Source organism: Pseudomonas marginalis, assembly GCF_001645105.1.
Taxonomy (GTDB): Bacteria; Pseudomonadota; Gammaproteobacteria; order Pseudomonadales; family Pseudomonadaceae; genus Aquipseudomonas; species Aquipseudomonas petroselini.
In genome coordinates this window covers 1-57,259 of sequence record NZ_LKEG01000039.1, presented here as the reverse complement: position 1 = coordinate 57,259, position 57,259 = coordinate 1, and the positions used below count along the sequence as shown (strand labels likewise).

Genomic DNA, 57,259 nt, shown 5'->3' with positions numbered 1-57,259 from the left:
TACAGGCGTCCACAGCACGGGCCACCGCTTCCTCGTTGAAGCACCAGAGGTCTTCCAGTGAGCCGCCGCCACGGGCCAGGATCAGCGCGTCGAAGCCACGGGCATCCGCCAGTTTCAACGCGCGCACAATCTGAGGGATGGCTTCGCGGCCTTGCACGGCGGTGGGGATCAGTGTCAATTCAATGTTCGGCGCCCGACGGCGGAACACGCTGATGATGTCGCGAATCACCGCGCCAGTCGGCGAGCTGATAATACCAATGCGCCGAGGGTGCGCAGGCAACGGTACCTTGCGCTCGGCACTGAACAAGCCTTCGGCGCTGAGCTTTTCCTTCAACGCATCGAACGCCAGGCGCAACGCCCCATCACCGGCCGGCTCGACGGTATCGAGGATCAACTGGTAGTCGCCACGGCCCTCGAACAGCGAGACCTTGCCGCGCACTTTCACGGCCAGGCCGTCTTTCAATGCCTGGCGCACCCGTGCGGCGTTATTGCGGAACAGCGCGCAACGCACTTGGGCGCCACTGTCCTTGAGGGTGAAATACACGTGGCCGGAGGCCGGGCGGGCGAGGTTGGAGATCTCGCCTTCTACCCAGATATTGGTGAACACGTCTTCCAGCAACACCCGCGCGCGGCCGTTGAGCTGGCTGACAGTCAGGACTTCGCGGTCCAGGCCCAGTCGGGCAAACGGGTCTTTAATCATGAGAAGCGATCTTTAATCATGGGCGGCAGTTTATAGGCATTCGCGCAAGGTTTGGCAGAATTGCTGCACCAGCGCGCTCGGCGTCTGTGCGCAGGCCAGCGCCACGATGCTGAGGCAGTCCGGGTCGGCCAGGGGCAAAAAATGCACGTTGGCCGGGGCAATGTCCTGCATGGATTTTGGTAACAAAGCAATGCCGAAGCCGGCCTGGATCAGCTGCAGCTGGGTGGTCTTGCGCGACATCACTCGCGCGGCCTTGGGAAAAAATCCCGCGCGCATACACAACTCGGCTGACAGATAACTCAGGCCGCCGCGTTGTGGGTGGGGGATCGAGATAAACGCTTCGTCCCGCAATTGCTCCAGCTCGATGGGCGCAGGACTGCGCGCCAGCGCATGATTGGGCGGCACCGCCAGCAGCAATTGCTCGTTGTATAAAGGCACGACCCGCACCCCCTCACGCTGGCGCAGCACGGGCAAGCGCAGCACGCCGACTTCCAGGCGACCGTCGGCGATTTCTTCCAACTGCGCTTCGGAGGACAGTTTGACGATATCCATCGACACCCCAGGGCAGCGGTCCAGCCAGGTGCTGATGCCTTGCAGCAGCGGGCCGCTCATCGGCACGGTGCTCGAATGGCTCAGGCGCAGCGTGCCGAGTTCGCCCTTGCCCACTTGGGTTGCCAGCTCGCTGGCCTTGAGTAATTCACTCAGCAGGTTGCGTGCTCGCGGATAGAAGGCCTCACCCGCAGCCGTGAGTCGCGGTTGGCGTGCGGTGCGTTCGAACAGCGGGGTGTGCAGCTGGGTTTCCAGCGCTTTGATCTGTCGACTCAGGGCCGATTGCGCCACGAACAGGCGCTCGGCGGCGGCACTGAAACTGCCGCTGTCAGCGATTTCGACGAAGTAGCGCAGTTGGCGGGTGGAAATCACGCGTCATGCCTTTTCGAGATGAGTGAAGGGCTTTGAAGATATTAGTCGCATCGCTCGCCGATGGCTAAAGTGATGACTATCTCTAACAAGGAATTCCCCATGAGCCCGGTTGAGCTGATGAGTCAGTGGTCGTTTGGTGGTGCGGATTGGCTGCTGATCGGCGTGGGTGTGGTGGTGGCCTACATCGTGTTTGGCATTGCGGGTTTCGGCACTGCGCTGGTCGCGGGCCCGATCCTGATTCTATTTATGCCGCTGTCGAAAATCATCCCGTTGCTGGTGCTGTTGGACTTTGTCGCGGCGTTTGGCAACCTGCTGCAATCGCGGCGGGACGTGAACACGCCGGAGCTGCTGCGATTGCTGCCATGCATGGCCATCGGTTGCACGCTGGGTGTGGTGTTTTTGCTCAATCTGCATTCCGACGTGTTGCTGCTGTTGATGGGCCTGTTTATCAGCGCCTATGCGCTCTACAGCCTGATGGTCAAGGCGCGGCCCGCGCAGTTGGCGGCGGGGTGGTCGATTCCGATGGGGACGGTGGGCGGCTTGTTCGGCGCGTTGTTTGGCAGTGGCGGCTTTTTATATGCGATCTACTTGAACAGCCGCCTGCCCAAGGACGCGGCGCGTGCCACCCAGAGTGCGTTGATCAGTTGCAGCACGGTGGTGCGCTTGAGCCTGTTTTTGATTGCCGGGGTGTATGCGGATCTGCCGTTGCTGATGTTGGCGCTGTGCCTGTTGCCCGCGATGGCGCTCGGGCTGTGGTGTGGGCGCAGGTTGACGATGCGGATTTCGCGTGAGGCGTTTGTGCGGTTGGTGACATGGTTGGTGCTCGCCAGTGGAATTGCGTTGATTGGACGGTATTTGAGTACTTGACCTGTGTGGGGCAGGGATTAAGCTGCCAGCCTTCAGGGCCTCTGCGCGGGCAAGCCTCTCCCACCTTTGAAGGTATTCACCCTTCAAAAATGTGGGAGGGGGCTTGCCCCCGATGACGCCAGACGCCACACCGCAGGACTCCCATGAATTCCCAAAGCATCCTTGTCCCGAAAATCTCCACCTTGCCCGTCCACGAACCCCGCGCCCGGGCGATCGTGCGTTGGCTGGTGCGCAAGAACATCATCAAGGAAGAGCTGACCACCTGCGGTCGCACCGGCAACCGCATGGCCTACGCCCTGGCCGATGGCGCCCGCGCCGTGGTGCTGCACCCCGAGGCGTTGCCGTTCAACGAGCCCATCAACGGGCTGGAAATCATCTACAAACGCTGCATCTACACCCCGGCCAAAGGCTTTCTCGAGGAAGCCGGTTGCCCGGAATGCCTCAAGGAAGTCGGCGAAGCGCTGTTCGAAAGCCTGGAAGACTGGATGCCCGGCCACACCGACAACTTCACCTGCCCGCTGTGTGGGCATGAAGACGACATCAACGGGTTCCTGTTCCTGCAGGAATGCGGTTTTTCCAACCTGGGATTCATCTTCAACAACTGGGCGGAGGCGGGGTTCAAGCAGAGCTTTATCGACGAATTCGCCGATTGGCTGGACCAGAAGATGAGTTGGGTCAAAGTCGAGCTTTAACCCATCTATCAGTATTACCAAGTTTGTCAGAGTTTTACATTGAGCCCGGCAGGGTGCATGTATATAATGGCGCGCTTCCATTTTCCCGCTCGGGAGCCCCCGCGATGCTGCGTATCAGCCAAGAAGCTCTGACATTCGACGACATTCTCCTAGTGCCCGGTTATTCCGAGGTGCTTCCTAACGAAGTCAGTCTCAAGACCCGCCTAACCCGTGGCATCGAGCTGAATATTCCCCTGGTTTCCGCTGCCATGGACACCGTCACCGAAGCCCGTTTGGCAATTGCCATGGCTCAGGAAGGCGGCATCGGCATCATCCACAAGAACATGACCATCGAGCAGCAAGCTGCCGAAGTGCGCAAGGTCAAGCGTTACGAAGCCGGTGTGGTGAAAGATCCAATCACCATCGAAGCCGACGCCACCGTGCGTGACCTGTTCGAACTGACCCGCCTGCACAACATCTCCGGCGTTCCGGTGCTGCACGATGGCGACCTGGTCGGCATCGTCACTTCCCGTGACGTGCGTTTTGAGAACCGTCTTGAAGTCACCGTCCGCGAAGTGATGACGCCTAAAGAGCGTCTGGTCACGGTCAAGGAAGGCGCCGACAAGAACGATGTGCGCGAACTGCTGCACAAGCACCGCATCGAGCGCGTGCTGATCGTCGACGACAAATTCGCCCTCAAAGGCATGATGACCGTCAACGACATCGAAAAAGCCAAGGCTTACCCGCTGGCCAGCAAGGATGACCAAGGTCGTCTGCGCGTCGGCGCTGCAGTCGGTACCGGTAAAGACACCGGCGACCGCGTTTCGGCGCTGGTTGCTGCCGGTGTTGACGTGGTGGTGGTCGACACTGCCCACGGTCACTCCAAAGGCGTGATCGACCGCGTGCGCTGGGTCAAACAGAATTTCCCTGACGTACAAGTGATCGGCGGCAACATCGCCACCGGCGCAGCAGCCAAGGCGCTTGCCGAAGCCGGCGCTGATGCGGTCAAGGTCGGTATCGGCCCTGGCTCGATCTGCACCACGCGTATCGTCGCCGGTGTCGGCGTGCCGCAAATCAGCGCCATCGCCAACGTCGCCGCGGCCCTTGAAGGCACTGGCGTCCCGTTGATCGCCGACGGCGGTATCCGTTTCTCCGGTGACCTGTCCAAGGCCATCGTGGCCGGTGCTTCCTGCGTGATGATGGGCTCGATGTTCGCCGGTACTGAAGAAGCGCCAGGCGAGATCGAACTGTTCCAGGGCCGTTCCTACAAGGCTTACCGCGGCATGGGTTCGCTGGGCGCCATGTCCCAGGCGCAAGGCTCTTCCGACCGTTACTTCCAGGACTCCTCGGCAGGCGCCGAGAAGCTCGTCCCGGAAGGCATCGAAGGCCGTGTGCCGTACAAAGGCACCCTGAGCGCGATCATCCATCAATTGATGGGCGGCCTGCGTTCCTCGATGGGCTACACCGGCAGCGCCGACATCGAAGAAATGCGCACCAAGCCAGAGTTCGTACGGATCACCGGCGCCGGCATGGCTGAATCCCATGTCCACGACGTGCAGATCACCAAGGAAGCGCCAAACTACCGCGTAGGTTGAGGCTTCCAGCAAAATGTTAAGTAACCGGGGCTGTTCTTCAGCCCCGAGTTGTTTCTGATTCATTAGACGAGACTGACTTCATGGCCCTCGACATTCACGCCCACCGCATCCTGATCCTCGACTTCGGTTCCCAGTACACCCAGCTGATTGCCCGCCGCGTGCGTGAAATCGGCGTGTACTGCGAACTGCACCCGTTCGACATGGATGACGAAGCGATCCGCGAATTCGCACCGAAAGGCGTCATCCTCGCCGGTGGCCCCGAGTCCGTGCACGAAGCCAACAGCCCGCGCTGCCCGCAAGCCGTATTCGACCTGGGCGTACCGGTCTTCGGCATTTGCTACGGCATGCAGACCATGGCCGAGCAACTGGGCGGCAAGGTTGAAGGTTCCGAGCTGCGTGAATTCGGTTATGCCCGTGTGGACGTGGTCGGCAAGAGCCGCCTGCTGGACGGTATCGAAGACCACATCGACGCTGACGGCCTGTTCGGCCTCGACGTGTGGATGAGCCACGGTGACAAAGTCACCAAGATGCCGGAAGACTTCCACATCCTGGCCAGCACCCCGAGCTGCCCGATCGCCGGCATGTTCAGCGACGAGCGTCGCTACTACGGCGTGCAGTTCCACCCGGAAGTGACCCACACCAAACAAGGCGGCCGCATCCTGTCGCGCTTCATTCTCGACATCTGCGAGTGTGAAGCCCTGTGGACGCCGTCGAAGATCGCTGAAGACGCCATCGCCAACGTGCGCGCCCAAGTCGGTACCGACAACGTACTGCTCGGCCTGTCCGGCGGTGTTGACTCCTCCGTGGTCGCCGCGCTGCTGCACAAAGCCATCGGCGACCAACTGACCTGCGTCTTCGTCGACAACGGCCTGCTGCGCCTGCACGAAGGCGAGCAAGTGATGGCCATGTTCGCCGAGAACATGGGCGTCAAAGTGATCCGCGCCAACGCCGAGGACCAGTTCCTCAACAACCTGGCCGGCGAGTCCGACCCAGAGAAGAAGCGCAAGATCATCGGTCGCACCTTCATCGACGTCTTCGATGCCCAGGCCAAACACCTGGACAACATCAAGTACCTCGCCCAAGGCACCATCTACCCTGACGTGATCGAGTCGGCCGGCGCCAAGAGTGGCAAGGCCCACGTGATCAAGTCCCACCACAACGTGGGTGGCCTGCCTGAGGAAATGAACCTCAAGCTGGTAGAACCGCTGCGCGAACTGTTCAAGGACGAAGTCCGCCGTCTGGGCCTGGAACTCGGCCTGCCGTACGACATGGTCTACCGCCACCCATTCCCAGGCCCAGGCCTGGGCGTGCGTATCCTTGGTGAAGTGAAGAAGGAATACGCCGACCTGCTGCGTCGCGCCGACCACATCTTCATCGAAGAACTGCGCAAGGCCGACTGGTATCACAAAGTCAGCCAGGCCTTCGTGGTCTTCCAGCCAGTTAAGTCGGTTGGCGTAGTAGGCGATGGCCGTCGTTACGCATGGGTTGTGGCCCTGCGTGCCGTAGAAACCATCGACTTCATGACCGCGCGTTGGGCACACCTGCCGTACGAACTGCTGGAGACTGTCAGCGGCCGTATCATCAACGAGATCGAAGGTATTTCGCGCGTTACTTACGACGTGTCGAGCAAGCCGCCGGCGACGATTGAGTGGGAATGATCCTGCGTTAGCAGGTAAATGCTGAACAACAAAACCCCGGCCATGTGCCGGGGTTTTGTGTTTATGGCATGTAAGCTTTTGGTCAAAAACCGTATTAGATAAATAATACTCAGAATGAAATGCATCATATAGGGTGCATAAATTCAGATTTATCTATTCATGCAGTGTATGGGGTGCATTTTGATATGGAAGAGTTAGGCAAATTGATCCGCAGCCTCCGTAAAACAGCGGGCCTTTCACAAAGCCAGCTTGCGCACCGTCATGGCATGAGCCGCTCCACCATTTCGGGGGTCGAGAACAACACGATCTCCGAAGTGGGAATTCGCAAAGTCGAAGCGATCCTCGAGGGCTTGGGGTACGAATTGACCGCCATACCAAAACGTCGGCGCAAAACCCTCGATGAATTGAAATCAGTAAGCTTCCATGATTAGTCAAAGGGATCGGTTGTATATCGGTGAAGCACTCACCCAGAGTTCGCGGCGGTAGGAGAGAAGATGACCGCTGCCTGGGCAGCAGGACTGGCGAAGAGCATCACAGTGCAATGATCTTCCCGACTTATGCTCAACGCCGCGCAATATCCGAAAAATAAAACTTATCCAACGTATGCCGCGACTCGGTGTACTCGAACTGCCGCCCGTCCTGCAAAAACGTCTGGTTGCTCACCACGATCACGTGGCTTTGGCCCTCGAGGTCGAGGTGCGTCTGGTCGTCTTTGCCGCGCGGCAGGGCCTCGATGGTGCGTTGGGCATAGGCAATTTGCAGCTGCAGCGTCTGTTCGATAAACGCGTAGATCGACTGCTCGGCAATCGCGCGGTCCAGGCCGGGGATCACGTCGGCCACGAAGTGGTTGATGTCGAGGATCACCCGTTTGCCGCCGATGCGCCGTACCCGCTTGATGCGGGTGATCAGCGTGCCGGGCTCTGCTTCGATGTGTTGCAGCAGTGAGCCTTCCAGTGGGAACTGGGTGAATTCGACCACTTCGGTGCGTACGTCATCGCCCAGGTCGGCGTGGGTTTCGTGGAAGCTGACGATGCCGCCCAGTTGGAACTCGATTGGGTTGGGCGACAACACGAAGGTGCCCTTGCCGTGGATCTTTTGCGCAAACCCACGCTCCTGCAGCTGCTCGATGGCCCGACGCACGGTGCCTCGGCTGGCCTGGTAGCTGTCCATCAGTTCGGTTTCGGAGGGAAGGCGCGTGCCGCGCTGCAGGCGTTCAGTGGTGATGCTGGCAAGCAGATCCGTATAGATCTGGTTGTATTTGCTCATGGGGATGGCTCTTTGCCGGGGTTGCGGTCAAGGCAGGAACCTTAGTGGCAGACAGGATGTTTGTCCATTAGACCCTTGGATGTATGCGGCTTGCAGCGGTGTGGTGGCCTGCAGAAGATAAACAAAATGTAACTCGTACAGACGAGTTGTTGCTTTAACTCGTACACACGAGTACTTTTGCCCTCGGCGTGCTGCCAATGACTGCCCCTCAAATAAAAAAATCAAAGTGGAAAACAAGCATGAGCCACGACTATTCGAACATTGCCCGCGAGATCCTCGAAAACCTCGGGGGCAGCGACAACCTTGAGCAAGCTGCCCACTGTGTGACCCGCCTGCGCCTGGCGCTCAAGGACCCGAGCCTGGTCAACAGCAGCGCGCTGAACCAGGTCGATCTGGTCAAGGGGTCGTTCTTTACCGGTGGCCTGTTCCAAGTGGTGATCGGCCCCGGCGAAGTGGAAAAGGTCTACGCCGCCCTGCGCGAGCAAACCGGCCTCGCCGCCGCCACCATCGCCGATGTGAAGAAGAAGGGCGCCGACAAGACCAATGCCATGCAGCGCCTGGTAAGGGTGTTCTCCGATGTGTTCATGCCGATCCTGCCCGCACTGATCATCGCGGGCCTGTTGATGGGCGTGAATAACCTGATGGGCGCCAAGGGCATGTTCATCGAGGGCAAGACGCTGCTGGAGGCGTATCCGAACCTGGATGGCCTGTGGAGCCTGATCAACCTGATGGCCAACACCTCGTTCGTGTTCCTGCCGGCGTTGGTCGGTTGGTCGGCGGCCAAGCGCTTTGGCGGCAGTGAAATCCTTGGCATCGTGCTCGGCCTGATGCTGGTGCACCCGGACCTGCTCAACGCCTGGAACTATGGCAAGGCAGTGGCCGGGCTCGACGGTCAAAGCCTGCCGTACTTCGATATTTTCGGTTGGTTCCAGATCGAGAAGGTGGGCTACCAAGGGCAGATCCTGCCGATCCTGATGGCGGCTTATGTGATGAGTGTGATCGAGAAATGGCTACGTGCGCGGGTGCCCAATGCAATTCAACTCCTCGTCGTGCCGATCACCACCATCGTCGTCACCGGTGTGCTGGCCCTGGCGATCATCGGCCCGGTGACCCGTCACCTTGGCATCCTGATCACCGAAGGCGTGGTCACCCTGTTTGACCTGGCGCCGATGGTCGGCGGGGCGATTTTCGGCCTGCTGTATGCGCCGCTGGTGATCACCGGCATGCACCACATGTTCCTCGCCGTGGACCTGCAGCTTATCTCCACCCAGGGCGGCACCTTTATCTGGCCGATGATCGTCATGTCCAACCTGGCCCAAGGCAGCGCCGCGCTCGCGGTGTTCTACACCACCCGCAATGCGCGGGACAAAAGCATGGCGTCGACCTCGGCGATTTCCGCGTACTTCGGCATCACTGAACCGGCGATGTTCGGGGTGAACCTGCGCTTCAAGTTTCCGTTTTATGCGGCCCTGGTGGGCTCGGCGCTGGGCAGCATTTTCTTGTCGCTGAACAAGGTGCAGGCGTCGGCCATCGGCGTGGGGGGCTTGCCTGGGTTCATTTCGATCGTGCCGCAATCCATCGCGGTGTTTGTGATCGGCATGGTCATCGCGATGGTCGTGCCGTTTGTTCTGACCTGTGCGTTGAGCATGAAGATTGTTCGGCCCGGGTACAGGGTTGCTTGATCTACCGCAATCGGGGGCAAGCCCCCGATGAGGCCCGAAAGGCCTGCACAAAAATCAACTGAAGGAACCCACCATGCAAAACTGGCAACACTCGGTGATCTACCAGATCTACCCCAAAAGCTTCCACAGCCACGCGGGTAACGCCACCGGTGACCTGCTGGGCATCGTGGACAAACTCGACTACCTCAAATGGCTGGGTGTCGACTGCCTGTGGATCACCCCGTTCCTGCGCTCGCCACAGCGCGACAACGGCTACGACATCAGCGACTACTACGCCATCGACCCCAGCTACGGGACCATGGCCGACTGCGACCTGCTGATCAGCGAAGCGGCCAAGCGTGGCATCAAGCTGATGCTCGATATCGTGGTCAACCACACGTCCATCGAACACGAGTGGTTCCAGCAGGCGCGCAGCAGCCTCGACAACCCGTACCGCGACTTCTACATCTGGCGCGACCAGCCGAACAACTGGGAATCCAAGTTCGGTGGCTCGGCCTGGGAATACGAGGCGCAAACCGGGCAGTACTTCCTGCACTTGTTTGACCACACCCAGGCCGACCTGAATTGGGACAACCCCAAGGTGCGCGCCGAGGTGTTCAAGCTGATGCGCTTCTGGCGCGACAAAGGCGTGGGCGGTTTCCGCCTGGACGTGATCAACCTGATCTCCAAGCCCGCCGATTTCCCCGAAGACAGCAGCGACGGCCGTCGCTTCTACACCGACGGCCCGAACGTGCACGACTACCTGCAGGAAATGCACCGCGAAGTCTTCGAAGGGCACGACCTGATCAACGTCGGCGAGATGTCGTCCACCAGCCTCGAACACTGCATCCGCTACTCACGGCCAGAGTCGAAAGAGCTGTCGATGACCTTCAACTTTCATCACCTGAAAGTCGATTACCCAAACCTTCAGAAGTGGGTGAAGGCCGACTTCGACTTCCTGCAGCTCAAGCAGATCCTCTCGGATTGGCAACTGGGCATGCAGGCCGGTGGCGGCTGGAACGCGCTGTTCTGGTGTAACCACGACCAGCCACGGGTGGTCTCGCGGTTCGGCCATGACGGTGAGCACCGTGTGGTCTCGGCCAAGATGCTGGCGACCGCGCTGCACTTCCTTCAAGGCACGCCATTTGTGTACCAGGGCGAAGAGCTGGGCATGACCAATCCGGGCTTCGACAGGATCGAGCAGTATCGCGATGTGGAGACCCTCAACATCTTCCGGCTCAAGCGCGATGCGGGCGAGTCCGAGGCGTCGAGCATGGCCGCGATCATGCAGAAGTCCCGCGACAACGGCCGCACGCCGATGCAGTGGAATGCCCAGGCGAACGCCGGTTTCAGCAGCGGCGAGCCGTGGATCGGCATCCCGGCCAATGCGGCGCAGATCAACGTCGAGCGCCAGCTGGATGACCCGGATTCAGTGCTGCATCACTACCGTGCGCTGATCGCCTTGCGCCGTCACGAGCCGCTGATCCAGGCCGGTGTTTATCGCCAACTGCTGCAAGACCATCTGCAGGTCTGGGCCTACCTGCGCGAAGGCCATGGCGAGCGGCTGCTGGTGCTGAACAACTTCTACGGCACGCCCTGCGAAATCCAACTGCCGGACGGCGTCATCAACCCGGCCAGCGAACAACGCCTGCTGATCAGCAACTACCCGGACTGCCCGGTGCGTACGGGCACGGTAGCGCTGCGCCCGTACGAATCGTTTGTGTTGCACCTCAAGGACTGAGGCCCGTTGTAACCCCGTGTGGGAGCACGGGGCGCTTTGAAAAAACATAATAAAAATATTGGAGTGCTGCATGAAAACAACAATAAAGCTGGGCCTCGTTGCGTCTTGTCTGAGCCTGCCGTTTGGCGCTCAGGCGTTGGAGTTCGCCGGTTACTTGCGCAGCGGCGCGGGCACTTCAACGGGCAGCGGCCCACAGCAATGTTTCCAACTGCCGGGGGCGCAAACCAAGTACCGTCTGGGTAACGAATGCGAGCAATACGCCGAGCTGGAACTGCGCCAGGACCTGCTCACCCTTGATGACGGCTCGGTGCTCAGCGTCGATGCAATGGCGTCGCTCTACAACAAGTACGATCGTGAGCTGAAATTCCAGGGCGAAAACAACGGCACCGCGCGCATGCCGCAAATGTATGCACAGTGGTCCAACCTGCCCAGCCTCAATGGTGGCTCGCTGTGGGCCGGTCGGCGTTACTACAAACGTAACGACATCCATATCTCCGACTTCTACTACTGGAACCAAAGCGCCACGGGCGGCGGGATTGAGGACGTGCTGATCGGCGACCTCAAATACAGCTACGCCATTTCGCGCAAGGACAACCTGTACCAGAAGGCATACGCCACCCGTCACGACTTCAACGTCGCGGGCTTCAAGACCAACCCCGGCGGCGAGCTGGAACTGGGCCTGAGCTACATCGAAAAAGCCGGCGGGCGTGACACCAACAGCGGCTGGGCGATCACTGCGCAGCATGTGCAAAAACCTTTCCTGGGTGGCAAGAACAAGTTCGCCTTGCAGTACGGCGAAGGCCCCGGCACCGGCCTGGGCTACACCGGCAATACCTTCCTGGACAACAGCAGCAAAAGTTACCGCGCCGTGGAGTTTTTCGACTGGCAGGTGACCCCGCGTTTCGGTGGACAGGTCGAGGCGGTGTACCAGAAGGATATTCGTCCCGGCAGCCAGGACCAGACCTGGATGTCCATCGGTGTGCGCCCGGCGTACGCGATCAGCGAGCAGTTCAAACTGGTCACCGAGCTTGGGCATGATCAGGTCGACGCCACCGGCGGCACGCGCAAACTGAGCAAATTCACCTTCGCCCCGACCTGGTCCCCCAAAGGCCCGGAATTCTGGGCGCGGCCGGAGGTGCGCTTGTACTACACCTATGCAACCTGGAACGAGGCGGCCAAGCGCGCGGCGAATGAATTGGCGGCGGGGTCGGCGTTGTCTGATACCGGTTCTTATGGCACGGCGCGGCATGGGTCGAACGTGGGTGTGCAAGTCGAATACTGGTGGAAATAACTAGACCGTCGTTACCCCAAAGATTTGCATCCAGCCAATGATTTTTACAGAACAAAACAGCAGGTGAAGTCATGACCCCATCTAAACCCCTGGAACTGCTGGCGCCCCTATCCGGTGTGCTGCTGGCACTGGACAAGGTCCCCGACCCGGTATTCTCCAGTCGCGTGATCGGCGACGGCCTGTGCATCGACCCGACCTCGCAGACCTTGTGTGCCCCGTTGGCTGGGGTGATCAGCAATATCCAGGACAGCGGGCATGCCGTCAGCATCACCGACGACAACGGCGTCCAAGTGCTGCTGCATATCGGTCTGGACACCGTCAACCTGGCGGGCCAGGGCTTCACCCGGCGGGTGCAGGAAGGCCAGCGGGTTGAGGCCGGGCAGGCGCTGATCGAATTCGATGCCGACTACGTGGCGCTCCATGCGCGCAGTTTGCTGACCTTGATGCTGGTGGTCAGCGGTGAGCCGTTTAGCGTATTGGCAAGCGGTCTTGTGGCGTCCGGCCAGCCGCTGTTGCAGTTATCCCCAAGTGAAGCCGTTGAGGCGATGGACGAAGAGGAGGGCGATGCACTGTTCTCCAAGCCGCTGACCTTACCCAATGCCAACGGCCTGCACGCTCGCCCAGCGGCGGTATTCGCCCAGGCGGCGAAGGGTTTCAAGGCCAGCATCTATCTGCACAAGCAAACCCAGAGCGCCAACGCCAAGTCGTTGGTGGCGATCATGGCGTTGCAAACGGTGAAGGGCGACACCCTGCAAGTGAGCGCGGCGGGCGAGGATGCCGAGGCGGCGATCAAGGCACTGGTGGCCTTGTTGGCGCAAGGCTGTGGCGAGGCGGTGGCGACCGTTGCCGAACCGGCCGCGACGGTGTTGTCGGCGACGTTGCTTAAAGGCGTGTGCGCCTCACCGGGTTCGGCATTTGGCCAGGTGGTTCAGGTGATCGAGCCCGAACTGGCCATTCCTGAACACGGTACGGATGAAGCGACGGAGCGTGCCGCCCTGGCGCGTGGCCTGCGGGCTGCCACCGCAGCCCTGCAAACGTTGCAAGACAAGGCTTGCGGCAGTGCCCAGGCGGAGATTTTCCGCGCTCATCAGGAATTGCTCGAGGACCCGACCTTGCTCGAACAAGCCCACAGTCTGCTGGCTGACGGCAAGAGCGCCGCCTTTGCCTGGAACCGTGCCACGCTCGCCACAGCCAAGCTGTTCCAGGGTTCAGGCAATGCCCTGCTGGCTGAACGTGCGGCAGACTTGGCGGACGTCGGCCAGCGTGTACTGAAGCTGATCCTGAGGATTCAGGACAGTGCCTGGGACTTGCCGGAACGTGCAATCCTGATCGCCGAGCAACTGACGCCTTCGCAGACTGCCAGCCTGGATACCCGCAAAGTGCTGGGGTTCGTCACCGTCGGCGGCGGCGCGACCAGCCATGTCGCGATCCTCGCCCGTGCCCTTGGCCTGCCGGCCATTTGCGGTGTTTCGGCCGACGTGCTGGGGTTGGCCAATGGCAAACAGGTGCTGCTCGACGCCGACAAAGGCGAGCTGCACCTGGAGCCGAACCTGGCCGAGATCGAACACCTGGAGGCCGCGCGCAAACAGCAGGTGCTGCGCCATCAGCGCGACGTGGCGCAAGCGTCGTTACCGGCCACCACCCGCGACGGCCATCACGTCGAAGTCACCGCTAACGTGGCCTCGTTGCAAGAAGTGGAGCACGCCCTGACCCTCGGCGGCGAAGGTGTCGGCCTGTTGCGTTCGGAGTTCCTCTACCTGGACCGCCACCGCGCGCCGAGCCCCGAGGAGCAAGCCGGCACCTACACCGCGATCGCCCGTGCCCTGGGCTCGGAGCGCAATCTGGTGGTGCGCACCCTGGATGTTGGCGGCGACAAACCGTTGGCCTATGTGCCCATGGACGCCGAGACCAATCCCTTTCTTGGTCTGCGCGGCATTCGCCTGTGCCTGGAACGTCCTGAGCTGCTGCGCGAACAGTTCCGCGCGATCCTCGCCAGTGCCGGGTTTGCGCGGCTGCACATCATGTTGCCGATGGTCAGCCTGCTGTCGGAGCTGCACCTGGCGCGCAAGATCCTTGAAGAGGAAGCGCTGGCGCTGAAGCTCACCGAGTTGCCGAAGCTGGGCATCATGATTGAAGTGCCGTCGGCGGCGCTGATGGCGGACGTGTTTGCCCCCCATGTGGACTTCTTCTCCATCGGCACCAATGACCTGACCCAATACACGCTGGCCATGGACCGCGACCACCCGCGATTGGCCAGCCAGGCCGACAGCTTCCACCCGGCGGTGCTGCGCTTGATCGCCACCACGGTCAAGGCCGCACATGCCCATGGCAAGTGGGTCGGTGTGTGCGGCGCGTTGGCGTCCGAAGCGCTGGCGGTGCCGGTGCTGATCGGGCTGGGTGTGGACGAGTTGTCGGTCAGCGTGCCGTTGATCCCCACCATCAAGGCCACCGTGCGCGAGCTGGACCTGGCTGACTGCCAGATCATCGCCCGCCAGGTGTTGGGCCTGGAAGAAGCCGGTCAGGTGCGTGAAGCATTGCGCCAATATCACGCGGCTACTGTTGAAACCTCACCTGTCGTGGAGCACTGAGCATGTTCGAGAAATTACAGCGGGCGTTCTGGAAGGCGCTGACGCCGGATTTGATTGCCGAGACCGTCACTGCGCCAAAGCAAAGTCTGTTGTCGGCCGACATGCTGAGGGCATTGGGTGGCGCGGATAATCTCAAGTCGCAGCAGCGTGTGGCGCTGACGCGGGTGCGGGTGCAGTTGCAGGATGCGGGGCGGGTGGATGAGGCGGCGTTAAGGGCGGCAGGTGTGTCTGGGGTGATGGTGTTGGCGGGCGGCGTAGTGCATCTGCTCACCGGCCTCTAAGCCAACTGAAGATCAAGATGTGAAGGCGCTTGTTGTGGTGAGCGGGCTTGCCCCGCGCTGGGTGGCGAAGTCGCCCTAAAACCCTGCCACCACGACTTATCAGAAAATACAGCGATCATATTGGGGCCGCTTCGCAGCCCAGCGCGGGGCAAGCCCGCTCACCACACAAGCCCGGCTCCCACAGGGTTTTGTGGTGTTTGGGAGAGTGTGTTTACAACTGCGGGTTATCTTCCGGCGGCTTGGTCTTGTCCACGCCCGGCACATGCAAGTTGCCTTCGACCACCTGGTTGCCTTCCAACTGCGGCTGGGTCACCCAGGTGAGGATGTCGTAGTAACGCCGGATGTTCGCCACAAAATGCACCGGCTCCCCACCGCGCGCATACCCATAGCGGGTCTTGCTGTACCACTGCTTCTGCGACAGGCGCGGCAGCATCTTCTTCACGTCCAGCCACTTGTTCGGGTTCAGGCCTTCGCGCTTGGCCAAGGTGCGGGCATCTTCCAAGTGGCCGGTGCCGACGTTGTAGGCGGCGAGGGCGAACCAGGTGCGATCCGGCTCGGCGATGCTGTCGTCCAGTTCATCCTTGATCTTGGCCAGGTACTTGGCACCGCCCATGATGCTTTGCTTGGGGTCCAGGCGGTTGGACACGCCCATCGCCTGGGCGGTGTTTTGGGTCAGCATCATCAGGCCGCGCACGCCGGTCTTGGACGTGACGGCCGGCTGCCACAGCGATTCCTGATAGCCAATGGCTGCCAACAGGCGCCAATCGACCTTTTCTTCCTTGGCATAGGCGCGGAAGTGTTTTTCGTACTTGGGCAAACGCTGCTGCAGATGTTGGGCGAAGGTATAGGCGCCCACATAGCCGAGCACGTCGACGTGGCCGTAGTAGCGGTCTTTCAGACGCTGCAACGTGCCGTTTTTCTCGACTTTATCCAGGTAACTGTTGATCTCGTTGAGCAGGCTGTTGTCGTCACCGGCGGCGACGGCCCAGCTCTGGTTGCTGGCATTGCCAAGGTCGAACGCCACGCGCACGTTGGGGAAGTACACCTGGTTCATCGCCACTTCGTTGGAGTCCACCAGGGTCAGGTCGATTTGGCCCTCGTCCACCATGCGCAGCAAGTCGACGACCTCAACGGCGTCTGATTCTTCGTATTCAATGGCAGGGTTCTGCTTTTTAAGCGCCGCCAGTTGCTCTGCGTGGGTGCTGCCCTTGAGCACCATGATCTTCTTGCCCACCAGGTCCGCCGCATTGGTCGGGCGGGACTGGCCATTGCGATAGATGATCTGCGGGGTGACTTCAAGGTAAGGGTGGGAGAAACGTACCTGCGCCTGGCGCTGTTCACTGCTGACCAGGCCGGCCGCCGCGAGGACCGGGCCGTTGGGCTTGCCCAACTGGCCGAACAGATCGTCGAGGTTGTCGGCGGTCTCGATCTCCAGCTTCACGCCCAGGTCGTCGGCAAAGCGCTTGACCAGTTCGTATTCGAAACCGGTTTCACCGTTGCGGTCCTGGAAATAAGTCGCCGGGCTGTTCCGGGTAACCACCCGCAATACGCCATCCTCCTTGATTCGCTCGAGCGTGCTGGGTTTATCAACACAGGCGCTGAGCATCAGGAAGAGTCCGGTTGCGATGAGCCATTTGGCGCATCGCGGGCGCAAAGCAGTTGGGGAGAACATCTGCGCAGTATACGCAAACGGCCCACGGCGCCATATCTCGACAGCGCGGGACTTGTCTGCTAGCGCCCGCAAAACTGTGCTGTAGCCCGCAGAAACGTGGCTTGGCAGGGGATTGTGACGGTTAAAATAACTGCGCCGAATGCCCACTATGACCCCGCGAAAGGGCTGTAATCCGGCCAACTGACGTTCGGCGCCAGCCACCGGTAGCGTTTCGGGTGCCGTTGGCGACGGTTTACGCTAGAATGCACGGCCTCAAAGCACACCCCCTTCCCGAGGCTGTCCCGAAGATGTTGATCCTGCGCGGCGCTCCTGCCCTTTCTGCCTTTCGCCACAGCAAACTCCTTGAGCAACTGAGCCAGAAGGTTCCAGCGGTTACAGGCCTGTATGCTGAATTTGCTCACTTCGCCGACGTTACCGGCGTGTTGACCGCCGACGAACAGCAAGTGCTGGCGCGCCTTCTGAAGTACGGCCCAAGCGTTCCGGTTCAAGAGCCTAACGGCCGCTTGTTCCTGGTATTGCCGCGGTTCGGCACCATCTCGCCCTGGTCGAGCAAGGCCAGCGATATCGCCCGCAACTGCGGCCTGGACAAAATCCAGCGCCTGGAGCGTGGTATCGCTTTCTACGTCGCCGGCCAGTTCAGCGATGCCGAAGCCGAGCTGATCGCCAGCAGCCTGCACGACCGCATGACCCAGATCATCGTCAGCCAGTTGGAACAGGCTGCCGGCCTGTTCAGCCACGCCGAGCCCAAGCCGCTGACCGCGATTGACGTGCTCGGCGGTGGCCGCGCCGCCCTCGAGAAGGCCAACACCGAGCTGGGCCTGGCCTTGGCCGAAGACGAGATTGACTACCTGGTCAACGCCTTTAACGGCTTGAAGCGCAACCCGCATGACATCGAACTGATGATGTTTGCCCAGGCCAACTCCGAGCACTGCCGTCACAAGATCTTCAACGCCAGTTGGGACATCGACGGCGAAAGCCAGGAAAAAAGCCTGTTCGGCATGATCAAGAACACCTACGTGATGCACAGCGAAGGCGTTCTGTCGGCTTATAAGGACAACGCTTCGGTGATCGTCGGCTCCGTCGCCGGCCGTTTCTTCCCGGACCCTGAAACCCGCCAGTACGGCGCGGTGCAGGAGCCGGTGCACATCCTGATGAAGGTTGAAACCCACAACCACCCGACCGCGATTGCCCCATTCCCAGGCGCAGCCACCGGTTCCGGCGGCGAAATCCGTGACGAAGGTGCAACCGGCCGTGGCGCCAAGCCAAAGGCGGGCCTGACCGGTTTCACCGTGTCCAACCTGCAGATCCCAGGCTTCGAACAGCCGTGGGAAGTGCCGTACGGCAAGCCTGAGCGCATTGTGACCGCGCTGGACATCATGATAGAAGGCCCACTGGGCGGCGCCGCCTTCAACAACGAGTTCGGGCGTCCGGCGCTGACCGGTTACTTCCGTACCTTCGAACAGTCCATCACCACCCCGCGTGGCGATGAAGTGCGTGGCTACCACAAGCCGATCATGTTGGCCGGCGGCATGGGCAACATCCGTGAAGAACACGTCAAGAAAGGCGAGATCCTGGTCGGCTCCAAGCTGATCGTACTCGGCGGCCCGGCGATGTTGATCGGCCTGGGCGGCGGCGCAGCTTCCTCCATGGCCACCGGCACCAGCTCGGCAGACCTGGACTTCGCGTCCGTACAGCGCGAAAACCCGGAGATGGAGCGTCGCTGCCAGGAAGTCATCGACCGCTGCTGGCAGTTGGGTGACAAGAACCCGATCAGCTTCATCCACGACGTCGGCGCCGGTGGTTTGTCCAACGCCTTCCCGGAACTGGTCAACGATGGCGACCGTGGCGGCCGTTTCGAACTGCGCAACATTCCAAACGACGAGCCGGGCATGGCCCCGCACGAAATCTGGAGCAACGAATCCCAGGAACGCTACGTACTGGCCGTCGGCCCTGAAGACTTCGCGCGCTTCCAGGCCATCTGCGAACGCGAGCGCTGCCCGTTTGCCGTGGTCGGCGAAGCCACTGCCGAGCCGCAGTTGACCGTTACCGACAGCCACTTCGGCAACAGCCCGGTGGACATGCCGCTCGAAGTGCTGCTGGGCAAAGCCCCACGCATGCACCGTTCGGCGGTACGTGAAGCCGAACTGGGCGATGACTTCGACCCAAGCACGCTGGAATTGGCCGACAGCATCGAACGTGTGCTGCACCACCCGGCCGTGGCGAGCAAAAGCTTCCTGATCACCATCGGCGACCGCACCATCACCGGCCTGGTGGCCCGTGATCAAATGGTCGGCCCGTGGCAGGTTCCCGTGGCTGACGTTGCCGTCACCGCCACCAGCTTCGACGTCTACACCGGTGAAGCCATGGCCATGGGCGAGCGCACGCCGCTGGCCCTGCTGGACGCCCCGGCGTCGGGCCGCATGGCCATTGGTGAAACCCTCACCAACATCGCCGCGTCGCGCATTGGTAAATTGTCCGACATCAAACTGTCGGCCAACTGGATGTCGGCAGCCGGTCACCCAGGCGAAGATGCACGCCTGTATGACACCGTCAAAGCGGTCGGCATGGAATTGTGCCCTGAGCTGGGTATCACCATTCCGGTGGGCAAGGACTCCATGTCCATGGCCACCCGTTGGAACGAAGACGGCACCGACAAGAGCGTCACTTCGCCGCTGTCGCTGATCGTCACCGGTTTCGCACCGGTCACCGACATCCGCCAGACCCTGACCCCGCAATTGCGCATGGACAAGGGCACCACCGACCTGATCCTGATCGACCTGGGCCGTGGCCAGAACCGCATGGGCGCCTCGATCCTGGCACAGACCCATGGCAAGCTCGGCAAACATGCGCCGGACGTCGATGACGCCGAAGACCTCAAAGCCTTCTTCGCCGTGATCCAGGGCCTCAACGCCGACGGTCACTTGCTGGCCTACCACGACCGTTCCGATGGCGGCTTGCTGACCAGCGTCGTCGAGATGGCCTTCGCCGGTCACTGCGGCCTGAACATCGTGCTCGACAGCGTTGCCGAGGATGCCTCCGAAATCAACGGCATCCTGTTCAACGAAGAGTTGGGCGCCGTGATCCAGGTTCGCCAGGACGCTACCCCGGACGTGCTTGCACAATTCAGCGCCGCTGGCCTGGACGACTGCGTGGCGGTGATCGGCCAGCCGATCAACAACGGCGAGATCAACATCTCGTTCAACGGCGACACCGTGTTTGCCGGCCAGCGCCGCTTGCTGCAACGCCAGTGGGCCGAGACCAGCTACCAGATCCAACGCCTGCGCGACAACGCCCACTGCGCCGAGCAGGAATTCGACGTGATCCTGGAAGAAGACAACCCGGGCCTGAGCACCAAGCTCAGCTTCGACGTCAACCAGGACATCGCCGCGCCTTACATCAAGAAAGGCATTCGCCCACAAGTTGCCGTACTGCGTGAGCAGGGCGTCAATGGCCAGGTGGAAATGGCGGCCGCGTTCGACCGCGCCGGCTTCAATGCGATCGACGTGCACATGAGCGATATCCTCGCCGGTCGCGTTGACCTCAATGAGTTCAAAGGCCTCGTCGCCTGCGGCGGTTTCTCCTACGGCGACGTGCTGGGTGCCGGTGAAGGCTGGGCCAAATCGGCCCTGTTCAACAGCCGTGCCCGTGATGCGTTCCAGGGTTTCTTCGAACGCAACGACAGCTTCACCCTGGGTGTGTGCAACGGTTGCCAGATGATGTCCAACCTTAGCGAACTGATCCCAGGCAGCGAGTTCTGGCCGCACTTTGTGCGCAACCGTTCCGAGCAGTTCGAAGCCCGTGTTGCCATGGTGCAGGTGCAGGAGTCCAACTCGATCTTCCTGCAAGGCATGGCCGGTTCGCGCATGCCAATCGCCATCGCCCACGGTGAAGGCCATGCCGAGTTCGCCAGCGAAGAAGCCCTGCTTGAGGCTGACCTGTCCGGCACCGTAGCCCTGCGTTTCGTCGACAACCACGGCAAGGTCACCGAGACCTACCCGGCCAACCCGAACGGCTCGCCGCGCGGGATCACCGGCCTCACCAGCCGCGACGGTCGCGTGACCATCATGATGCCGCACCCGGAGCGTGTATTCCGCGCCGTGCAGAACTCGTGGCGCCCGGAAGAGTGGGACGAGGACGGCGCCTGGATGCGCATGTTCCGCAACGCCCGCGTGTGGGTGAACTAAGGCGGTGTACAAGCTCAGCTTCTTCGTGCCCGACAGCCATGTGGAGACGGTGAAAACCGCCGTCTTCGCAGCTGGCGGCGGGCGCATCGGCAACTACGACAACTGCGCCTGGCAAGTGCTGGGCCAGGGCCAATTCCGCGCGCTGGACGGCAGCCTGCCGTTTATTGGGCAAGTTGGCCAGGTTGAAGTGGTTGAGGAATGGAAGGTTGAGCTGGTGGTGGCGGATGAGTTGATCGTGGCTGTCGTGGCTGCACTCAAGCTTAGCCATCCGTATGAGACACCGGCGTATGAGGTGTGGCAGTTAGCGGATTTTTGATCTGTTGGCTGTAGAAACAAGAAACCCGCTGGGCCAGTTTGGTCAGCGGGTTTTTTGTTGGCTGTGAGGGCCAATCGCAGGCAAGCCAGCTCCCACATTCGACCGCGTTTATCCTGAAGGAATGCAGTCGAATGTGGGGCTTGCTCGCCAAGGCGTTGGGACAGGCGCGTCAGATCTTTCCCACAAGCCTTTCAGGTTGTCCCTCGGAACTCACCTCACTAACCTTTGCCAGTCGCTGCCAATTCAGTGACCGGGACTGCAAGCCCGCCGAAACCTCACCAGTTAGTCACAAGCGCCTTTATAATTGCGGCGCTTTTTCATGGTCGCCATTTATGGTGGCTGTGTGCGGGAGACCTTCGGGTCTACCGAGACTTGCTGGTGACTCTCGGTCTTGCAGGCCCGCGCACAGCTGCCACCCATCATCTGCAAGTGATGCTGGTAGCTCTAACTTCACACCAGAGGTTTACCATGATCAAAGACAGTCCAAATCCCCCATCTGACCCTCAACCCACCGACCAACTCTTCACCGTACGGCTCAGCCTCGATAGCGAAACTTTACTCGCCAATGCCGCCCAGGATATTGCGTCGGTACAGGCGCTGACGGCTCACTTGGCTTTTGAAGTAGGCGGTGTCCAGCGAGATGTCGTGCTGGGAATTCATCGGATGCTGGAAGGCATCCAACTGATGGTGGATCGGGTGTTGGATTTGAATGAGGTGCCCGAACTCAAATCATCGGGCGCCAGCTAAGCCCATTCGCGAGCAAGCCCACTCCTACATTTTGAATGTATTCACAGATCAAAATGTGGGAGCGGGCTTGCTCGCGAAAGGGACAGTTCAGGCAATAAAGATTTAAGCCCCTGCCCCAATTTCACGGCCACTGACCAGTCGCTCCAATGCCTCGCCCAACCCTAAGGCCTTGTCACCAATCAACAGGTGCCAAACACCGCTTTCCAGCTGGCTAACACCCTGGCAACCCAGAGCGGTCAGGTCAGCTTCAGACAACCCCGAATCATCCCCCAACTCCACCCGCAACCGGGTCATCGCCACCGCTTCCAACTGCCGCACATTCCCCCGGCCACCCAAGGCGCTCAGCCATTTCTCGGCTTCCTGCACATTCACCGCCAGCGGCTTATCCACAGGCGCAACCGTCACAGGTGTACTGGCAACAAACGAAGGCATGGCCAAGCGAATCTCATCGGCAATGCTATCGGCCATCGGCCCGACCACCACCTGCAAACTTCCGCCGTTGCCTGGCCGCACTACCGCCATGGCACCCAGGGCTTTCAGCTCCGCGTCCACCGCCTTGTTGCGATCCACCATGTCCAACCGCAGGCGTGTGGTGCAGGCGCCGACGCTCAGCAGATTCTCTGCGCCGCCCAGGGCTTGGATGTATGCCGTGGCCCGCTGGTTATCCGTCATCACCTCAGCCTGCACCACCTGGATATCTTCCCGGCCCGGCGTCTTCAGGTTGAAGCGACGAATGCAGTAGTTGAACACGCTGTAGTAGACCACCGCGTAGGCCAACCCCACCGGGAACACCAGCCAGCCATTGGTGGACTTGCCCCAACCCAGCACCATGTCGATAAACCCACCGGAGAAGGTAAAGCCCAGGTGGATATTCAGCATATTGGTGACAGCCATCGACAGGCCCGTCAGCACGGCGTGAATCAGGTACAAAAACGGCGCAAGAAACATAAACGCAAATTCAATCGGCTCAGTCACCCCGGTCAAGAACGAGGTCAGCGCCATCGACAGGAAAATCCCACCCATCACCTTGCGTCGTTCCGGCAATGCATTGCGGTACATCGCCAAACACGCAGCCGGCAGGCCGAACAGCATCACTGGGAACATGCCGGTCATGAACTGGCCGCCTTTGGGGTCGCCTGCAAAGTAGCGGGTCAGGTCACCGGTCACGACCGCCCCGGTCACCGGGTCGGTAAAGGTGCCAAACACAAACCACGCCATGTTGTTGAGGATATGGTGCAGGCCGGTAACGATCAGCAGGCGGTTGAACACGCCGAACACGAACGCCCCCAGGCTGCCGCTTTCCATCAGCAAGACGCCGAAGCTGTTGATGCCATGCTGGATCGGCGGCCAGATCAAACCAAAAATAACGCCCAAGCCGACCGCCGAAAACCCGGTGACAATCGGCACAAAACGCCGCCCACCAAAGAACGCCAGGTACTCCGGCAATTTGATGTCCTTGAAGCGGTTATACAGCCCGCCCGCCATCAGGCCGCTGGCGATCCCCGCGAGCATGCCCATGTTGATGGTGGTGTCCATCACCTTGAGCGTGGAGACCATCACCAGGTAACCAATCGCCCCGGCCAGCCCCGCCGTGCCGTTGTTGTCGCGGGCGAAACCCACGGCAATGCCGATGGCGAAGATCAGCGCCAGGTTGGCGAAGATCGCTTGCCCGGCGTCGTGCATCACCGCGATGTTGAGCAAGTCGGTGTCGCCCAGGCGCAGCAAGAGGCCGGCGATTGGCAGGATCGCAATCGGCAGCATCAGGGCGCGGCCGAGGCGTTGCAGGCCTTCAATAAAATGTTGGTACATGGCGTGTCTCCTTTTTTCTTGTTGTTGTCAGCTCAGCGGCCAGTGGTGTTGACAGGCTTGGCGAACGGCCTTGGCGCTGCTCAGGTCGAGCAGGCCCTGGCTCAGTTGCCGGCATTGCGCCGCATCCAGGTGGCGGACGCGGTCCTTGATTTCGCCGATCTGCAGCGGGCTGACGGACAGCTCGCTGACCCCCAGGCCAACCAGCACCGGTGTGGTCAGCGGGTCGGATGCCAGGGCGCCACACACGCCGACCCAACGCCCGTGTTTCGCAGCGCCCGCGCAGGTTTGGGCGATCAGCCGCAGCAGCGCCGGGTGCAACGCATCGACGCGGGCGGCGAGGCCGGCGTGGTCGCGGTCCATCGCCAGGGTGTACTGGGACAGGTCATTGGTGCCGATGGACAGGAAGTCTGCATACCGCGCAAGCTGCTCGGCCATCAGTGCAGCGGCGGGCACTTCGATCATCACGCCCAGTTCGGGGCGCTGGGTCAGCTCCAACTCCACGCACAGCTCATCCAGGCGTTGGCGGATGTGCAGCAGTTCATCGACCTCGCTGACCATCGGCAGCAGGATCCGGCAGCGCGCCAGCGGACTGACTTGCAGCAGGGCACGCAGTTGCTGGTCGAGCACGTCAGGGCGCACTTGGGCCAGGCGAATGCCGCGCAGGCCCAGCACCGGGTTGGCTTCGACGGGCAGCGGCAGGTAGTCGAGTTGCTTGTCGCCACCCACGTCGATGGTGCGGATGATCACTGACTTGTCACCCATGGCATCCAGCACGGCTTGGTAGGCGTGGCGTTGTTCCTGTTCATCGGGCGCGGTGCGGCGGTCGACGAATAGAAATTCGGTGCGCAGCAGGCCGACGCCATCGGCACCGTTTTCAAAAGCAACCTGGGCTTCGGCGCTGGAGGCGACATTCGCGGCGACCTCAATGCTCACACCGTCGGTGGTGTGAGCGGGTTGTTGGGCTTGGGCCTGTTGCTGCTGGCGCCGCAACTTTTGCGCGTCGCGAATCTGGTGCACTTCAGCGTGGCGCGCATCGCTGGGGGCCAGTTCCAGGCGACCGTTGGCGGCGTCCAGCACCACGCGTTGGCCCTGGGGCACGTCGAGTACGTCGGCGCCCAACGCCACTACGCAAGGCAGGCCTTTACCCCGAGCCAAAATGGCTACGTGAGAAGTGGCGCCGCCTTCGGCCATGCAGAGGCCGACGGCGTGTTGCGCACTCAGTTGCAGCAGGTCAGACGGCGTCAGTTCATGGGCGCTGACAATCGCCCCGGCCGGCAATTCGAAGTGCCAGGCTTCACCCAGCAATGCGCGCAGCACCCGTTGTTGCAGGTCACGCAGGTCATTGGCGCGCTCGGCGAACAGCGGTTTGCCCAGGGCCAGCAGCACTGCGCATTGCGCCTGGATTGCATCGCGCCAGGCATGGGTAGCCGCGCTGCCTTGTTCAATCGAGCCGGTCGCAGCTTCGAGCAAATTAGGGTCTTCCAGCAGCGCGAGGTGGGCGGCGAAGATGTCCTCTTCCTCGGTGTTCTTGCGCTGGCGGGCGTGGTCGAGGGTGCTGCGGATTTCACTGCGCACTTGCTCCAGGGCCGCGTCCAGACGCTGCAGTTGCTCATCGGCAGAGTGGTTGCCGGTGTCGGCAGGCAGTTCGATGCCGGTCAGGCGGAACAGCGGCCCGCAGACCAAGCCCGGCGCAGCACACACGCCTTGCAACACACCGACTTCGGTATTCGCCCGGCGCGGCGCGGGGGCTGCGGCGGGGGCGTGGTGTTCTTCTTTAATGACGGCGGACAAGGCCGCGACCAACGCCTGCAGCGCCGCCTCAGCGTCCTTGCCACGACAGCTCACACGGACCTCATCACCTTCGCCAATGCCCAGGCCCATCAAGCCAATCAGGCTGTCGCACGACGCCGACTTGTCGCCAAAATGCAGTTGCGCCTGACTGCTGAAACCCTGCGCGGCCTTGCGCACTAATGCCGCCGGACGCGCATGCAATCCGCCCCGATGGGTAATGCGTACGCTGGCGCTGGCTTCACCTGCCGAGTTATCCACAGGCGCTTCAGCCGACGCCGCCGAACGCGCCGCGATCTGCAACAACGGCTCGCCGACCTTGACCGTTCGCCCGGCAAGCGCACGCAATTCGAAGCGCTCGCCATTGGTCAGGATGATCAGGCTGACCAGGCTCTTGCACTGGCGCGCAATCCGGTCCAGGTCAAACTGAACCAGGGCTTGGCCCTGGCTCACCCGCGCGCCGTTCTTCACCAGCAAGGCAAACCCCTCGCCATTCAGTTCCACCGTATCGATGCCCACATGCATCAACACCTCGGCACCGTTCTTGGCGCGGATCGTCAGGGCGTGCCCGGTGCGCGCGACGTGGATGATTTCCCCGTCAAACGGCGCGTGCAGGCAATCATTCAGCGGGTCGATGGCAATGCCGTCGCCCATGGCGCCACTGGCGAACACGTCGTCGGGAACATTGCCCAGGGTCAGTACCGGCCCGCTGAGGGGCGCGCAGAGGGTCAGATCATTATTGTTGTTGGACATGGGCACGGTACTCATCAGGAAAACACGGCACTCGACTCAGTGAGTGCGAGTGACTTTGCTCAGGTGGCGCGGTTGGTCCGGGTCCATGCCCCGGGCGACCGCCAGGCCTGCGGCCATCACGTAGAAACTCTGGATCGCCAGGATCGGGTCCAGGCTCGGATGTTCGGCGCGGCTTAAAGTCAGGTCGCGTTCGGCGATATCGTCTGGCGCGGCCAGCAGCACGCTGGCGCCGCGTTGGCGCATGTCGGCGGCGAGGCTCAGCAGGCCGGCTTGCTCGGCGCCGCGTGGGGCGAAGACCAGCAATGGGTAGTTGTCACCGATCAACGCCATCGGCCCGTGGCGCACTTCGGCGCTGCTGAAGGCTTCGGCCTGGATCGCCGAGGTTTCCTTGAGCTTGAGCGCTGCTTCCTGGGCGATGGCAAAACCGGCGCCTCGGCCGATGACCATCAATTGCTGGCAATCGCGCAGGGCGTCGATGGCTGTGCTCCAATCCTGCTTGGCGGCTGTACGCAGTTCGTCGGGCAGGGCGCGGCAGGCTTCGAGCAAATCGGCTTCCTGGTTCCAGTGGCCGATCAACAACGCGCTGGCGCTGAGGGTGGCGATAAAGCTTTTGGTGGCGGCCACGCTGTGTTCCGGCCCGGCGCACAGCGGTATATGAAACTCGCAGGCGGTTTCCAAGGGCGAATCTTCGGCGTTGACCAGCGAAACGCTCAAGGCGCCACGTTTACGCAGCAGGCGCAGGCTGTTGACCAGGTCCGGGCTCTGGCCCGATTGGGAGAACCCAAATGCCACCTGGCCGCTGACTTTCATCGGCGCTTGCAACAAGGTCACCACGGACATGGGCAATGACGCCACCGGAATGCCCACATGCTGCATGGCCAAGTAGGCGAAGTAGCTGGCGGCATGGTCCGAGCTGCCACGGGCGATGGTCATCGCCACTTGCGGCGGCTGGCGGCGCAGGCGGCCGGCGACTTCCTCCAGCAACGGGTCCAGGCGTTGCAGCTGCGCCGCGACGGCGTCGCAGGAGGCCAGGGCCTCTTCAAGCATTTTTGAAGTCAATGGTTTCTCCTTCGACCATTACGTCGGTGAGTGTCAGGGAGCGGTCCAGGCGCACGCAGTCGGCAAAACTGCCGGGTTGCAGGCGGCCGCGTTCTTCCAGGCCCAAGTAGTCCGCAGGAAATTGCGACAGGCGTTGTGAGGCTTCGCTGATGGGCAGGCCGATCTTCACCAGGTTGCGCAGCGCCTGGTCCATGGTCAGCGTGCTGCCGGCCAGGGTGCCGTCGGCCAGGCGCACGCCGCCCAGGCATTTGGTCACGGTGTGGCTGCCCAGCTTGTATTCGCCATCGGGCATGCCGGCGGCGGCGGTGGAGTCGGTGACGCAGTACAGGCAGGGGATCGCGCGCAGTGCCACGCGCATGGCGCCGGGGTGGACGTGCAGCAGGTCGGGGATCAATTCGGCGTACTGGGCGTGCGCCAGCGCGGCGCCGACGATGCCCGGCTCGCGGTGATGCAGCGGGCTCATGGCGTTGTACAAATGGGTGAAGCTGGTGGCACCGGCGGCGAGGGCGGCGACGCCTTCTTCATAGCTGCCCAGGGTGTGGCCGATTTGCATGCGCACGCCGCGTTCGCTGAGGGCGCGGATCAGCGCATCGTGGCCGGCGATTTCCGGCGCGATGGTGATCACCCGGATCGGCGCCAGGCGCAGGTAGGCTTCCACTTCGGCCATCAACGCGGTGTGGGCGAAGTTGGGTTGGGCGCCGAGTTTGCCTGGGTTGATGTAGGGACCTTCCAAGTGCACGCCGAGCACACGGGCGCTGCCTGTAGGACGTTGCTCGCAGAAGGTACCGAGCTGGCCGAGCACGCGGGAGATTTCATCCACCGGTGCCGTCATGGTGGTGGCCAGCAGCGAGGTGGTGCCGAAACGCACGTGGGTGCGGGTGATGGTCTCGAAGGCTTCAACGCCTTCCATGATGTCCTTGCCGCCACCGCCGTGCACATGCAGGTCGATAAAGCCGGGCAGCAAGTAGGGCAAGTCGTTGTCAGCCGGGTCGCACGGCGCGCCTTCGATGGCGACGACCTTGCCGTGCTCGTGCACCAGGCGGCCGCGAATCCAGCCGCTGGGCGTGAGGATGTTGTCTTCGGACATGGGCAGTTCTCTAAATTCGCAGTTCAGCGGAATAGTCATGGCGGCGCAGTTCTGCGACGAAGTCGTAGTAGTCGTTGCGGCAGTAGGTGTCGGTGATTTCAATCGGCGTGTTGTCGGCGGTGTAGCCGACCCGGGTCATCAGCAGCATGGCGGTGCCGGGAGCAATGCCTACCAGCTTGGCGAACTCGTCCGAGGCATTAATGGCCTGGATGTGCTGCAGGGCACGCACGACGGGCTTACCGATGCTTTCCAGGTATTCGTACAGCGAATTGCCGATGGCTTGCGGGTGGGGCAGCACGGAGGCGGGCATGGCGGTCATTTCAATCGCCATGACCGTGTCATCGGCTTTGCGCAGGCGTTTGAGGCGCGCCACTTTGTCGGTGGGCGACAGGCCCAGGCGGATCAGCTCTTCGTGGGTCGGCGGGGTGATATCGCGCTCCAGCCACTGGGAGGTGGGGACAAAACCCTTCAGCCGCAGCATCTCGCTGAAGCCCGACAGGCGTGACAACGGTTGTTCCAGGCGCGGCGTGATAAACGTGCCGGAGCCTTGGCTGCGGCGGATGAGGCCTTGGGCAAACAGCACTTCCAGCGCTTTACGCGCAGTCACTCGCGAAATACTCAACTGCTCGCTGAGGGCGCGCTCCGACGGCAGTGCCTGTTCGGATTTCCACTGGCCAGCATGGATCGCCGCTGCGAGGTTGCGCGCCAGTTGCAGGTACAGCGGCGTGGATTGTTTGTCGTCGGGACGCAGCGTCAGGATGGGGTTCATCTGTGAGGTTTCCGATGCGGTTATTGGAGTGTTGTCGCCCGGTATGGGTCGGAAATTAATACCACTTAAATACCATGTCAATGCTGCCAAAACGGTGCAAGCACCGGTTTTAGGGCGCTCTATTGGTGCCTGATGTAAAGTGGTATTAGAGAGGTCTTTATCGCGCGCAGAAGTGCGCAGCCCGCACGGTGAACTGGTATTCACCGGCAGGCGCTGCCAGGGGCAGGAATTATTTTCAGATTATTTTACGAACGGTACGAGATTACGGCCGAATCTCGATCAGGGTGCCGTCTTTGACCATGTTCCAGACTTCACGCATATCCACATTGCGCATGCCGATGCAGCCGTCGGTCCAGTCCAGGGTGTGGAACCACTGCTCCGGGTAATCCTCGGTGTCGGGGGTGCCGTGGATCATGATCATGCTGCCCGGCTTCACGCCTTCGCGGCGGGCGCGGGCGGCGTCGCTGATATTCGGGTAGGAGATGTGCATGGCCAGGTTGAAGCGCTCGCTGGTCTTGCGCCAGTCGATCCAGTACAGGCCCTCCGGCGTGCGGCGGTCGCCCTCGATCAACTTGTGGCCCTTGGGGTTTTTGCCCAGGGAAATACGGTAGGTCTTGAAGGGCTTGCCGTCGTTGATCAACTGCAGCTGGTGGGCGGACTTGAGCACCAGGACTTTTTCGACGGTTTTACCGCCCAGGGTTTCCACGGTGGAGGCCGATGACAGGGTAACGAACGACAGGCAGATAAGAGCAAGCAACCAACGCATTGAAACGGTATCCCTTTAAAGGCCATCTGCCGGAGTGTTATGGGGTGGGCTTGCCCATTGGCGGCACGGCCTCGCTGCGCACCGGGAACGACTGTTGCCGACGGTCAGCGAAAAAGTATTCTAGGGTACGCCCCACGGTGCGGAAAGCCAGCTCGGACCAAGGGATGTCGGCTTCGTCGAACAACTGCACTTCAAGGCTTTCGGGGCCGGCGGCGTAGTCCAGGTCCACCAGCTCGGCGCGGTAGAAGATATGCACCTGGTTGATGTGCGGCACGTCGATCAGCGTGTAGAGGCTCAGGTTGTGCACGCGGGCGCAGGCTTCTTCCAGGGTTTCGCGGGCGGCGGCCTGTTGCACCGTCTCGCCGTTCTCCATAAACCCTGCGGGCAGGGTCCAGTAACCCAGGCGCGGCTCGATGGCGCGGCGGCACAGCAGCACTTTATCACCCCACACCGGTACGGTGCCGGCGACGATATTGGGGTTCTGGTAGTGGATGGTCGAGCAGTGATCACACACAAAGCGCAGGCGGCCGTCGCCTTCGGGGATGCGTTGGGTAACCGGTTTACCGCACTGGCTGCAGAAATTCATGCTGGGGTTCCTGGAAAGTGCGTCTATCTTGGCGTGACGGGCAGGGCGCTGCAAGTTGTCGTTTAGCGACACTGCGCGGGTTTTGGGGTTGGGCACCCGCACGCTTTGGTGCATGATGCAAGGTAGCCAACAGACCGAGATGACTCATGCTGGACGAGCTACTTCGCCGGGTAAGCAATCACACGCCGCATACGCTGGAAACGGACGGACGTTTCCCCGAGGCCGCTGTATTGGTGCCGATTACCCGCAGTGACGAACCTGAGCTGATCCTGACCCTGCGCGCCAGCGGCCTGTCGACCCATGGTGGCGAAGTGGCCTTCCCCGGCGGGCGCCGCGACCCCGAAGACCCGGACCTGATCTTCACCGCGCTGCGCGAGGCTGAAGAAGAAATTGGCCTGCCGCCTGGGCTGGTCGAAGTGATCGGCCCCCTGAGCCCGCTGATCTCCCTGCATGGCATTCGCGTCACGCCGTATGTGGGCGTTATCCCCGATTACGTCGAATACCTGGCCAACGATGCCGAGATTGCCGCCGTTTTCAGCGTGCCGTTGGACTTCTTCCGACAGGATCCGCGCGAACATACCCATCGGATTGATTATCAGGGCCGCAGTTGGTACGTGCCCAGCTATCGGTTCGGCGAATACAAGATTTGGGGGCTGACGGCAATCATGATCGTCGAACTGATCAATCTGCTCTATGACGACGCTCAGATCAGCTTGCATCAACCGCCCAAGAGCTTCATCAATACCTAAGCCATCGTTTGAATGGCAATGCCGTGAGGGAAAACCATGAAATACCGCCTGGGCGACGCCCGTGTCGAGACTCATCCACAGAGCTGGGTGGCACCGAACGCCACACTGGTGGGCAAGGTCAAGCTGGAGGAGGGCGCCAACGTCTGGTTCAACGCGGTGTTGCGTGGCGACAACGAACTGATCCTGATCGGCAAGAACAGTAACGTGCAGGACGGTAGCGTGATGCACACCGACATGGGCTACCCGCTGACCCTGGGCACCGGCGTGACCATTGGTCATAACGCCATGTTGCATGGTTGCACTGTCGACGATTACAGCCTGATCGGCATTAATGCTGTGATCCTCAACGGCGCGAAGATCGGCAAACATTGCATCATCGGCGCCAACTCGCTGATCGGCGAAGGCAAGGAAATCCCGGATGGTTCGCTGGTGATGGGCTCGCCGGGCAAGGTGGTGCGTGAACTGACCGACGCGCAAAAACGCATGCTCGAAGCCAGTGCTGCGCACTATGTGCACAACTCGCAGCGTTATGCGCGTGACCTGGTTGAGCAGGAAGCATGAGCCCCATTGAACGCCCCGTCGCCTCGCCGTGCGTGAGCATTTGCGCGCTGGACGATGACGACATGTGCACCGGCTGCCAGCGTACGGTGGATGAGATCACGCGTTGGAGCCGCATGGACAATGCCGAGCGCCGAGTGGTGTTGGGGTTGTGCCATGAGCGGGCGGTGGCGAGTGGGTTGGTGTTTATGGTCTCCGGGGAATCCGGTGCCTGATTTGTAGTGAGCGGGCTTGCCCCGCGCTGGGTGGCGAAGCCGCCCCATTTCAGGCTCTGAGTTTTTCCAGTTAGAACTGAGTGCCTGGGTTTGGGGCGGCTTCGCCACCCAGCGCGGGGCAAGCCCGCTCACCACAAGAAGCCCGCTCACCACAGCAAGCCCGTTCACCACAAGAGGTCCGCTCGCTACAAGGGTTGCTGTGAAGTACCCTGTGCGGCATCAGCCACAGGTCCGTCCTCCATGCTCTTCCTGATCGCCTACATCAGCAGCGTCGTGCTGATCAACTTCGCCTTCTCCACCGCCCCGCACCTGGACGTCATCTGGTCCGCCTGGGGTGGCCTGGTCTTCATCTTGCGCGACATGGTGCAAACCCGCTTCGGCCACGGTTCAATCATTGCCATGCTGGCGGCGCTGGTGCTGTCGTATGTCACGTCCGACCCGGCCATTGCCCTGGCGAGCGCCACGGCGTTCGCAGTGTCCGAGTGCATCGACTGGCTGGTGTTCAGTATCACCAAGCGCCCGCTGCACGATCGCCTGTGGATAAGTTCAGCACTGAGCATTCCCCTCGACACGTTTATCTTCTTCGGCCTGATCGGCGCGCTCACCCCGGCCGTGGCGGGCACCGCGCTGGTATCGAAATTCGCCGGGGTCACGGTGGTGTGGCTGATCATGGCTTGGCGAATCCGCAAGCGGGCCGTCGCCAACTGAGGCCAATTTTTACAGTTCATGTAAAATGCCCGCCTTTCTCCCCATGATCCGCTCCCCTGAGGACCTGAGATGACCCGAATCGGAACTCCATTGTCGCCAACCGCGACCCGCGTTTTGCTGTGTGGCTGCGGTGAGCTGGGCAAGGAAGTGGTAATCGAACTGCAACGCCTGGGCGTTGAAGTGATTGCCGTGGATCGCTACGCCAACGCGCCGGCCATGCAGGTGGCGCACCGTAGCCACGTGATCAACATGCTCGACGGCGCCGCCCTGCGTGCGGTGATCGAGGCGGAAAAACCGCACTTCATCGTGCCGGAAATCGAAGCCATCGCCACCGCCACCCTGGTGGAACTGGAAGCTGAAGGCTTCACCGTGATCCCGACCGCGCGTGCTACCTCGCTGACCATGAACCGCGAAGGCATCCGCCGCCTGGCCGCCGAAGAGCTGGACCTGCCGACCTCGCCGTACCACTTCGCCGATACCTTCGAAGACTACAGCAAGGCCGTCCAGGACCTGGGCTTCCCGTGCGTGGTCAAGCCGGTGATGAGTTCGTCGGGCAAGGGCCAGAGCCTGCTGCGCAGCACAGACGATGTGCAGAAAGCCTGGGACTACGCTCAGGAGGGCGGTCGTGCCGGTAAAGGGCGTGTGATCATCGAAGGCTTTATCGACTTCGACTACGAAATCACCCTGCTGACCGTGCGTCACATCGGTGGCACCACCTTCTGCGCGCCAGTCGGTCACCGTCAGGAGAAGGGCGACTACCAGGAATCCTGGCAGCCGCAGGCCATGAGCCCGATTGCCCTGGCCGAGTCCGAGCGCGTTGCCAAAGCGGTGACCGAGGCCCTGGGCGGTCGCGGCCTGTTTGGCGTGGAGCTGTTCATCAAGGGTGATCAGGTGTGGTTCAGTGAAGTGTCGCCGCGCCCGCATGACACCGGCCTGGTGACTCTGATTTCCCAGGACCTGTCGCAGTTCGCCTTGCACGCTCGCGCCATCCTGGGCCTGCCGATCCCGTTGATCCGTCAGTTCGGGCCTTCGGCTTCGGCGGTGATTCTGGTGGAAGGGCAGTCGACCCAGACCGCGTTCGCCAACTTGGGCGCCGCGTTGAGCGAGCCGGACACGGCGTTGCGCCTGTTTGGCAAGCCGGAAGTGAATGGCCAGCGTCGCATGGGTGTGGCGCTGGCGCGGGATGAGTCGATTGAAGCGGCTCGGGCGAAGGCTACTCGTGCTTCCAAGGCTGTTGTCGTAGAGCTTTAAACCGCGTCGCGCCCATCGCGGGCAAGCCCGGCTCCCACACTTGAATGAGTTCACAAGTCAAAATGTGTGAACCCGATCAAATGTGTGTGCGGGCTTGCTCGCGAAGGCGGTCTATCAGGCAACCTTGTTCAAATCATTATCCCGCGTCTCTTTCAGGCACAGCACAGCAATCAAGCTGAGCAACGCCGCCGCCGACACATACCCGCCGACATAACTCAGCCCACCCATCGCCACCAGCTTGGTCGCGAAGAACGGTGCCGCTGAAGCCCCCACAATCCCACCCAGGTTATACGCCGCCGACGCGCCGGTATAACGCACACGTGTGGGGAACAACTCCGGCAGCATGGCGCCCATGGGCGCGAAGGTCACGCCCATCAGGAACAGCTCCAAGGCCAGGAACAGCGCCACCGCCCAGGTCGAACCGTGGGTCAGCAATGGCTCCATGGTAAAACCCGACAGGATCGCCAGGATCGCACCGACGATCAGCACAGGCCTGCGCCCGTAACGGTCGCTGGCCAAGGCCGCCAGCGGCGTGGCCAGGCCCATGAACAGCACGGCAAAGCACAACAAGCCAAGGAAGGTCTCGCGGCTATAGCCCAAGGTCGAAACGCCGTAGCTCAGTGAAAACGCGGTGGTGATGTAGAACAACGCATAACACACCACCATCGACGCGGCGCCCAGCAATACGGGAAGCCAATGCTGGCTGAACAGTTCCACCAACGGCACTTTTACCGGCGCTTCTTTGGCGACGGCATTGGCGAAGACTGGCGTTTCATGCAGCTTCAAGCGCGCATACAGGCCCACCATCACCAACGCAGCGCTGAGGATGAACGGGATGCGCCAGCCCCAGCTGCGGAACTGCTCGTCGTTCAGGCTCATCGCCAGGATCAGGAACAAGCCATTGGCCGCCAGGAAGCCAATCGAAGGGCCCAGTTGCGGGAACATGCCGAACCAGGCGCGCTTGCCTTTGGGCGCATTCTCGGTCGCCAGCAGTGCCGCGCCGCCCCATTCCCCACCGAGCCCCAAGCCCTGGCCAAACCGCAGTATGCATAACAGGATCGGCGCCCAGGCCCCGATGCTGTCATAACCCGGTAGCAAGCCAATCAGCGTGGTACACACGCCCATCAGCAGCAGCGAAGCCACCAGCGTCGATTTACGCCCGATGCGATCACCGAAGTGGCCGAACAGCGCCGAGCCCAATGGGCGGGCGATGAAGGCGATACCGAAGGTCAGGAACGACGCCAGCATCTGCGCGGTGCCGGAGGTCTGTGGGAAGAACACCGGGCCGATCACCAGCGCAGCTGCCGTGGCGTAGATATAGAAATCGTAGAACTCGATGGCGGTGCCGACGATGCTCGCCGTGGCGACCCGTGCAGTCGAGTTGGTCGGGGCGGCGGTCGCGGCCTCGTTGTAGGTGGTGCTCATGGCGATATCCCTGACGGTCATTGCGCGTTTGGACGCGGATTATTATTGGTCGAACACCCATGGATCAGGGGTTGCGCGGGGTGGCTCGGGATGGGAGCGAACACCGGTCAGACAGGATGAAGCGGTGCCTGGACGCGTTGGGTGCGGGTAGCACGCGGTCGGGCGGGGCTTGGATAAGCCGCAGGGATTATAGGAAGGGGTTTGAACTTACAACAAGTCAAAATGTGGGGAGCAGTGAGACGATTCGGCTTGCCCCCGATAGCAGAGTATCGGTCACCTGATGCAGTGACTGACACTAGGCCATCGGGGGCAAGCCCCATCCCACATTTGATTGTGTTTTGTCTGGAAACTAAGCGGCGACGGGCATTTTGCTGGTGTGCCAGATCAGCACCTTGCTCACCCGGTTGTCTTCGGTCTCGAGGATTTCCAGGCGGTAGCGGCCGATTTTCAGGCACACCGCGCAGTCCGGGATGGTCTCCAGGGCTTCGGTGACCAGGCCGTTGAGGGTCTTGGGGCCATCGCTGGGCAGGTGCCAGTTCAGGCTCTTGTTCAGTTCGCGGATCGAGGCGGCGCCGTCGATGATATAGCGTCCATCCGGTTGCGCTTCGATATGCGGGTTGTCTGCACTCTGCTCGCTTTCGAATTCGCCGACGATTTCTTCGAGGATATCTTCCAGGGTGACAATGCCCAGCACTTCGCCGTACTCGTCCACCACCATGCCCAGGCGTCGGTGTTGCTTGTGGAAATTCAGCAATTGCAGTTGCAGGGGCGTGCTTTCGGGGACGAAGTAGGGTTCGTGGCAAGCCGCCAGCAACGCTTCTTTGGTCAGGCTGGCGTCAGGCAGCAGGTGCTGGATCTGCCGCGTGTTGAGCACGGCTTGGACTTGGTTGATATCACTGTGGAACACCGGCAGGCGGGTGCGCTCGGAGGTGCGCAGTTGCTCGATGATCTCTTCGACCGAGTCATCCAGGTTGATGCCGTCCACTTCGCTGCGGGGCACCAGGATGTCGTTGACCGTGATGTTGTCCAGGGCGTGGATGCCTGGCATGCCGGGGGTACGGTTCTCGTCGGCCTCCGGTTCCGGTTCATCGTCGTGGTCGGGCTGCGGTTCGTCGCTCTTTTTCACCACGCCGGATGTGCGTGCGAACGGGCGCAGCAGCAACAGGCTGATGCCATTGAGCAGCCAGGCCAGGGGGTAGAGGATTTTCAGCGGGACGCCCAGCAGCGTATTGCCAAAGCCCAGCACCGCTTGAGGGTGGCGAGTGGCCAGAGTGCGCGGCAAGTAGTCGGCGAGGATCAGCAGCAGGGCACAGGAGATCAGCCAGCCGAGCCATGGGCCATTCTGCGCCCAGGCGTAGATCGCCAGCAGCGTGCAGAGGATCACCACCGCCGCGCGGCACAGGCTGTTGCACAGGATCAGGCTATGGCGCGGGAAGTTCAGGCGGGCGGCAGCCTTGTCGCCCTGGCGCGTTCCGGGGCGCAGGGCCAGCAGGTGTTGTTGCGCGGCCTCGATGGCGGTAAACAGTGCCGCCCATAACAGCAGCAAGGCAATTACCGCGACCATCGGCCCCAGGGGCAAGTTGTCCATTTTTGCTGCCCGTCAGATATGCAGGATGTATTCGCGAACCAGCTTGCTGCCGAAATAGGCCAGCATCAGCAGGCAGAAACCGGCCAGCGTCCAGCGAATCGCCTTGTGCCCGCGCCAGCCGAGGCGGTTGCGGCCCCACAGCAAGACGCTGAACACCACCCAGGCCAGGCACGCCAGCAGGGTTTTGTGCACAAGGTGCTGGGCGAACAGGTTTTCGACAAACAGCCAGCCGGAGATCAGCGACAGCGACAGCAGCGTCCAGCCGGCCCACAGGAAGCCGAACAGCAGGCTCTCCATGGTTTGCAACGGCGGGAAGTTCTTGATCAGCCCGGAGGGGTGCTTGTGCTTGAGCTGGTGGTCCTGCAGCAGCAGGAGCAGGGCCTGGAACACCGCGATGGTGAACATGCCGTAGGCCAGGATCGACAGCAGGATGTGCGCGAGGATGCCCGGTTCTTCATCAATCACCTGCACCGTGCCGGTGGGCGCGAATTGCGCCAGCAGCACCGTCAGCACGCCCAGCGGGAATAACAGCACCAGCAGGTTCTCGACGGGAATCCGGTAGCAGGCCATCAGGGTCAGTGCGATGACGGCGGCGGCAATCAGGCTGGCGGCGCTGAAAAAATCCAGGCCCAGGCCGACGGGCGTCATCAGGTGGGTAAACAAACTGGCAGCGTGAGCCAGCAGCGCGAGGACGCCAAGGCCCACCAGCAGGCGTTTGTCCGCCTTGGTGCCTTGGGCCAGACGAGTGCCCTGATAGAAAGTCGCAGCGGCATACAAAATGGCGGCGGCGAGGCTGGGTAGCAAACTGGGTGACAAAGGGAGCATAAATCCTGTTAAGCAGGCCCGAAAGGCGCTGAGTTTGGCATACCCCTGCGTAACACGAAAGACTCCCGGACCAGACAGCGGGTGTGCATGGGCGCAGTCTTCGCTATAATCCGCGACCTGCCCACGCCGCAGGCTCGCCGAGCGCTGTTTTTAATAGCGATTTACCGCAGCCTGGGCCGCCATTACCTCGGTCTACCAATGCATTTCGATGAATAGGGCCTGAAAGGATCGCGCATGTTTGAAAACTTGACTGACCGTCTCTCGCAGACGCTGCGCCACGTAACCGGCAAGGCCAAGCTGACCGAGGACAATATTAAAGACACCCTGCGCGAAGTGCGCATGGCGTTGCTGGAAGCCGACGTCGCCTTGCCGGTGGTAAAGGACTTCGTCAACTCGGTCAAAGAGCGCGCAGTGGGCACCGAAGTGTCCCGCAGCCTGACCCCGGGCCAGGCGTTTGTGAAGATCGTCCAGGCCGAACTCGAAAGCCTGATGGGCGCGGCCAACGAAGACTTGAACCTCAGCGCCGTGCCACCGGCCGTCGTGCTGATGGCGGGTCTGCAGGGTGCGGGTAAGACCACCACCGCCGGCAAGCTGGCGCGCTTCCTTAAAGAGCGCAAGAAAAAGTCCGTGATGGTGGTGTCGGCCGACGTCTACCGTCCGGCGGCCATCAAGCAGTTGGAAATGCTCGCGGGCGAAGTGGGCGTGACCTTCTTCCCGTCCGACCTTAGCCAGAAGCCGGTCGACATCGCCAACGCCGCTATTAAAGAAGCCAAGCTCAAATTCATCGACGTGGTCATCGTCGATACCGCCGGTCGCCTGCACATCGACGAAGAGATGATGGGCGAGATCAAGGCACTGCATGCCGCGATCAACCCGGTCGAGACGCTGTTCGTGGTCGACGCCATGACCGGCCAGGATGCGGCCAACACCGCCAAGGCCTTTGGCGACGCCCTTCCACTGACCGGCGTGATCCTGACCAAGGTCGACGGCGATGCCCGTGGCGGTGCCGCGCTGTCGGTGCGTGCCATCACCGGCAAGCCGATCAAGTTCATCGGTATGGGCGAGAAGAGCGACGCGCTCGAGCCGTTCCACCCGGAGCGTATCGCCTCGCGCATCCTCGGCATGGGCGACGTGCTCAGCCTGATCGAACAGGCCGAAGCGACCCTCGACAAGGACAAGGCCGATAAGCTGGCCAAGAAGCTGAAGAAGGGCAAGGGCTTCGACCTCGAAGACTTCCGCGACCAGCTGCAGCAAATGAAGAACATGGGCGGCCTCGGCGGCTTGATGGACAAGCTGCCGAACATCGGCGGTGTGAACCTGGCGCAAATGGGCAATGCCCAGGGCGCGGCAGAGAAGCAGTTCAAGCAGATGGAAGCCATCATCAACTCCATGACCCCGGCCGAGCGCCGCGACCCTGAGCTGATCAGCGGTTCGCGCAAACGTCGGATCGCCATGGGTTCCGGCACCCAGGTGCAGGACATCGGTCGCTTGATCAAGCAGCACAAGCAGATGCAGAAGATGATGAAAAAGTTCTCCGCAAAAGGCGGAATGGCCAAGATGATGCGCGGCATGGGCGGTATGTTGCCCGGCGGTGGCATGCCTAAAATGTAAAGTATTCGAGCGGGAGCCCAGCTCCTGCTCCGACCCACAGGGATGTGGGATCTCCAGCAAACCCGCCGTTGGCGGGCGCTGACTCGCCGTTTTAACCGACGGCTCTATAGCAGATCTGAATGGCACGCTGATAGGCGCCAGAAAAAGACATTTGCAAAAGTCCGGATATTCCTTAGAATATGCGGCCTTTCGGGCACCTATGCCCGCTGTGCATTTAGATTTGCAGCACCGACTACAGGAACGATGTTCACATGCTAACAATCCGTCTTGCCCTTGGCGGCTCCAAAAAGCGCCCGTTTTACCACTTGACCGTAACCGACAGCCGCAACCCGCGCGACGGTTCGCACAAGGAACAGGTTGGTTTCTTCAACCCTGTTGCTCGTGGTCAAGAAGTTCGTCTGTCCGTGAACCAAGAGCGCGTAGCCTACTGGCTGAGCGTGGGTGCACAGCCATCCGAGCGCGTTGCAAAACTGTTGAAGGACTCGGCTAAGGCCGCAGCCTGAGCAATATGAACGCGACGCCAGCTGTTGCTGATGATTTGATCGTTATCGGCAAGATTTACTCTGTTCATGGCGTTCGCGGCGAAGTGAAGGTGTATTCCTTTACTGATCCGACTGAAAACCTGTTGCAGTACAAGACCTGGACGCTCAAGCGCGAAGGTAGTGTGAAACAGGTCGAGCTGGTCAGTGGACGCGGGAGCGATAAGTTCCTGGTCGCAAAGCTCAAGGGTCTTGATGACCGTGAAGAAGCTCGTCTTCTGGCCGGTTATGAGATCTGTGTGCCGCGCAACCTGTTCCCTGAATTGACCGACGGCGAGTACTACTGGTACCAGCTGGAAGGTCTGAAGGTTATTGATCAACTCGGGCAACTGTTCGGGAAAATCGATCATCTTCTGGAAACCGGCGCCAATGATGTAATGGTGGTCAAGCCTTGCGCTGGCAGCCTGGATGATCGCGAACGCCTGTTGCCTTATACGAAGCAATGCGTGTTGGCTGTCGACCTGGAAGCAGGCGAGATGAAGGTGGAATGGGACGCGGACTTCTAAGCGTGGCTAATTTGCGCATTGAAGTGATCAGTTTGTTTCCCGAGATGTTCTCCGCCATCAGCGAGTACGGCATCACCAGTCGGGCGGTGAAACAGGGGCTGTTGCAGCTTACCTGTTGGAACCCGCGAGACTACACGACGGATCGACATCACACTGTGGACGATCGCCCATTTGGCGGTGGCCCGGGCATGGTGATGAAGATCAAGCCCCTGGAAGACGCGTTGGCTCAGGCCAAGGCCGCCGCCGGGGAGAAGGCGAAGGTAATTTACCTGTCCCCTCAAGGCCGCCAGCTGAAACAGGCTGGGGTACGCGAACTGGCGAATGAGGAAGCACTGATCCTGATTGCCGGTCGCTATGAAGGCATTGACGAGCGCTTTATTGAGGCTCATGTCGATGAAGAGTGGTCGATTGGGGACTATGTCCTGTCTGGCGGTGAGCTGCCGGCGATGGTCCTGATAGATGCGGTTACACGACTGCTGCCTGGAGCTTTAGGGCATGCGGACTCCGCGGAGGAAGATTCCTTCACGGATGGTTTGCTGGATTGCCCGCACTACACCCGTCCGGAGGTGTATGCGGATCAGCGTGTTCCCGACGTATTGCTAAGTGGCAATCACGCACACATCCGGCGTTGGCGTTTACAGCAGTCCCTTGGTCGGACCTATGAACGACGCGCCGATCTTCTGGAAAGCCGCTCGCTTTCTGGAGAAGAGAAGAAGCTGCTCGAGGAATACATCCTCGCGCGGGACGATAGTTAACAACGTATCGATGGTAGGTCCATTGACTTACCTTAGGAGCACAGCATGACTAACAAAATCATCCTTGCACTCGAAGCAGAGCAGATGACCAAAGAGATCCCTACCTTTGCCCCGGGCGACACTATTGTCGTTCAGGTGAAAGTGAAGGAAGGCGACCGTTCGCGTCTGCAAGCGTTCGAAGGCGTGGTAATCGCCAAGCGTAACCGTGGTGTGAACAGTGCTTTCACTGTTCGTAAAATCTCCAACGGTGTTGGCGTAGAGCGTACTTTCCAGACCTACAGCCCGCAAATCGACAGCATGGCCGTCAAGCGTCGCGGTGACGTACGTAAAGCCAAGCTGTACTACCTGCGTGACCTGTCCGGTAAAGCAGCTCGCATCAAGGAAAAACTGGCTTAAGTCCAGCTTCCCGATGCAGAAAAAAGCAGCCTACGGGCTGCTTTTTTGTGCCTGAAATTTGTTAACTGTTCGCCGCTAACACAGCCTGGATGGCTACACCTCTTTGTAGTGAGCGGGCTTGCCCCGCGCCGGGCTGCGAAGCGGCCCCAATAAAAGCACTGCCGAGCTCCAGATAGAGCCAATTCGCCTGGTTTGGGGCCGCTTCGCAGCCCAGCGCGGGGCAAGCCCGCTCACTACAGTGTTGTGTATATACCTACGGCTATCGCAGGCTGTGTTGCCTGCCCCCATGTTGTGACCGACGATGATCCACTGTGGGAACGGGCTTGCCTGCGATAGGATCTGACAGACGCCACATAATTTTGCCTGAGCCCCCATGCCCGCCATTGACCACCCCCTGATCGACCGCTTCCTCGACGCCCTCTGGCTGGAAAAAGGCCTGTCGGACAACACTCGCCAGGCTTATCGCAGCGACCTGGCGCTGTTCAATGGCTGGTTGCAGGAGAAAAACCTCGAACTGATCAACGCCGGCCGCGAGCTGATCCTCGATCACCTGGCCTGGCGCCTGGAGCAGAACTACAAGCCACGCTCCACGGCGCGATTCCTCTCGGGTGTGCGTGGGTTTTATCGCTATCTGCTGCGAGAAAAACTGATCGCCCTCGACCCCACACTGCAAGTCGAGATGCCGCAACTCGGTAGGCCATTGCCCAAGTCCCTGTCGGAAGCCGATGTGGATGCCTTGCTCGCCGCCCCTGACCTGAGCGAAGCCATCGGCCAGCGTGACCGCGCCATGCTCGAAGTGTTGTATGCCTGCGGCCTGCGGGTGACCGAGCTGATCAGTCTGACCCTGGAGCAAGTGAACCTGCGCCAGGGCGTGCTGCGAGTAATGGGCAAGGGCAGCAAGGAGCGGCTGGTGCCGATGGGTGAGGAGGCGATTGTGTGGGTGGAGCGCTATATGCGCGATGCGCGTGGCGAACTGCTGGGTGGGCGCCCCAGTGATGTGCTGTTCCCCAGCTTGCGCGGCGAGCAGATGACCCGCCAGACCTTCTGGCATCGCATCAAGCACCAGGCCAAGGTCGCCGGGATCGGCAAGGCCCTGTCGCCCCATACCCTGCGACATGCATTCGCCACCCATTTGCTCAACCACGGCGCCGATTTGCGGGTGGTGCAAATGCTCCTCGGGCACAGCGACTTATCCACAACCCAGATCTACACCCACGTGGCGCGCGCGCGCTTGCAGGATATGCACGCCAAGCACCACCCACGGGGGTGAAAACCGCCATTTTATCCCGCCACGGGCTGCCCTGCGGCCCAACTGTGGTAGGCTTTGCCGGTTAGCAAAGGGGACGGCCCACACCCGGGTTTCATATCGGCGTACCTGCACCCGTCCTTGCATCTGCCTTCAGGAGTTCCCATGCGCTTGACCCAGATTATTGCCGCCGCAGCCATTGCGTTGGTTTCCACCTTTGTTGTCGCCGATGACGCGGCCGAGCAGACCATTCGCAAGAGCCTGGCCAACCTGCAGCTCGACACGCCGATCGAAAGCATCAGCGCCAGCCCGATGGCCGGCCTTTACGAAGTCAAGCTCAAGGGCAGCCGCGTGCTGTACGCCAGTGCCGACGGCCAGTACATAGTGCAGGGCTACCTGTTCCAGTTGAAGGACGGCAAGCCGGTCAACCTGACCGAGAAGGCCGAGCGCCTGGGCGTGTCCAAGCTGATCAACGGCATCCCGGTGGCTGAAACCGTGGTGTACCCGGCCATCGGCGAGACCAAGACGCACATCACCGTGTTCACCGACACCACCTGCCCGTACTGCCACAAGCTTCACGCCGAAGTGCCTGCGCTGAACAAGCTGGGCGTGGAAGTACGCTATGTAGCGTTCCCGCGCCAGGGCCTGGGTTCGCCGGGTGACGAGCAGTTGCAAGCCGTATGGTGCTCAGCCGACAAGAAGGCGGCCATGGACAAGATGGTCGACGGCAAGGAAATCAAGGCGGCCAAATGCGCCAACCCGGTTTCCAAGCAGTTCGCCCTGGGCCAGTCCATTGGCGTGAACGGTACACCGGCCATCGTTTTGGCTGACGGCCAGGTGATTCCGGGCTACCAGCCGGCACCACAAGTTGCCAAACTGGCGCTGAGTGCCAAATAAACCAGCATCGTCGAACCTTTGACGATCATGGCCCGTGGCTAAGTCGACGGGCCATTAATTGAAAGCCGCAGTTGTGCGGCTGTTTTCCACGGCCGACCTAGCGTCGGCCGTTTCATGGGGAGTTCTTCAGTGAAACCGGTCAAAGTAGGCATCTGTGGGTTAGGGACCGTCGGTGGCGGCACCTTCAACGTACTTCAGCGTAATGCTGAAGAAATTTCCCGTCGCGCAGGCCGCGGGATTGAAGTGGCGCAAATTGCCACGCGTTCGCCAAAGCCTCAGTTCCAAACGACCGGTATTGCGATTACCAACGATGTCTTCGCCGTTGCCACCAACCCTGAAATCGATATCGTCATCGAGCTGGTCGGTGGCTACACCGTGGCCCGCGAGCTGGTGCTCAAGGCCATCGAGAACGGCAAGCACGTGGTCACCGCCAACAAGGCGCTGATCGCCGTGCACGGCAACGAGATCTTCGCCAAGGCGCGCGAGAAGGGCGTGATCGTGGCGTTCGAAGCCGCCGTGGCCGGTGGCATCCCGGTGATCAAGGCGATCCGTGAAGGCCTGTCCGCCAACCGTATCAACTGGGTCGCCGGCATCATCAACGGCACCGGTAACTTCATCCTCACCGAAATGCGCGAGAAGGGCCGTACCTTCGAAGACGTGCTGGCCGAAGCCCAGGCCCTGGGTTATGCCGAAGCCGACCCGACGTTTGACGTGGAAGGCATCGACGCGGCGCACAAACTGACCATCCTGGCGTCAATTGCCTTTGGTATCCCGCTGCAGTTCGACAAGGCCTACACCGAAGGCATCACCAAGCTGACCACCGCCGACGTGAACTACGCCGAAGCCTTGGGTTATCGCATCAAGCACCTGGGCGTGGCGCGCAGCACACCGGCCGGTATCGAGTTGCGTGTGCACCCGACGCTGATCCCGGCCGACCGCCTGATCGCCAACGTCAATGGCGTGATGAACGCGGTGATGGTCAACGGTGATGCCGCGGGTTCAACGCTGTTCTACGGCGCCGGTGCCGGCATGGAGCCGACCGCTTCGTCGGTGATCGCCGACCTGGTGGATGTGGTCCGCGCCATGACCAGCGACCCGGAAAACCGCGTGCCGCACCTGGCCTTCCAGCCGGATTCGCTGTCGGCCCACCCGATCCTGCCGATCGAAGCCTGCGAAAGCGCCTACTACCTGCGCATCCAGGCCCAAGACCATCCGGGCGTGTTGGCCCAGGTCGCCAGCATCCTGTCGGAGCGCGGCATCAACATCGAGTCGATCATGCAGAAGGAAGTCGAGGAGCAAAACGGCCAGGTGCCGATGATCCTGCTGACTCACCGCGTGCTCGAACAGCACATCAACGATGCCATCGCCGCGCTGGAAGCCCTGCAGGGCGTCGTCGGGCCGGTGGTGCGGATTCGCGTCGAACACCTGAACTAATGGTTTTGCTGCAAGGGCCCCGCAGGTTCGGCGGCCCTTGTTCAAGAATGCTCTAGAGGAGCCAGTCATGCGTTATATCAGCACCCGCGGCCAGGCACCGGCCCTGAATTTCGAAGACGTCTTGCTGGCAGGCCTTGCCACTGACGGCGGCCTGTATGTGCCGGAAAACCTGCCACGCTTCACCCAGGAAGAAATCGCTTCGTGGGCCGGCCTGCCGTACCACGAGCTGGCCTTCCGGGTGATGCGCCCGTTCGTCACCGGCAGCATTCCCGATGCGGACTTTAAAAAGATTCTGGAAGAGACCTACGGCGTGTTTTCCCACAGCGCCATCGCGCCTCTGCGCCAGCTGAATGGCAACGAGTGGGTGCTTGAACTGTTCCACGGCCCGACCCTGGCGTTCAAGGACTTCGCCCTGCAACTGCTCGGTCGTTTGCTGGATTATGTGCTGGAGAAGCGCGGTGAGCGCGTGGTGATCATTGGCGCCACCTCCGGTGACACCGGTTCGGCCGCCATCGAAGGCTGCAAGCACTGCGAAAACGTCGACATCTTCATCCTGCACCCGCACAAGCGCGTGTCGGAAGTACAGCGTCGCCAGATGACCACCATTTTTGGCGAGAACATCCACAACATCGCCATCGAAGGCAACTTCGATGACTGCCAGGAAATGGTCAAGAACAGCTTCGCCGACCAGAGCTTCCTGAAAGGCACGCGCCTGGTGGCGGTGAACTCGATCAACTGGGCGCGGATCATGGCCCAGATCGTCTACTACTTCCATGCCTCCCTGCAGCTGGGCGGGCCGGCGCGTTCGGTGTCGTTCTCGGTGCCAACCGGCAACTTCGGCGACATCTTCGCCGGTTACCTGGCGCGCAACATGGGCCTGCCGATCAACCAGTTGATCGTCGCCACCAACCGCAATGACATCCTGCACCGCTTCATGAGCGGCAACCAGTACGTCAAGGAAACCCTGCACGCGACCCTGTCGCCGTCGATGGACATCATGGTTTCTTCGAACTTCGAGCGCCTGCTGTTCGACATGCACGGTCGCAATGGCGCGGCGATTGCCGGCTTGATGGACACCTTCAAGAGCGGTGGCGGTTTCAGCGTTGATGAAGAGCGCTGGACCGAAACCCGCAAGCTGTTCGACTCGCTGGCCGTGGACGACGCACAGACCTGCGAAACCATCGCTGAAGTCTACGCCCAGACCGGCGAGCTGCTCGACCCGCACACCGCCATCGGTGTGAAGGCCGCGCGCGAATGCCGTCGCAGCCTGGACATCCCGATGGTGATACTCGGCACCGCGCACCCGGTGAAATTCCCGGAAGCGGTGGAGAAGGCCGGGGTTGGCAAGGCACTGGAATTGCCGGTGCACCTGGCAAACCTGTTCGAGCGTGAAGAGCGTTGCACCGTATTGGCCAATGACCTGAAGGCTGTGCAGGCGTTTGTGAGCCAGCACGGCAACCGGGGTAAGCCGCTGTAAGGCACACCGCGTAGACAAAAACGCCGCTTTCCCTTCCTTGGGTCAGCGGCGTTTTTCGTATCAGGCAGGCCCGGTCGAGCGTTACGAGAATAGTTTCTGCGCGACGACTATGACGGTGCCGACGGCGGCATAAAACCCTGTTGCGATACCCACCGGGTACCAGAAAGTCTCGCAGGTTATCTTCAGGGACTCTTTGTTGAGCTTGTTTTGCTCTGCGTTCATACGTGCAATTTCAGCAAAAATACGTGATACCTCGGCGTGCATCCTGTCTGTCGACGTCTGCTGTTCATTTTGTTCCGCCATCGTAATCATCCTTTGCAATAGGGGCCTTTTGATATGCGCTCTTGCCTGCATGGCAGAGTGACCAGCGCTCACCGAGTATAGGATTCACCCTCTGCCTCCGCGTCCGGCAAACCCCAAAACAGCCACCCATTGCGTAAGCAGTTATGTGAGCCGTTTTTTCCCTGTCATGTTGCAAGCGCATGCTGGAATCCGTCACCCCCTGACGGCCCCATAAAGACGATAAAGCGAACTTTCCTACGTCACAAACAGTCACTTAGGATAGATGCAGCTCCCGTTGAAACGATTGTTCCCGAACTATTGAGTGGTGATCGAGATGGAAAGTATCAGCCTATTGCTCGAAGAAGCACTGAGCCCTTATCAGGTTACGCTGACCACCTCTGGTGTGCAGGGCGAGTGCCTGGTGACGGTGAAGAATCCTGCTGGCGCTATCGTGGTCGAGCGTGAAGTCGATCGTGCGCAACTGATGGACAAGCGCGTGCTGGTGGATGTGGTGGATTGCCTGTTGCGCGACCTCAAGATTGCCGAAGGGCGCCTGGAACCGTCGGTCATTGCAGCCTTGCGCAATGCTGCCCAGACGCGCAGCCCCGCCGTCGCATGAAGAATTGTTTAACTGTGGAAACTTCCTACAACGTGGCCGGTCAGATTTCGTAACAGCAAGAGCAAACATTGTGCTCCGGTGTTTGTGCCTTGCTGTACTGGTCTTTGTAGGCCACGTTTAACCCCGAGGTGTCTCCCCACCCTTCGGGGTTTCTTTTTGCCTGCGATTTGTCACGGTTCGGGTGAGTCCTGGAAAAAGCGCGGGTTGTCGCGCAGGTATTGTTCGCGCATGACCGGATCCAGCCAAGCAGCATAGGACTGCTGCACCTGCTCCTGTGGGATGTCGCGCAGCACCTGGTCGATTCGTTCAATGGCACGACGCCCCTGGGCGGTATCCGAACAGGCGATATGCGTACGTTGGTAGGGCATTGAGCCTTTGATCGGATAAAAGCTCAGGTCGTCCGAAGCAATCCTCTGTTGCAGCGCGTGATAGCGGATTTCCGGCCAATACCCCAACACCGCTTCCAGCCGTCCCCGGCGCTGCATTTGCAACAAGCTGCCAAGGGCGTCGTTGCCGTAATGAAGCGCCACTGTGTGTGCATCGGCGTGTTTAAGCTGCTCATCGATCACCGGGCCGTAGCTGCGCTCCGCCGTGGCACCCACCCGCGTTCCACGGGCGTCGAGAAAAGCCTGCAGGTCGAACTGGCCGTCCACGATGAACGGCGCCATGGCGTCCTGTTGGCTGCGCCGTATCGCGATGCCATTGCTGGGGGTAACGAACGCCTGGCGAGAAAACACCACGTACTTGGCCCGTTCCGGCGTCCACAGCAGCGATGGATCGCAGGTGAATGAGGGGTCACTCAACATTTGCGTGCCCCGAGCGCGGTTGACGTGCAGCACCTGATGCCGGTATTCCGGCAGGCGCTCGATCAGTATCGGCAATAGTTGATCCAGCGCGCCCTGGCCTTTGCGCGGGCCTTCGAAAATGGTCAAAGGTGGCAAGTCACGCACTAGCCAGATCAGCGTGTCTTCAGCGCTGGCCGGCAGAGGCAAGCCGCAAGCGAGCATGACGCTGAGGCCTAGCTGAATAAGCCGACGAGCCATCAGATCGCGCCGTCCTCGCGTAAACGCACAATCGCGGCCGCGTCATAACCCAGGCTGCCCAGCACCGTGCTGTTATGTTCACCCAACTGTGGCCCCACCCATTCACAGCTGCCCGGCGTGTCCGACAGCTTGGGCACGATGCCCGGCATCTTGAACGCCTTGCCGTCGGGAAGCTGGGCCTTGAGGAACATCTCCCTGGCAAGGAATTGCGGGTCGCCCAGCATGTCCTCGGCACTGTAGATCCGGCTGGCAGGCACTTCGGCTTTATTCAGCCGCTCCACCACCTGATCCAGCGGCAGTGAGTTTACCCAGCGATCAATCACCCCATACAGCTCATCGCGACGGCTGTCGCGTCCGTCATTGCTGGCAAGCGAGGGATCGTTGGCCAAGTCCTCACGGCCAATGGCTGACATGAAGCGCTTGAAGATCGCGTCCCCGTTGGCGCCAATCTGCACATGCTTGCCGTCGGCGCTGGTGTGGATCGAGGAGGGCGTAATACCGGGCATGATGTTGCCGGTGCGTTCGCGAATAAAGCCGAACACGTCGAACTCCGGGATCATGCTTTCCATCATGGCGAAGATGGCTTCATACAGCGCCACATCGACCACCTGGCCCAGGCCGCCGTTGACTTCGCGATGACGCAGCGCCATCAGCGCGCCGATCACCGCCCACAACGCGGCAATCGAATCGCCGATGGAAATGCCGGTACGCACCGGCGGGCGGTCTTCGAACCCGGTGATATAGCGCAAGCCGCCCATGGATTCACCCACCGCACCAAACCCTGGCTGGTCTTTCATTGGCCCGGTCTGGCCAAAGCCGGAGAGGCGCACCATCACCAGCTTGGGGTTGAGGGCGTGCAGGGTTTCCCAACTCAGGCCGAGTTTCTCCAGCACGCCGGGGCGGAAGTTCTCGATCAGGATGTCGGCGTTGGCCAACAGCTGTTTGAGGATGGCCAGGCCGTCCGGATGCTTAAGGTTCAGCGTCAGCGATTGCTTGTTGCGCGCCTGCACAAACCACCACAGCGACGTGCCTTCGTACAGCTTGCGCCATTTGCGCAGCGGGTCGCCGCCGTCCGGCGATTCGACCTTGATCACCTCGGCGCCGAATTCCGCGCAGATACGTGAGGCGAACGGGCCGGCGATCAGGGTGCCGAGTTCGATGACTTTCAGGCCGGCAAGCGGTTTGGCATTAAACGACATGAGGATCCTTGTCTGCGCGGGGCGGTGGTGTGATGCCTTTTAACATAGGCGAGCGGCCCAGGGATAAGGATGATGCAGCGCAGGATTCGTTGAATGGCCTCGCCATCGGTTAGACTGGCCGCCTTTCCCTGTCTCTAGAAGTCCGTTCATGGCCCAGCCGTCCACGACCTACAAATTCGAACTCAACCTCACCGACCTTGACCGCTCGGTGTACGAGAGCGTTAAACAGACCATCGCCCGCCACCCTTCGGAAACCGAAGAGCGCATGACCGTACGTCTGCTGGCCTACGCCCTCTGGTACAACGAGCAGTTGGCATTCGGTCGTGGCCTGTCAGATGTAGACGAGCCAGCCCTGTGGGAAAAAAGCCTGGATGACCGGGTTTTGCACTGGATTGAAGTCGGCCAGCCGGATGCCGACCGCCTCACCTGGTGCTCGCGCCGCACCGAACGCACCAGCCTGCTGGCCTACGGCAGCCTGCGGGTGTGGGAAGGCAAGGTGGTGCCTGTGGCGAATAACCTGAAAAACGTGCACATCGCCGCCGTGCCCCAGGAAGTCCTCGAGACGCTGGCCAAGGACATGCCCCGCGTTATCAAGTGGGACGTGATGATCAGCGAAGGCACGATTTTCGTCACTGACGACCGTGGCCAGCATGAAGTCCAACTGCAATGGCTGGTCGGCGAGCGCGGTTGAAACGGTGGGAGGGGGCTTGCTCCCGATCGCGGCGGTTCAGTCAGCACCCCATCGACTGATACACCGTAATCGGGAGCAAGCCCCCTCCCACAATGACCTGTGTCGTTTGTAGCCTTGTTGTTTAACCGTCTTATCAAAGAGAAGCTCCCGTCGCCCCATGCGTATCGATCCTCGCCCGTTGCCTGCCGTCCTGCCGTTTCTCGGTGACTTGCCACCGCTGTTGACCCGTCTCTACGCCGCGCGCGGGGTGCAGTCCGAAGCCGAGCTGGACAAAAGCCTGGCGCGGTTGATTCCCTATCAGCAGCTCAAGGGCATCGACGCAGCGGTGGACTTGCTGGTGACCGCGTTGGAACAGCGCCAGCGTATCCTCATCGTCGGCGACTTCGACGCCGACGGCGCCACTGCCAGCACCGTGGGCACCTTGGGCCTGCGCTTGCTCGGCGCCGCCCATGTCGATTACCTGGTGCCCAACCGCTTCGAGTATGGCTACGGCCTGACCCCGGAAATCGTTGCGGTCGCGCTGCAGCGCGAGCCGCAGTTGCTGATCACCGTGGACAACGGTATCTCCAGCGTCGAAGGCGTGGCGGCGGCGAAAGCGGCCGGGCTGAAGGTGTTGGTAACTGACCACCATTTGCCCGGCGATGAATTGCCGGCGGCGGATGCCATTGTCAACCCGAACCAGCCGGGCTGTGAGTTCCCGAGCAAGGCCCTGGCCGGTGTGGGCGTGATCTTCTACGTGCTGATGGCCCTGCGGGCGCGCCTGCGCAGCTTGGGCTGGTACGAGCATAAGCCTCAACCCAACATCGGCGAACTGCTCGACCTGGTGGCCCTGGGCAGTGTGGCCGACGTAGTGCCCTTGGACGCCAACAACCGCATCCTGGTGCATCAGGGCCTGGAGCGCATCCGCGCCGGTCGCGCACGGCCGGGGATCAAGGCGATCCTTGAAGTGGCCAAGCGCGACGCGGCACGTATCACCTCCACCGACCTGGGCTTTATCCTCGGGCCGCGCCTGAATGCCGCCGGGCGCCTGGATGACATGAGCCTGGGCATCGAATGCCTGCTCACCACCGACGTTTCCGCCGCGCGTGAAATGGCCGCGCAACTGGACGGCATGAACCAGGACCGTAAATCCATCGAGCAAGGCATGCAGCGCGAGGCCCTGGCCCAGCTCAAGGACTTGCCGGTGGAGTCGATGCCCTACGGGCTGTGCCTGTTCGACCCGGAATGGCACCAGGGCGTGATCGGCATTCTCGCCTCGCGCATGAAAGAGCGCTATTTCCGCCCGACCATCGCCTTCGCTGATGCCGGTGATGGCCTGCTCAAGGGCTCAGGGCGCTCTGTGCCGGGGTTTCATATCCGCGATGCGCTGGCGGTGGTCGCCAGCCAGCATCCCCACCTGATCGCCAAATACGGCGGCCATGCCATGGCCGCCGGTTTGACGCTGCCCGAAGAAAACTTCCCGCTGTTTGCCGAGGCCTTTGATGCCGAAGTGCGTCGGCAGCTGCGCGAAGAAGACCTGACCGGGCGCCTGCTGTCCGACGGTACTCTGGCAGTGGAAGAGTTTCACCTGGAACTGGCCCGCGCATTGCGGCACGCGGGCCCGTGGGGGCAGCACTTTCCCGAGCCGTTGTTTCACGGGGTGTTTCAGTTGGTGGAGCAGCGCGTGGTGGGCGAGCGGCACCTGAAAGTGGTGCTCAAGAGCGAATGCGGGTCCGTGAAGCTCGACGGCATTGCGTTTGGGGTGGACCGTGAGGTCTGGCCGAACCCGACGGTGCGTTGGGTGGAGCTGGCCTATAAGCTGGATGTGAACGAGTTTCGCGGGAATGAAACCGTGCAACTGATGATCGCGCACATCGAGCCACGCTAGATCTAAGCAACACCACAAAGCCAATGTGGGAGGGGGCTTGCTGCCGATGGCAGTAGACCAGCCAACTGATCTTTGGCTGACCCACCGCTATCGGGAGCAAGCCCCCTCCCACATTTGGTTTTGCGTATGGCAGAAATTACTCGGCTTTGTCCTTGGCCTGGTGCTTCACGATGATATCCACCAACCGTTTGGCCAGCGCCGGGTAGTTCTCGTCGAAGTGATGCCCACCTGGCAACTTCAAGGCTTCACCCACGGCGGTCTTGTCCGTGCAGCCGCTCTCGTCGACTTCTTCCGCACCGTAGATGCACACCACTTTCTCAGGCGGCAGCTTGGCCATTTCCGGGCCGGTGGCGGCTTCTTTGCCTGCGTTGCCCAGCCAACCTTCCACTTCAATCTCGAAGCTGCCAGTACGCGCAAATGCCAGCAGGATGATCGCGTCCACGCGCTGTTGCTCGTTTTCCGGCAGGCGGTTGTAGATGGCCGGCAGTACATCGGCGCCGAACGAGTAACCGGTCAGCACGAAGCGCTTGGTGCCCCACTTCTGCCGGTAGTGCTGCATCAGCTCGGTGAGGTCCTTGGCGCTTTGTTCCGGGCTCTTGTGCTGCCAGTAGTAGCGCAGGGTGTCGATGCCCACCACCGGGTAGCCGATCTTGGCCATTTCACCGGCCACGTCGCGGTCCAGGTCGCGCCAGCCGCCGTCGCCGGAGAGGAACAGGGTGACGGTGTCCTTGGCTTGGCCCGCCGGTACTTCAACCACTGGAATCGCCAGGCCGCCGTTGTCCGAGCCCACCAGTTGCTTGCGCAGCTCGTTGTTCAGCACTTGCGGGTAATGAATGTCGTAGTCGCTGATGCTGGTCGTGGCACGTGGGGTATCGCGTACGAAACTGGCGGCATCATCCTCAGGGTTGTCGTTCCAGGCCACCAGCCAATTGCCGTGGGCTGAGGTTTTCGGCAAAGGGTCGTTGCAGCCTGGCTGGGTCATGGCGAAACCGACGGAGATGGCGTTGGCCTTGTCGTCGCTTTGTGCCGCCAGCCAGCGCCAGGCCAGGCTTGCGCCAGGGCCGATGCCGCTGACCAGCGTCGCCGGGCCCTTGAGCTGGCCCAGGGCGCTTTGCAGGGCTTGTTCCTGCAGCTTGCAATCGTCCTTGGGCAGGATCACCTGGACAATCTGCGCCTTGCCGCCTTGGCTCAAGGCAATCAGTTGGCTGTCCGTCAGGGTTTCATCGGCCATCACGGCCACGGCCACACGGGCCTTGGGCGTGCCGTACGGGGTCACGCGGGTCATGACCGAACCGTCGGCCTGGGGCAGTTGCTCCAGGGTCGGCTGCGGGGCAGGGCGGTTCCAGTACCAATAGCCGCCACCCAGGACCAGGGCGAGCAGCACTACAAAGGCCAATACATACCGCCAGGAACGTCGAATCATCAGCGTTTCACCAATCCAGTCAAGCCGCCCGCGATCAGGGCGGCGGTATCGGCCAGTGCCACCAGCGGATCAAGTCCTGCGGGCACGGCCATGTAACGGGGTTCCCAGTCAGGCTGGAACTTGTCTTTGAAGCGGCGCAAACCTTGGAAGTTATACAGTTGCTCGCCACGTCGGAACACCATCGAGCCCAGGCGTTGGGTCAGCGGGGCGCCGCGGCGTGGTTGCAGGCCCGACAACGGCACCATGCCGAGGCTGAAGCGGGCGTAGCCGTGACTCTTATAGTGTTGAATCAGGCCGACCATCATGAACTCCATGGTCAGCTTGGGCGCATCCGGGTGGGCGCGCATCAGGTCGAGACTGGCCAGGTCGTGGTTGTAGGTCTCGAGCAGGTTGGCGAAGGCCACCGGGCGCCCTTCGAAGCGAATGATCGCAATGCGGAAGTGCTTGAGGTAGTCGTCGCTGAAACGTCCCAGGGAAAAGCCTTTTTCCCGTACGTTCTTGCCGGTCAGCCAGGCATCGGAGATGACCTTGAGTTCATCCATCGGCGCCGTGCCCGGTTCAAAGATCTCCAGGGACAGACCGTCGCGGGTGCCGCGGTTCCAGGTGTAGCGCAGGTCCTTCATCTCTTTGCCCTTGGCTTCCAGGTCAAAGCGTTTCAGGTCGACGCGGGCTTCTTCGCCCAGCTTGATCGCGGTGAGGCCGATGTCCATGTAGTACGGCAGGTTCTCCGCGCGGACCTGGTAGAACACCGGGCGCGCGTGGTGGATGTCGCACAGGTCGCGGAACTGCCAGATCATTTCGGCGCGGGGCTGGGTCGGGCCGATTGGGTCGTACAAGGCTACCAGGCTGCGCCCGCGACGGGCGTACATGAGGAAAGCTTCATCATTGGGATGGAACAGCAGCGCCTTGTCACCGGTCAGCGCCAGGCCGCCGTCCGGCTGGGACGAGGCCATCAGGATCTTGCTGGCGCGCTCCAGTTCGTCGGGGGTCGGAAGGTGGATCACCGGGCGCGCGGTGCGCAGCAGCCAGGTGAGCGACACGATCACCAGCAGCACGGCGGCGCCCAGCAGCGAGCGCAAGCCGCGTGGGGCGTTGGCGTCCAGGGTGAACTGCCACCACAGCTGGTGACTGTAAGGGACGTCTTGGTAAGCGAACAGCAACAGCCAGATCGAGGCTCCCAGCACGCAGACACTGGCGACCAGGTACAGCGGCGAGAAGGGCAGCTCGGTGAGGCGGCTGGCGCGGTAGAACGAGCGGCGGAAGATTGCCAGCAGGATGGCGGTCATGGTCATCAGGCTGGCTTCTTCCCAATCGAAGCCTTTGAGCAGCGAGAGCAGGGCGCCCACCAGCAGCAGCACCATGGTCAGCATCCAGGCGGCTGACAAGCGTCGACGCAGGCCCTGGGCCAGCAGCAGGCAGAGCACGCCGATCAGGCTGGCGCCGAAGTGCGAGGCGTCAATCAGGCGGTGGGGAATCAGGAAGCCGATGTTTTCCAGGCGTGAGTCGATTTCGGGCGTGGCGCCGGAAAACAGCAGGACCACGCCGGACAAAAAAACCAGTACGGCCAGTACTGGCGCCGCCAGCCCCGAGGCGACCCGCAGGCTTTGCTGGGTCTGGAACAGACGCTGGGCTTCGTTGACCAGCAGGAACACGCAGGCGATCAGCAGCGGCAGCACCACATAGATCATGCGGTACAGCAGCAGGGCAGCAGCCAATGGCGCGGCACCGAGTTTATCGGCGAAGGCCGCCAGCAGGATCGCTTCGAATACCCCCACGCCGCCCGGTACATGGCTGAGCACGCCGGCGGCCAGGGCCAGCAGGTACACGAGCAGGAAGGGCCCGAAGGGCGGCGCTTCCGGCAGCAGCATATAAAGGACGGTGGCGGCAGCGGCGACGTCCAGTGCGGTGATGATCAGTTGCAGGAAGGTCAGGCGGCGACCCGGCAGGCGCAGGGTACGACGGCCGGCTTTGACCAGCAGGTTGTCCGGGTAGGGCTGTTCCGGCAGGCGACGGCGATAAATGCCGATGCACAACACCACCGACAACAGCAGCACTGCGCCGGCGATGCCGCCGAGCAGGGTTTGCGGCAGATGCAGATAGGTGGATGCCGCGGGCAGGTTGCTCAAGGTGGCCAGTGCAGCCAGGGGCGGCAGTGCGCAGCCCAGGGCCAGGCTGGCGAACACCGTCATGTGGGCAACTTCCGACGCCCCGATACCATGGCGTGCATATAAACGGTAACGCACCGAGCCGCCCGAGAGCATCGACAGGCCAATCGCATTGCCAATGGCAAACGCGGTAAAGCCGCCCAGGGCCAGGGTCTTGGCGGGTAGCTTCACCCCTGCATAGCGCGCACCGGAAAACTCGTAGCCCAATAGGATCACAAAGCCGGCGACGGCCGCGGCAAATGCGCCGAGCAGGGCCGGCTTGGGCACTTCCAGGATCGAGTCGTGGAGGGCGTAAAGGTCCAGCTCCAGCAGCAGGTGTCGGCAAGCGATCAGGGCGATGGCGAACAGCAGCAGCGTGACGGCCAGCCCGATGGGTTGCCGGTACTTGCTCACCAGGTCCAGCCAACGCAAACGCGTTGGCGGGATCGGTTGTTCTGCTGTGACGGTGTCTTGTGGTTCAGACGAGTTGGCGCGCATCAATCACCTCGTGGATTGTGCGCGACAGGATGGAGGTATCCAGCCAAGTTACCAATCCCTATGGACAAAATAATTACAAATATTAACGCGTATCACCGGGGTCGGCGACAGCGGCCATTGGTCGTAGAGGGTAGTGCTTGAGCATTCAGCATAGCTTGCAATGACATGGACTCTACAACCCGTGTGGGGTTTCATGAAAGATGCCATGCCATTGTTTCAGAAGAACTTTTTTACCGGATACAAAAAAGGCCACTCTTTCGAGTAGCCTTTTTTGATGTTTGGTTGCGGGAGCCGGATTTGAACCGACGACCTTCGGGTTATGAGCCCGACGAGCTACCAGACTGCTCCATCCCGCGTCTGTGGGCGGCATTCTACAGCCCAGCGGCGAGGTGTCAACCGTTAATGGGCCGATGGGTCAAATAAGTGTAATTTGACCTGCCAGTCACCCTAAGTACCATCCCTTTCAAGGTCTTTTCGTTTTGGCAGCCTTGATTACCCGGTCGGTTGAAACATGTGCATGTACCGCAGTGCCTTGGA

The 57,259-nt window shown here is 61.2% G+C and carries 49 protein-coding genes and 1 tRNA gene (1 of these 50 cut by a window edge); 30 read left to right on the top strand and 20 right to left on the bottom strand.

The features are described from left to right. Positions 1-700, bottom strand: the 5' portion of a protein-coding gene (xseA, locus tag AO064_RS14370) for an exodeoxyribonuclease VII large subunit (protein ID WP_046035238.1). It extends 680 nt beyond the left edge of the window; 700 of the gene's 1,380 nt are visible here — the first part of the coding sequence; it begins with the start codon at positions 698-700; the stop codon falls past the left edge of the window. Between the two features lie 30 nt (positions 701-730). Next, a complete protein-coding gene (locus AO064_RS14365; RefSeq protein WP_064053756.1) occupies positions 731-1,621 on the bottom strand; it encodes a LysR family transcriptional regulator in 891 nt (296 codons plus the stop codon). A 99-nt stretch (positions 1,622-1,720) separates the two neighbouring features. Between AO064_RS14365 and AO064_RS14360 the strand changes: the two genes are divergently transcribed. The 5 genes from AO064_RS14360 (at position 1,721) to AO064_RS14340 (ending at position 6,843) form a co-directional block, all read left to right on the top strand. After that, complete coding sequence (locus tag AO064_RS14360) at positions 1,721-2,488, top strand: sulfite exporter TauE/SafE family protein (protein ID WP_064053755.1); 768 nt, start codon at positions 1,721-1,723, stop codon at positions 2,486-2,488. Between the two features lie 143 nt (positions 2,489-2,631). Beyond that, the gene (locus AO064_RS14355) at positions 2,632-3,180 is read left to right on the top strand and encodes a hypothetical protein (protein ID WP_015885727.1); all 549 of its coding nucleotides are present in this window, start codon (positions 2,632-2,634) and stop codon (positions 3,178-3,180) included. Positions 3,181-3,284: 104 nt separating this feature from the next. Next, a complete protein-coding gene (guaB, locus tag AO064_RS14350; protein WP_015885726.1) occupies positions 3,285-4,754 on the top strand; it encodes an IMP dehydrogenase in 1,470 nt (489 codons plus the stop codon). 80 nt (positions 4,755-4,834) lie between these two features. Next, positions 4,835-6,412, top strand: coding sequence for a glutamine-hydrolyzing GMP synthase (gene guaA, locus AO064_RS14345; protein ID WP_064053754.1), 1,578 nt, complete (start codon positions 4,835-4,837; stop codon positions 6,410-6,412). Between the two features lie 185 nt (positions 6,413-6,597). Then, on the top strand, positions 6,598-6,843 hold the full coding sequence (locus AO064_RS14340) for a helix-turn-helix domain-containing protein (protein WP_064053753.1): 246 nt from the start codon (positions 6,598-6,600) through the stop codon (positions 6,841-6,843). Positions 6,844-6,973: 130 nt separating this feature from the next. Here AO064_RS14340 and treR read toward each other — a convergent pair whose 3' ends face one another. Continuing rightward, the gene (gene treR / locus AO064_RS14335; protein WP_046035242.1) at positions 6,974-7,678 is read right to left on the bottom strand and encodes a trehalose operon repressor; all 705 of its coding nucleotides are present in this window, start codon (positions 7,676-7,678) and stop codon (positions 6,974-6,976) included. Between the two features lie 239 nt (positions 7,679-7,917). Here treR and treP point away from each other — a divergent pair, with 239 nt between their 5' ends. From treP to AO064_RS14310, 5 genes are all read left to right on the top strand, one after another. Continuing rightward, positions 7,918-9,360, top strand: a complete 1,443-nt coding sequence (gene treP / locus AO064_RS14330) for a PTS system trehalose-specific EIIBC component (protein ID WP_015885722.1) — start codon at positions 7,918-7,920, stop codon at positions 9,358-9,360. 73 nt (positions 9,361-9,433) lie between these two features. Next, a complete protein-coding gene (gene treC / locus AO064_RS14325; protein ID WP_064053752.1) occupies positions 9,434-11,080 on the top strand; it encodes an alpha,alpha-phosphotrehalase in 1,647 nt (548 codons plus the stop codon). A gap of 70 nt (positions 11,081-11,150) precedes the next feature. Further along, positions 11,151-12,371, top strand: a complete 1,221-nt coding sequence (locus AO064_RS14320; protein WP_064053751.1) for a maltoporin — start codon at positions 11,151-11,153, stop codon at positions 12,369-12,371. 71 nt (positions 12,372-12,442) lie between these two features. Continuing rightward, on the top strand, positions 12,443-14,959 hold the full coding sequence (gene ptsP, locus AO064_RS14315; RefSeq protein ID WP_064053750.1) for a phosphoenolpyruvate--protein phosphotransferase: 2,517 nt from the start codon (positions 12,443-12,445) through the stop codon (positions 14,957-14,959). 2 nt (positions 14,960-14,961) lie between these two features. Beyond that, entirely contained in the window at positions 14,962-15,240 is a 279-nt protein-coding gene (locus AO064_RS14310) for a PTS sugar transporter subunit IIB (protein ID WP_043205847.1), read from the top strand. Positions 15,241-15,451: 211 nt separating this feature from the next. Here the strand turns inward: AO064_RS14310 and mltF are convergent, their stop codons facing one another. After that, positions 15,452-16,912 carry a membrane-bound lytic murein transglycosylase MltF gene (gene mltF / locus AO064_RS14305; protein WP_015885718.1) on the bottom strand — a complete coding sequence of 487 codons (1,461 nt, stop codon included), beginning with the start codon at positions 16,910-16,912 and terminating at the stop codon, positions 15,452-15,454. A 287-nt stretch (positions 16,913-17,199) separates the two neighbouring features. Here mltF and purL point away from each other — a divergent pair, with 287 nt between their 5' ends. From purL to AO064_RS14290, 3 genes are all read left to right on the top strand, one after another. Beyond that, positions 17,200-21,096 (top strand): phosphoribosylformylglycinamidine synthase, encoded by a 3,897-nt coding sequence (gene purL, locus AO064_RS14300; protein ID WP_064053749.1) that lies wholly within the window; start codon positions 17,200-17,202, stop codon positions 21,094-21,096. A gap of 4 nt (positions 21,097-21,100) precedes the next feature. Continuing rightward, a complete protein-coding gene (locus AO064_RS14295) occupies positions 21,101-21,412 on the top strand; it encodes a YqfO family protein (RefSeq protein WP_064053748.1) in 312 nt (103 codons plus the stop codon). A gap of 468 nt (positions 21,413-21,880) precedes the next feature. After that, complete coding sequence (locus tag AO064_RS14290) at positions 21,881-22,159, top strand: DUF6124 family protein (RefSeq protein WP_064053747.1); 279 nt, start codon at positions 21,881-21,883, stop codon at positions 22,157-22,159. 102 nt (positions 22,160-22,261) lie between these two features. Here the strand turns inward: AO064_RS14290 and nagE are convergent, their stop codons facing one another. From nagE to AO064_RS14255, 7 genes are all read right to left on the bottom strand, one after another. Continuing rightward, positions 22,262-23,968, bottom strand: a complete 1,707-nt coding sequence (nagE, locus tag AO064_RS14285; protein ID WP_064053746.1) for an N-acetylglucosamine-specific PTS transporter subunit IIBC — start codon at positions 23,966-23,968, stop codon at positions 22,262-22,264. Positions 23,969-23,995: 27 nt separating this feature from the next. Further along, entirely contained in the window at positions 23,996-26,509 is a 2,514-nt protein-coding gene (ptsP, locus tag AO064_RS14280) for a phosphoenolpyruvate--protein phosphotransferase (protein WP_064053745.1), read from the bottom strand. A gap of 36 nt (positions 26,510-26,545) precedes the next feature. Next, on the bottom strand, positions 26,546-27,556 hold the full coding sequence (locus AO064_RS14275) for an SIS domain-containing protein (RefSeq protein ID WP_064053744.1): 1,011 nt from the start codon (positions 27,554-27,556) through the stop codon (positions 26,546-26,548). Next, entirely contained in the window at positions 27,549-28,655 is a 1,107-nt protein-coding gene (nagA, locus tag AO064_RS14270; RefSeq protein ID WP_064053743.1) for an N-acetylglucosamine-6-phosphate deacetylase, read from the bottom strand. Before nagA ends, AO064_RS14275 begins: the two co-directional genes overlap by 8 nt. 10 nt (positions 28,656-28,665) lie before the next feature. After that, entirely contained in the window at positions 28,666-29,424 is a 759-nt protein-coding gene (locus AO064_RS14265) for a GntR family transcriptional regulator (RefSeq protein WP_064053742.1), read from the bottom strand. Positions 29,425-29,686: 262 nt separating this feature from the next. Further along, a complete protein-coding gene (locus AO064_RS14260; protein WP_064053741.1) occupies positions 29,687-30,190 on the bottom strand; it encodes a L,D-transpeptidase family protein in 504 nt (167 codons plus the stop codon). A gap of 37 nt (positions 30,191-30,227) precedes the next feature. Next, a complete protein-coding gene (locus AO064_RS14255) occupies positions 30,228-30,776 on the bottom strand; it encodes an NUDIX hydrolase (protein ID WP_043205844.1) in 549 nt (182 codons plus the stop codon). Positions 30,777-30,922: 146 nt separating this feature from the next. Between AO064_RS14255 and AO064_RS14250 the strand changes: the two genes are divergently transcribed. The 5 genes from AO064_RS14250 to purT all read left to right on the top strand — a co-directional run bounded on the left by AO064_RS14250 (position 30,923) and on the right by purT (position 34,257). Beyond that, positions 30,923-31,525 (top strand): CoA pyrophosphatase, encoded by a 603-nt coding sequence (locus tag AO064_RS14250; protein ID WP_015885706.1) that lies wholly within the window; start codon positions 30,923-30,925, stop codon positions 31,523-31,525. A 36-nt stretch (positions 31,526-31,561) separates the two neighbouring features. Further along, positions 31,562-32,086, top strand: coding sequence for a gamma carbonic anhydrase family protein (locus tag AO064_RS14245; RefSeq protein ID WP_015885705.1), 525 nt, complete (start codon positions 31,562-31,564; stop codon positions 32,084-32,086). Beyond that, a complete protein-coding gene (locus AO064_RS14240) occupies positions 32,083-32,298 on the top strand; it encodes a DUF1289 domain-containing protein (RefSeq protein WP_064053740.1) in 216 nt (71 codons plus the stop codon). The genes AO064_RS14245 and AO064_RS14240 overlap by 4 nt, the downstream gene beginning before the upstream one ends. Before the next feature lie 240 nt (positions 32,299-32,538). Next, a complete protein-coding gene (locus tag AO064_RS14235) occupies positions 32,539-33,006 on the top strand; it encodes a VUT family protein (protein WP_064053739.1) in 468 nt (155 codons plus the stop codon). A gap of 69 nt (positions 33,007-33,075) precedes the next feature. Further along, a complete protein-coding gene (gene purT, locus AO064_RS14230; RefSeq protein ID WP_014719785.1) occupies positions 33,076-34,257 on the top strand; it encodes a formate-dependent phosphoribosylglycinamide formyltransferase in 1,182 nt (393 codons plus the stop codon). Positions 34,258-34,371: 114 nt separating this feature from the next. Here purT and AO064_RS14225 read toward each other — a convergent pair whose 3' ends face one another. The 3 genes from AO064_RS14225 to AO064_RS14215 all read right to left on the bottom strand — a co-directional run bounded on the left by AO064_RS14225 (position 34,372) and on the right by AO064_RS14215 (position 38,095). Further along, positions 34,372-35,682 (bottom strand): MFS transporter, encoded by a 1,311-nt coding sequence (locus tag AO064_RS14225; protein ID WP_015885702.1) that lies wholly within the window; start codon positions 35,680-35,682, stop codon positions 34,372-34,374. A gap of 349 nt (positions 35,683-36,031) precedes the next feature. Next, positions 36,032-37,270 carry a transporter associated domain-containing protein gene (locus tag AO064_RS14220; RefSeq protein ID WP_064053738.1) on the bottom strand — a complete coding sequence of 413 codons (1,239 nt, stop codon included), beginning with the start codon at positions 37,268-37,270 and terminating at the stop codon, positions 36,032-36,034. A 12-nt stretch (positions 37,271-37,282) separates the two neighbouring features. After that, the gene (locus AO064_RS14215; RefSeq protein ID WP_015885700.1) at positions 37,283-38,095 is read right to left on the bottom strand and encodes a cytochrome C assembly family protein; all 813 of its coding nucleotides are present in this window, start codon (positions 38,093-38,095) and stop codon (positions 37,283-37,285) included. Between the two features lie 234 nt (positions 38,096-38,329). Between AO064_RS14215 and ffh the strand changes: the two genes are divergently transcribed. The 9 genes from ffh (at position 38,330) to thrC (ending at position 46,956) form a co-directional block, all read left to right on the top strand. Further along, complete coding sequence (gene ffh, locus AO064_RS14210) at positions 38,330-39,706, top strand: signal recognition particle protein (RefSeq protein ID WP_010207982.1); 1,377 nt, start codon at positions 38,330-38,332, stop codon at positions 39,704-39,706. Between the two features lie 251 nt (positions 39,707-39,957). Beyond that, complete coding sequence (rpsP, locus tag AO064_RS14205; RefSeq protein ID WP_003175899.1) at positions 39,958-40,209, top strand: 30S ribosomal protein S16; 252 nt, start codon at positions 39,958-39,960, stop codon at positions 40,207-40,209. Positions 40,210-40,214: 5 nt separating this feature from the next. After that, positions 40,215-40,751 carry a ribosome maturation factor RimM gene (rimM, locus tag AO064_RS14200; RefSeq protein WP_015885699.1) on the top strand — a complete coding sequence of 179 codons (537 nt, stop codon included), beginning with the start codon at positions 40,215-40,217 and terminating at the stop codon, positions 40,749-40,751. Beyond that, positions 40,733-41,506 carry a tRNA (guanosine(37)-N1)-methyltransferase TrmD gene (gene trmD, locus AO064_RS14195; RefSeq protein ID WP_173390389.1) on the top strand — a complete coding sequence of 258 codons (774 nt, stop codon included), beginning with the start codon at positions 40,733-40,735 and terminating at the stop codon, positions 41,504-41,506. The genes rimM and trmD overlap by 19 nt, the downstream gene beginning before the upstream one ends. 45 nt (positions 41,507-41,551) lie before the next feature. Then, the gene (gene rplS, locus AO064_RS14190) at positions 41,552-41,902 is read left to right on the top strand and encodes a 50S ribosomal protein L19 (RefSeq protein WP_003175895.1); all 351 of its coding nucleotides are present in this window, start codon (positions 41,552-41,554) and stop codon (positions 41,900-41,902) included. A gap of 373 nt (positions 41,903-42,275) precedes the next feature. Then, the gene (gene xerD / locus AO064_RS14185; RefSeq protein ID WP_015885697.1) at positions 42,276-43,172 is read left to right on the top strand and encodes a site-specific tyrosine recombinase XerD; all 897 of its coding nucleotides are present in this window, start codon (positions 42,276-42,278) and stop codon (positions 43,170-43,172) included. Positions 43,173-43,313: 141 nt separating this feature from the next. Then, positions 43,314-44,045: a thioredoxin fold domain-containing protein gene (locus AO064_RS14180; protein ID WP_064053737.1), complete on the top strand. Its 732-nt coding sequence runs from the start codon at positions 43,314-43,316 to the stop codon at positions 44,043-44,045. Positions 44,046-44,174: 129 nt separating this feature from the next. Then, positions 44,175-45,479 carry a homoserine dehydrogenase gene (locus AO064_RS14175; protein ID WP_025854832.1) on the top strand — a complete coding sequence of 435 codons (1,305 nt, stop codon included), beginning with the start codon at positions 44,175-44,177 and terminating at the stop codon, positions 45,477-45,479. 67 nt (positions 45,480-45,546) lie between these two features. Then, positions 45,547-46,956, top strand: coding sequence for a threonine synthase (gene thrC, locus AO064_RS14170; protein ID WP_046035251.1), 1,410 nt, complete (start codon positions 45,547-45,549; stop codon positions 46,954-46,956). A gap of 81 nt (positions 46,957-47,037) precedes the next feature. Here the strand turns inward: thrC and AO064_RS14165 are convergent, their stop codons facing one another. After that, a complete protein-coding gene (locus tag AO064_RS14165) occupies positions 47,038-47,259 on the bottom strand; it encodes a hypothetical protein (protein ID WP_016971927.1) in 222 nt (73 codons plus the stop codon). Between the two features lie 313 nt (positions 47,260-47,572). Between AO064_RS14165 and AO064_RS14160 the strand changes: the two genes are divergently transcribed. Beyond that, positions 47,573-47,857, top strand: a complete 285-nt coding sequence (locus AO064_RS14160; protein ID WP_043205838.1) for a DUF3509 domain-containing protein — start codon at positions 47,573-47,575, stop codon at positions 47,855-47,857. Between the two features lie 170 nt (positions 47,858-48,027). Here AO064_RS14160 and AO064_RS14155 read toward each other — a convergent pair whose 3' ends face one another. Next, on the bottom strand, positions 48,028-48,900 hold the full coding sequence (locus AO064_RS14155; RefSeq protein WP_064053736.1) for a TIGR02285 family protein: 873 nt from the start codon (positions 48,898-48,900) through the stop codon (positions 48,028-48,030). Further along, entirely contained in the window at positions 48,900-50,099 is a 1,200-nt protein-coding gene (locus AO064_RS14150; RefSeq protein WP_015885691.1) for a CaiB/BaiF CoA transferase family protein, read from the bottom strand. Before AO064_RS14150 ends, AO064_RS14155 begins: the two co-directional genes overlap by 1 nt. Before the next feature lie 148 nt (positions 50,100-50,247). Here AO064_RS14150 and AO064_RS14145 point away from each other — a divergent pair, with 148 nt between their 5' ends. After that, on the top strand, positions 50,248-50,790 hold the full coding sequence (locus AO064_RS14145) for a YaeQ family protein (protein WP_003193952.1): 543 nt from the start codon (positions 50,248-50,250) through the stop codon (positions 50,788-50,790). A gap of 157 nt (positions 50,791-50,947) precedes the next feature. Continuing rightward, positions 50,948-52,657 carry a single-stranded-DNA-specific exonuclease RecJ gene (recJ, locus tag AO064_RS14140; RefSeq protein WP_046035252.1) on the top strand — a complete coding sequence of 570 codons (1,710 nt, stop codon included), beginning with the start codon at positions 50,948-50,950 and terminating at the stop codon, positions 52,655-52,657. A 136-nt stretch (positions 52,658-52,793) separates the two neighbouring features. Here recJ and AO064_RS14135 read toward each other — a convergent pair whose 3' ends face one another. The 3 genes from AO064_RS14135 to AO064_RS14125 form a co-directional block, all read right to left on the bottom strand. Beyond that, positions 52,794-54,080: a virulence factor family protein gene (locus AO064_RS14135; protein ID WP_064053735.1), complete on the bottom strand. Its 1,287-nt coding sequence runs from the start codon at positions 54,078-54,080 to the stop codon at positions 52,794-52,796. After that, a complete protein-coding gene (mprF, locus tag AO064_RS14130) occupies positions 54,080-56,722 on the bottom strand; it encodes a bifunctional lysylphosphatidylglycerol flippase/synthetase MprF (RefSeq protein ID WP_064053734.1) in 2,643 nt (880 codons plus the stop codon). The genes AO064_RS14135 and mprF overlap by 1 nt, the downstream gene beginning before the upstream one ends. 279 nt (positions 56,723-57,001) lie before the next feature. Then, positions 57,002-57,078: transfer RNA gene (locus AO064_RS14125), tRNA-Met, on the bottom strand. Between the last annotated feature and the right edge of the window lie 181 nt (positions 57,079-57,259).

What these genes read in the sequence shown, in the direction of transcription:
- AO064_RS14360 (WP_064053755.1), top strand. Translation starts at nt 1,721, where the DNA reads ATGAGCCCGGTTGAGCTGATGAGTCAGTGGTCGTTTGGTGGTGCGGAT.
- AO064_RS14355 (WP_015885727.1), top strand. Translation starts at nt 2,632, where the DNA reads ATGAATTCCCAAAGCATCCTTGTCCCGAAAATCTCCACCTTGCCCGTC.
- guaB (WP_015885726.1), top strand. Translation starts at nt 3,285, where the DNA reads ATGCTGCGTATCAGCCAAGAAGCTCTGACATTCGACGACATTCTCCTA.
- guaA (WP_064053754.1), top strand. Translation starts at nt 4,835, where the DNA reads ATGGCCCTCGACATTCACGCCCACCGCATCCTGATCCTCGACTTCGGT.
- AO064_RS14340 (WP_064053753.1), top strand. Translation starts at nt 6,598, where the DNA reads ATGGAAGAGTTAGGCAAATTGATCCGCAGCCTCCGTAAAACAGCGGGC.
- treR (WP_046035242.1), bottom strand. Translation starts at nt 7,678, where the DNA reads ATGAGCAAATACAACCAGATCTATACGGATCTGCTTGCCAGCATCACC.
- treP (WP_015885722.1), top strand. Translation starts at nt 7,918, where the DNA reads ATGAGCCACGACTATTCGAACATTGCCCGCGAGATCCTCGAAAACCTC.
- treC (WP_064053752.1), top strand. Translation starts at nt 9,434, where the DNA reads ATGCAAAACTGGCAACACTCGGTGATCTACCAGATCTACCCCAAAAGC.
- AO064_RS14320 (WP_064053751.1), top strand. Translation starts at nt 11,151, where the DNA reads ATGAAAACAACAATAAAGCTGGGCCTCGTTGCGTCTTGTCTGAGCCTG.
- ptsP (WP_064053750.1), top strand. Translation starts at nt 12,443, where the DNA reads ATGACCCCATCTAAACCCCTGGAACTGCTGGCGCCCCTATCCGGTGTG.
- AO064_RS14310 (WP_043205847.1), top strand. Translation starts at nt 14,962, where the DNA reads ATGTTCGAGAAATTACAGCGGGCGTTCTGGAAGGCGCTGACGCCGGAT.
- mltF (WP_015885718.1), bottom strand. Translation starts at nt 16,912, where the DNA reads ATGTTCTCCCCAACTGCTTTGCGCCCGCGATGCGCCAAATGGCTCATC.
- purL (WP_064053749.1), top strand. Translation starts at nt 17,200, where the DNA reads ATGTTGATCCTGCGCGGCGCTCCTGCCCTTTCTGCCTTTCGCCACAGC.
- AO064_RS14290 (WP_064053747.1), top strand. Translation starts at nt 21,881, where the DNA reads ATGATCAAAGACAGTCCAAATCCCCCATCTGACCCTCAACCCACCGAC.
- nagE (WP_064053746.1), bottom strand. Translation starts at nt 23,968, where the DNA reads ATGTACCAACATTTTATTGAAGGCCTGCAACGCCTCGGCCGCGCCCTG.
- ptsP (WP_064053745.1), bottom strand. Translation starts at nt 26,509, where the DNA reads ATGTCCAACAACAATAATGATCTGACCCTCTGCGCGCCCCTCAGCGGG.
- AO064_RS14275 (WP_064053744.1), bottom strand. Translation starts at nt 27,556, where the DNA reads ATGCTTGAAGAGGCCCTGGCCTCCTGCGACGCCGTCGCGGCGCAGCTG.
- nagA (WP_064053743.1), bottom strand. Translation starts at nt 28,655, where the DNA reads ATGTCCGAAGACAACATCCTCACGCCCAGCGGCTGGATTCGCGGCCGC.
- AO064_RS14265 (WP_064053742.1), bottom strand. Translation starts at nt 29,424, where the DNA reads ATGAACCCCATCCTGACGCTGCGTCCCGACGACAAACAATCCACGCCG.
- AO064_RS14260 (WP_064053741.1), bottom strand. Translation starts at nt 30,190, where the DNA reads ATGCGTTGGTTGCTTGCTCTTATCTGCCTGTCGTTCGTTACCCTGTCA.
- AO064_RS14255 (WP_043205844.1), bottom strand. Translation starts at nt 30,776, where the DNA reads ATGAATTTCTGCAGCCAGTGCGGTAAACCGGTTACCCAACGCATCCCC.
- AO064_RS14250 (WP_015885706.1), top strand. Translation starts at nt 30,923, where the DNA reads ATGCTGGACGAGCTACTTCGCCGGGTAAGCAATCACACGCCGCATACG.
- AO064_RS14245 (WP_015885705.1), top strand. Translation starts at nt 31,562, where the DNA reads ATGAAATACCGCCTGGGCGACGCCCGTGTCGAGACTCATCCACAGAGC.
- AO064_RS14240 (WP_064053740.1), top strand. Translation starts at nt 32,083, where the DNA reads ATGAGCCCCATTGAACGCCCCGTCGCCTCGCCGTGCGTGAGCATTTGC.
- AO064_RS14235 (WP_064053739.1), top strand. Translation starts at nt 32,539, where the DNA reads ATGCTCTTCCTGATCGCCTACATCAGCAGCGTCGTGCTGATCAACTTC.
- purT (WP_014719785.1), top strand. Translation starts at nt 33,076, where the DNA reads ATGACCCGAATCGGAACTCCATTGTCGCCAACCGCGACCCGCGTTTTG.
- AO064_RS14225 (WP_015885702.1), bottom strand. Translation starts at nt 35,682, where the DNA reads ATGAGCACCACCTACAACGAGGCCGCGACCGCCGCCCCGACCAACTCG.
- AO064_RS14220 (WP_064053738.1), bottom strand. Translation starts at nt 37,270, where the DNA reads ATGGACAACTTGCCCCTGGGGCCGATGGTCGCGGTAATTGCCTTGCTG.
- AO064_RS14215 (WP_015885700.1), bottom strand. Translation starts at nt 38,095, where the DNA reads ATGCTCCCTTTGTCACCCAGTTTGCTACCCAGCCTCGCCGCCGCCATT.
- ffh (WP_010207982.1), top strand. Translation starts at nt 38,330, where the DNA reads ATGTTTGAAAACTTGACTGACCGTCTCTCGCAGACGCTGCGCCACGTA.
- rpsP (WP_003175899.1), top strand. Translation starts at nt 39,958, where the DNA reads ATGCTAACAATCCGTCTTGCCCTTGGCGGCTCCAAAAAGCGCCCGTTT.
- rimM (WP_015885699.1), top strand. Translation starts at nt 40,215, where the DNA reads ATGAACGCGACGCCAGCTGTTGCTGATGATTTGATCGTTATCGGCAAG.
- trmD (WP_173390389.1), top strand. Translation starts at nt 40,733, where the DNA reads ATGGGACGCGGACTTCTAAGCGTGGCTAATTTGCGCATTGAAGTGATC.
- rplS (WP_003175895.1), top strand. Translation starts at nt 41,552, where the DNA reads ATGACTAACAAAATCATCCTTGCACTCGAAGCAGAGCAGATGACCAAA.
- xerD (WP_015885697.1), top strand. Translation starts at nt 42,276, where the DNA reads ATGCCCGCCATTGACCACCCCCTGATCGACCGCTTCCTCGACGCCCTC.
- AO064_RS14180 (WP_064053737.1), top strand. Translation starts at nt 43,314, where the DNA reads ATGCGCTTGACCCAGATTATTGCCGCCGCAGCCATTGCGTTGGTTTCC.
- thrC (WP_046035251.1), top strand. Translation starts at nt 45,547, where the DNA reads ATGCGTTATATCAGCACCCGCGGCCAGGCACCGGCCCTGAATTTCGAA.
- AO064_RS14165 (WP_016971927.1), bottom strand. Translation starts at nt 47,259, where the DNA reads ATGGCGGAACAAAATGAACAGCAGACGTCGACAGACAGGATGCACGCC.
- AO064_RS14160 (WP_043205838.1), top strand. Translation starts at nt 47,573, where the DNA reads ATGGAAAGTATCAGCCTATTGCTCGAAGAAGCACTGAGCCCTTATCAG.
- AO064_RS14155 (WP_064053736.1), bottom strand. Translation starts at nt 48,900, where the DNA reads ATGGCTCGTCGGCTTATTCAGCTAGGCCTCAGCGTCATGCTCGCTTGC.
- AO064_RS14150 (WP_015885691.1), bottom strand. Translation starts at nt 50,099, where the DNA reads ATGTCGTTTAATGCCAAACCGCTTGCCGGCCTGAAAGTCATCGAACTC.
- AO064_RS14145 (WP_003193952.1), top strand. Translation starts at nt 50,248, where the DNA reads ATGGCCCAGCCGTCCACGACCTACAAATTCGAACTCAACCTCACCGAC.
- recJ (WP_046035252.1), top strand. Translation starts at nt 50,948, where the DNA reads ATGCGTATCGATCCTCGCCCGTTGCCTGCCGTCCTGCCGTTTCTCGGT.
- AO064_RS14135 (WP_064053735.1), bottom strand. Translation starts at nt 54,080, where the DNA reads ATGATTCGACGTTCCTGGCGGTATGTATTGGCCTTTGTAGTGCTGCTC.
- mprF (WP_064053734.1), bottom strand. Translation starts at nt 56,722, where the DNA reads ATGCGCGCCAACTCGTCTGAACCACAAGACACCGTCACAGCAGAACAA.